General features: G+C 58.9%; 52 protein-coding genes and 1 tRNA gene (2 of these 53 only partly in view). 27 read left to right on the top strand and 26 right to left on the bottom strand.

All coding sequences use genetic code 11. From position 1 onward, the window contains the following. The 6 genes in view from PY308_RS11660 to PY308_RS11685 are tightly spaced (at most 56 nt apart) and all read left to right on the top strand, a layout consistent with a single transcriptional unit that may run on beyond the window. A protein-coding gene (locus tag PY308_RS11660) for a peptidylprolyl isomerase (protein WP_275782563.1) crosses the window boundary here: on the top strand, positions 1-71 show its final stretch. The gene continues 1,828 nt to the left of window position 1, outside the view; only the last 71 of its 1,899 coding nucleotides appear in the window; its start codon lies off the left edge, out of view; it ends in the stop codon at positions 69-71. Between the two features lie 18 nt (positions 72-89). Next, the gene (gene trpD / locus PY308_RS11665) at positions 90-1,103 is read left to right on the top strand and encodes an anthranilate phosphoribosyltransferase (protein WP_275782566.1); all 1,014 of its coding nucleotides are present in this window, start codon (positions 90-92) and stop codon (positions 1,101-1,103) included. An 11-nt stretch (positions 1,104-1,114) separates the two neighbouring features. Next, positions 1,115-1,927: an indole-3-glycerol phosphate synthase TrpC gene (gene trpC / locus PY308_RS11670; RefSeq protein ID WP_275782568.1), complete on the top strand. Its 813-nt coding sequence runs from the start codon at positions 1,115-1,117 to the stop codon at positions 1,925-1,927. Further along, positions 1,927-2,421: a cyclic pyranopterin monophosphate synthase MoaC gene (moaC, locus tag PY308_RS11675; protein ID WP_275791102.1), complete on the top strand. Its 495-nt coding sequence runs from the start codon at positions 1,927-1,929 to the stop codon at positions 2,419-2,421. The genes trpC and moaC overlap by 1 nt, the downstream gene beginning before the upstream one ends. A gap of 1 nt (position 2,422) precedes the next feature. After that, on the top strand, positions 2,423-3,640 hold the full coding sequence (locus PY308_RS11680) for a molybdopterin molybdotransferase MoeA (protein ID WP_275782570.1): 1,218 nt from the start codon (positions 2,423-2,425) through the stop codon (positions 3,638-3,640). Between the two features lie 56 nt (positions 3,641-3,696). Then, entirely contained in the window at positions 3,697-3,843 is a 147-nt protein-coding gene (locus tag PY308_RS11685) for a hypothetical protein (protein WP_275782571.1), read from the top strand. A 152-nt stretch (positions 3,844-3,995) separates the two neighbouring features. Here the strand turns inward: PY308_RS11685 and PY308_RS11690 are convergent, their stop codons facing one another. The 12 genes from PY308_RS11690 to pcsA form a co-directional block, all read right to left on the bottom strand. Further along, positions 3,996-5,270, bottom strand: a complete 1,275-nt coding sequence (locus tag PY308_RS11690) for a hemolysin family protein (RefSeq protein ID WP_275782573.1) — start codon at positions 5,268-5,270, stop codon at positions 3,996-3,998. A gap of 164 nt (positions 5,271-5,434) precedes the next feature. Beyond that, on the bottom strand, positions 5,435-6,196 hold the full coding sequence (locus tag PY308_RS11695) for a FadR/GntR family transcriptional regulator (protein WP_275782575.1): 762 nt from the start codon (positions 6,194-6,196) through the stop codon (positions 5,435-5,437). A gap of 12 nt (positions 6,197-6,208) precedes the next feature. Next, positions 6,209-7,177, bottom strand: coding sequence for a galactofuranose ABC transporter, permease protein YjfF (gene yjfF / locus PY308_RS11700; protein WP_275782577.1), 969 nt, complete (start codon positions 7,175-7,177; stop codon positions 6,209-6,211). Further along, entirely contained in the window at positions 7,174-8,172 is a 999-nt protein-coding gene (locus tag PY308_RS11705; RefSeq protein ID WP_275782580.1) for an ABC transporter permease, read from the bottom strand. The genes yjfF and PY308_RS11705 overlap by 4 nt, the downstream gene beginning before the upstream one ends. Beyond that, positions 8,169-9,692 (bottom strand): galactofuranose ABC transporter, ATP-binding protein YtfR, encoded by a 1,524-nt coding sequence (gene ytfR, locus PY308_RS11710; protein WP_275782583.1) that lies wholly within the window; start codon positions 9,690-9,692, stop codon positions 8,169-8,171. The genes PY308_RS11705 and ytfR overlap by 4 nt, the downstream gene beginning before the upstream one ends. A gap of 159 nt (positions 9,693-9,851) precedes the next feature. Then, on the bottom strand, positions 9,852-10,814 hold the full coding sequence (gene ytfQ / locus PY308_RS11715) for a galactofuranose ABC transporter, galactofuranose-binding protein YtfQ (protein ID WP_275782585.1): 963 nt from the start codon (positions 10,812-10,814) through the stop codon (positions 9,852-9,854). Between the two features lie 161 nt (positions 10,815-10,975). Continuing rightward, positions 10,976-12,046: a BMP family ABC transporter substrate-binding protein gene (locus PY308_RS11720; protein WP_275782588.1), complete on the bottom strand. Its 1,071-nt coding sequence runs from the start codon at positions 12,044-12,046 to the stop codon at positions 10,976-10,978. Between the two features lie 38 nt (positions 12,047-12,084). Beyond that, the gene (locus PY308_RS11725; protein WP_275782592.1) at positions 12,085-13,005 is read right to left on the bottom strand and encodes an ABC transporter permease; all 921 of its coding nucleotides are present in this window, start codon (positions 13,003-13,005) and stop codon (positions 12,085-12,087) included. After that, positions 13,005-14,099, bottom strand: a complete 1,095-nt coding sequence (locus PY308_RS11730; RefSeq protein WP_275782593.1) for an ABC transporter permease — start codon at positions 14,097-14,099, stop codon at positions 13,005-13,007. The genes PY308_RS11725 and PY308_RS11730 overlap by 1 nt, the downstream gene beginning before the upstream one ends. Continuing rightward, positions 14,089-15,663: an ABC transporter ATP-binding protein gene (locus PY308_RS11735; protein WP_275782596.1), complete on the bottom strand. Its 1,575-nt coding sequence runs from the start codon at positions 15,661-15,663 to the stop codon at positions 14,089-14,091. The genes PY308_RS11730 and PY308_RS11735 overlap by 11 nt, the downstream gene beginning before the upstream one ends. 48 nt (positions 15,664-15,711) lie before the next feature. Continuing rightward, the gene (locus PY308_RS11740) at positions 15,712-16,689 is read right to left on the bottom strand and encodes a quinone oxidoreductase family protein (RefSeq protein WP_275782598.1); all 978 of its coding nucleotides are present in this window, start codon (positions 16,687-16,689) and stop codon (positions 15,712-15,714) included. Between the two features lie 9 nt (positions 16,690-16,698). Beyond that, positions 16,699-17,424, bottom strand: a complete 726-nt coding sequence (gene pcsA, locus PY308_RS11745; protein WP_275782600.1) for a phosphatidylcholine synthase — start codon at positions 17,422-17,424, stop codon at positions 16,699-16,701. Positions 17,425-17,722: 298 nt separating this feature from the next. On the opposite strand from pcsA, the gene PY308_RS11750 reads away from it, so the two are divergent. Beyond that, positions 17,723-18,928, top strand: a complete 1,206-nt coding sequence (locus tag PY308_RS11750) for a UbiH/UbiF family hydroxylase (protein WP_275791103.1) — start codon at positions 17,723-17,725, stop codon at positions 18,926-18,928. On the opposite strand, the gene PY308_RS11755 is transcribed toward PY308_RS11750, so the two are convergent. Together PY308_RS11755 and PY308_RS11760 are read right to left on the bottom strand one after the other, a co-directional pair. Next, positions 18,896-19,873, bottom strand: a complete 978-nt coding sequence (locus PY308_RS11755) for an AEC family transporter (RefSeq protein WP_275782601.1) — start codon at positions 19,871-19,873, stop codon at positions 18,896-18,898. The genes PY308_RS11750 and PY308_RS11755 overlap by 33 nt on opposite strands. A gap of 31 nt (positions 19,874-19,904) precedes the next feature. Continuing rightward, positions 19,905-20,651 carry a cytochrome c biogenesis CcdA family protein gene (locus PY308_RS11760; protein WP_275791104.1) on the bottom strand — a complete coding sequence of 249 codons (747 nt, stop codon included), beginning with the start codon at positions 20,649-20,651 and terminating at the stop codon, positions 19,905-19,907. Positions 20,652-20,843: 192 nt separating this feature from the next. Between PY308_RS11760 and PY308_RS11765 the strand changes: the two genes are divergently transcribed. From PY308_RS11765 to PY308_RS11820, 12 genes are all read left to right on the top strand, one after another. Beyond that, positions 20,844-20,919: transfer RNA gene (locus tag PY308_RS11765), tRNA-Lys, on the top strand. 463 nt (positions 20,920-21,382) lie between these two features. Then, positions 21,383-21,589, top strand: coding sequence for a hypothetical protein (locus tag PY308_RS11770; RefSeq protein ID WP_275782604.1), 207 nt, complete (start codon positions 21,383-21,385; stop codon positions 21,587-21,589). Between the two features lie 333 nt (positions 21,590-21,922). Beyond that, on the top strand, positions 21,923-22,420 hold the full coding sequence (gene gpt, locus PY308_RS11775) for a xanthine phosphoribosyltransferase (protein WP_275782605.1): 498 nt from the start codon (positions 21,923-21,925) through the stop codon (positions 22,418-22,420). A 77-nt stretch (positions 22,421-22,497) separates the two neighbouring features. Then, positions 22,498-23,085: a hypothetical protein gene (locus PY308_RS11780; RefSeq protein WP_275782608.1), complete on the top strand. Its 588-nt coding sequence runs from the start codon at positions 22,498-22,500 to the stop codon at positions 23,083-23,085. Between the two features lie 623 nt (positions 23,086-23,708). Further along, a complete protein-coding gene (locus PY308_RS11785) occupies positions 23,709-27,503 on the top strand; it encodes a vitamin B12-dependent ribonucleotide reductase (RefSeq protein ID WP_275782611.1) in 3,795 nt (1,264 codons plus the stop codon). Positions 27,504-27,697: 194 nt separating this feature from the next. After that, the gene (locus tag PY308_RS11790; protein WP_275782614.1) at positions 27,698-29,200 is read left to right on the top strand and encodes an SAVED domain-containing protein; all 1,503 of its coding nucleotides are present in this window, start codon (positions 27,698-27,700) and stop codon (positions 29,198-29,200) included. Position 29,201: 1 nt separating this feature from the next. After that, positions 29,202-30,341: an SMODS domain-containing nucleotidyltransferase gene (locus tag PY308_RS11795; protein WP_275782617.1), complete on the top strand. Its 1,140-nt coding sequence runs from the start codon at positions 29,202-29,204 to the stop codon at positions 30,339-30,341. Further along, positions 30,338-32,128, top strand: coding sequence for a ThiF family adenylyltransferase (locus PY308_RS11800; RefSeq protein ID WP_275782620.1), 1,791 nt, complete (start codon positions 30,338-30,340; stop codon positions 32,126-32,128). The genes PY308_RS11795 and PY308_RS11800 overlap by 4 nt, the downstream gene beginning before the upstream one ends. After that, positions 32,121-32,603 carry a Mov34/MPN/PAD-1 family protein gene (locus PY308_RS11805; protein WP_275782623.1) on the top strand — a complete coding sequence of 161 codons (483 nt, stop codon included), beginning with the start codon at positions 32,121-32,123 and terminating at the stop codon, positions 32,601-32,603. The genes PY308_RS11800 and PY308_RS11805 overlap by 8 nt, the downstream gene beginning before the upstream one ends. A 720-nt stretch (positions 32,604-33,323) precedes the next feature. After that, positions 33,324-33,830 carry a PIN domain-containing protein gene (locus PY308_RS11810; RefSeq protein WP_275782625.1) on the top strand — a complete coding sequence of 169 codons (507 nt, stop codon included), beginning with the start codon at positions 33,324-33,326 and terminating at the stop codon, positions 33,828-33,830. 576 nt (positions 33,831-34,406) lie between these two features. After that, entirely contained in the window at positions 34,407-36,026 is a 1,620-nt protein-coding gene (locus tag PY308_RS11815) for a hypothetical protein (protein ID WP_275782628.1), read from the top strand. 152 nt (positions 36,027-36,178) lie between these two features. Beyond that, positions 36,179-36,328 carry a hypothetical protein gene (locus PY308_RS11820; protein ID WP_275782630.1) on the top strand — a complete coding sequence of 50 codons (150 nt, stop codon included), beginning with the start codon at positions 36,179-36,181 and terminating at the stop codon, positions 36,326-36,328. Positions 36,329-36,392: 64 nt separating this feature from the next. Here PY308_RS11820 and PY308_RS11825 read toward each other — a convergent pair whose 3' ends face one another. The 8 genes from PY308_RS11825 to PY308_RS11860 all read right to left on the bottom strand — a co-directional run bounded on the left by PY308_RS11825 (position 36,393) and on the right by PY308_RS11860 (position 45,542). Next, the gene (locus PY308_RS11825) at positions 36,393-36,725 is read right to left on the bottom strand and encodes a DUF6634 family protein (protein WP_275782633.1); all 333 of its coding nucleotides are present in this window, start codon (positions 36,723-36,725) and stop codon (positions 36,393-36,395) included. Continuing rightward, positions 36,722-38,710 (bottom strand): AAA family ATPase, encoded by a 1,989-nt coding sequence (locus PY308_RS11830; protein ID WP_275782635.1) that lies wholly within the window; start codon positions 38,708-38,710, stop codon positions 36,722-36,724. Before PY308_RS11830 ends, PY308_RS11825 begins: the two co-directional genes overlap by 4 nt. 38 nt (positions 38,711-38,748) lie before the next feature. Continuing rightward, positions 38,749-39,351 carry a hypothetical protein gene (locus tag PY308_RS11835; protein ID WP_275782638.1) on the bottom strand — a complete coding sequence of 201 codons (603 nt, stop codon included), beginning with the start codon at positions 39,349-39,351 and terminating at the stop codon, positions 38,749-38,751. 159 nt (positions 39,352-39,510) lie between these two features. After that, entirely contained in the window at positions 39,511-40,209 is a 699-nt protein-coding gene (locus PY308_RS11840; protein ID WP_275782641.1) for a hypothetical protein, read from the bottom strand. Beyond that, positions 40,199-41,152, bottom strand: coding sequence for a hypothetical protein (locus PY308_RS11845; protein WP_275782643.1), 954 nt, complete (start codon positions 41,150-41,152; stop codon positions 40,199-40,201). The genes PY308_RS11840 and PY308_RS11845 overlap by 11 nt, the downstream gene beginning before the upstream one ends. A 236-nt stretch (positions 41,153-41,388) precedes the next feature. Beyond that, the gene (locus tag PY308_RS11850; protein ID WP_275782645.1) at positions 41,389-43,098 is read right to left on the bottom strand and encodes a restriction endonuclease; all 1,710 of its coding nucleotides are present in this window, start codon (positions 43,096-43,098) and stop codon (positions 41,389-41,391) included. Positions 43,099-43,158: 60 nt separating this feature from the next. After that, the gene (locus tag PY308_RS11855; protein ID WP_275782648.1) at positions 43,159-44,919 is read right to left on the bottom strand and encodes a COG3904 family protein; all 1,761 of its coding nucleotides are present in this window, start codon (positions 44,917-44,919) and stop codon (positions 43,159-43,161) included. A 245-nt stretch (positions 44,920-45,164) separates the two neighbouring features. After that, complete coding sequence (locus tag PY308_RS11860; protein ID WP_275782651.1) at positions 45,165-45,542, bottom strand: hypothetical protein; 378 nt, start codon at positions 45,540-45,542, stop codon at positions 45,165-45,167. Between the two features lie 416 nt (positions 45,543-45,958). On the opposite strand from PY308_RS11860, the gene PY308_RS11865 reads away from it, so the two are divergent. The 4 genes from PY308_RS11865 (at position 45,959) to PY308_RS11880 (ending at position 48,549) form a co-directional block, all read left to right on the top strand. After that, positions 45,959-46,102, top strand: coding sequence for a hypothetical protein (locus tag PY308_RS11865; protein ID WP_275782653.1), 144 nt, complete (start codon positions 45,959-45,961; stop codon positions 46,100-46,102). Next, positions 46,099-47,277, top strand: coding sequence for a PfkB family carbohydrate kinase (locus PY308_RS11870; RefSeq protein ID WP_275782656.1), 1,179 nt, complete (start codon positions 46,099-46,101; stop codon positions 47,275-47,277). Before PY308_RS11865 ends, PY308_RS11870 begins: the two co-directional genes overlap by 4 nt. Then, on the top strand, positions 47,265-47,870 hold the full coding sequence (locus PY308_RS11875) for a 7-cyano-7-deazaguanine synthase (protein ID WP_275782658.1): 606 nt from the start codon (positions 47,265-47,267) through the stop codon (positions 47,868-47,870). The genes PY308_RS11870 and PY308_RS11875 overlap by 13 nt, the downstream gene beginning before the upstream one ends. Positions 47,871-48,021: 151 nt before the next feature. Then, entirely contained in the window at positions 48,022-48,549 is a 528-nt protein-coding gene (locus tag PY308_RS11880) for a nitroreductase family protein (RefSeq protein WP_275782660.1), read from the top strand. On the opposite strand, the gene PY308_RS11885 is transcribed toward PY308_RS11880, so the two are convergent. Then, complete coding sequence (locus tag PY308_RS11885; protein WP_275782663.1) at positions 48,532-49,308, bottom strand: 8-oxoguanine DNA glycosylase; 777 nt, start codon at positions 49,306-49,308, stop codon at positions 48,532-48,534. The two genes, PY308_RS11880 and PY308_RS11885, sit on opposite strands and share 18 nt — an antisense overlap. A gap of 466 nt (positions 49,309-49,774) precedes the next feature. Between PY308_RS11885 and PY308_RS11890 the strand changes: the two genes are divergently transcribed. Beyond that, a protein-coding gene (locus PY308_RS11890; RefSeq protein ID WP_275782665.1) for an IS630 family transposase occupies positions 49,775-50,835 on the top strand; the annotation gives its coding sequence in 2 pieces (ribosomal slippage) (positions 49,775-50,267 and positions 50,267-50,835; 1,062 coding nt in all). On the opposite strand, the gene PY308_RS11895 is transcribed toward PY308_RS11890, so the two are convergent. The 3 genes from PY308_RS11895 to PY308_RS11905 all read right to left on the bottom strand — a co-directional run bounded on the left by PY308_RS11895 (position 50,836) and on the right by PY308_RS11905 (position 54,252). Next, complete coding sequence (locus PY308_RS11895; protein ID WP_275782667.1) at positions 50,836-51,363, bottom strand: ribonuclease H family protein; 528 nt, start codon at positions 51,361-51,363, stop codon at positions 50,836-50,838. It lies immediately after the preceding gene. A 6-nt stretch (positions 51,364-51,369) separates the two neighbouring features. Beyond that, positions 51,370-53,358 (bottom strand): hypothetical protein, encoded by a 1,989-nt coding sequence (locus PY308_RS11900; protein WP_275782669.1) that lies wholly within the window; start codon positions 53,356-53,358, stop codon positions 51,370-51,372. Positions 53,359-53,568: 210 nt separating this feature from the next. Then, positions 53,569-54,252, bottom strand: coding sequence for a hypothetical protein (locus tag PY308_RS11905; RefSeq protein WP_275782672.1), 684 nt, complete (start codon positions 54,250-54,252; stop codon positions 53,569-53,571). Between the two features lie 480 nt (positions 54,253-54,732). Here PY308_RS11905 and PY308_RS11910 point away from each other — a divergent pair, with 480 nt between their 5' ends. The 3 genes in view from PY308_RS11910 to PY308_RS11920 are tightly spaced (at most 20 nt apart) and all read left to right on the top strand, a layout consistent with a single transcriptional unit that may run on beyond the window. Next, a complete protein-coding gene (locus PY308_RS11910; protein ID WP_275782674.1) occupies positions 54,733-54,903 on the top strand; it encodes a hypothetical protein in 171 nt (56 codons plus the stop codon). Between the two features lie 20 nt (positions 54,904-54,923). Continuing rightward, the gene (locus tag PY308_RS11915; RefSeq protein ID WP_275782675.1) at positions 54,924-55,580 is read left to right on the top strand and encodes a hypothetical protein; all 657 of its coding nucleotides are present in this window, start codon (positions 54,924-54,926) and stop codon (positions 55,578-55,580) included. A 14-nt stretch (positions 55,581-55,594) separates the two neighbouring features. Then, positions 55,595-57,671: the 5' portion of a TnsB C-terminal domain-containing protein gene (locus PY308_RS11920; RefSeq protein ID WP_275782677.1), read on the top strand. 176 nt of this gene lie beyond the right edge of the window; the window shows 2,077 of its 2,253 coding nt (coding positions 1-2,077); the start codon lies at positions 55,595-55,597; its stop codon lies off the right edge, out of view.

The following is a 57,671-nucleotide window of genomic DNA, read 5'->3' on the forward strand; positions in this document are numbered from 1 at the left end:
TTCAGAAGAGCTACGGCGTGACGATCAATCAGCAGCTTGCCGAGCTCGCCTTGTCGCAACAACAGCAATAATTCGGGAGACGGGTTGGCATGCCGGATTTGAAGCCTTTCGTTGCCAAGGCGGCAGCGGGCGAAGCCCTCAACCGGGAGGACGCACGCGCCGCTTTCGAAATCATCATGTGCGGTGAAGCAACGCCCTCGCAGATCGGCGGTTTTCTCATGGCACTGCGTGTGCGGGGAGAAACAGTGGACGAGATCGTCGGCGCCGTCGAGGCGATGCGGGCTCGTATGCTGACCGTTGAGGCACCGGAAGAATCCATCGATATCGTCGGTACCGGCGGAGATGGCGCCGGTACCTATAATATATCGACGCTGGCGGCGCTCATTGTCGCTGGTGCAGGTGTGCCCGTCGCCAAGCATGGCAACCGCGCCTTGAGTTCCAAGTCGGGCACGGCAGACGCCCTCTCCTGCCTCGGCGTGAAGCTCGATATCGGCCCGGACGTCATTTCCCGCTGCATCACCGAGGCCGGCGTCGGCTTCATGTTTGCCCAGCAGCATCATTCGGCCATGCGTCATGTCGGCCCGACCCGGGTGGAGCTTGGCACGCGGACGATTTTCAACCTGCTCGGCCCCCTGTCCAATCCGGCCGGCGTCACCCGGCAGCTGGTCGGGGTTTTCGCACCGCAATGGGTCGTGCCCGTCGCAGAAGTGCTGCGCGATCTCGGCTCGAAAAGTGTCTGGGTCGTGCATGGCGAAGGCCTGGACGAAATCACCACGACCGGGACGACTCAGGTGGCAGCCCTGGAAAACGGCGCGATCCGCAATTTCGAACTGACGCCGACCGATTTCGGTCTCAAAACCGTTTCGCTGTCTTCTCTCAAAGGTGGTGACGGCGCCCATAATGCCATTGCGCTGAAGGGTGTTCTGGATGGGGACGAGACGCCCTACCGGGACATATCGCTTGCAAATGCTGCGGCCTCGATGGTGATTGCGGGACGTGCCGCAGATGTCGGCGAAGGCATGCTGCTTGCACGGCGGTCGCTGGCGAGCGGCGCGGCGAAGGCCGCGCTCGAACGGCTCGTCAGCGTGTCGAACGCGTCTTGAAGGAGGCTTTGATGGCTGACATCCTGCAGAAAATTGAAGTCTACAAGCGCGAGGAAATCGCTGCCGCGAAAGCACGCATCAGCCTTGCCGACCTGAAATCCATGGCGGCCGGTCAGGATGCACCGCGCGGATTTTTGAAGGCGCTGGAAAACAAGAAGGCCGAGGGGGCTTTTGGTCTTGTTGCCGAAATCAAGAAAGCGAGCCCGTCGAAGGGGCTGATCCGCCCCGATTTCGATCCACCGGCCCTTGCCAGGGCCTATGAAGACGGCGGCGCGGCCTGCCTTTCCGTGCTGACTGACGGCCCCAGTTTCCAGGGCGCGCCGGACTACCTGACGGTGGCGCGCAATGCCTGCACCCTTCCGGCGTTGCGCAAGGACTTCATGTTTGACACCTATCAGGTTCACGAAGCCCGTGCCTGGGGTGCTGACTGCATCCTGCTGATCATGGCGTCGCTCGACACGGACACAGCAAGGAAGCTGGAGGACGAAGCCTTCTCCCTTGGAATGGATGTTCTCATCGAAGTTCATGACGAAGCGGAGCTGGAGCGTGCACTCATGCTTGCCTCGCCGCTTATCGGCATCAACAATCGCAACCTGAAGACCTTCAAGGTCGATATCGCCTTGTCGGAAAAACTGGCGCCCCTTGTCCCGGCCGACCGCCTTCTGGTCGGAGAAAGCGGCATCTTCACCCATGAGGACTGTGCACGTCTCGCCAAAACCGGCATCTCGACGTTTCTCGTCGGTGAAAGCCTGATGCGGAAATCCGATGTTACGGCGGCAACCCGCCTGCTTCTGACGGGAGCGGACGCTCTGGCGGCGGAATGATGGCCAATCTCTCGCTCACCCATATCGGCGCCGGCGGCGAGGCGGACATGGTGGATGTCGGCGGCAAGGCCGAAAGCGAACGTGTCGCCAAGGCCGAAGGCTATGTCCGCATGCTGCCGGAAACACTGGATCTGGTCCTGCAGGGAAATGCGAAGAAGGGCGACGTGATCGCGACGGCGCGCCTTGCGGGGATCATGGCCGCCAAACAGACGGCAAATCTCATCCCGCTTTGCCATCCGCTGATGCTGACGAAGGTTTCGGTGGAGATCACGGCGGACGAAGCCCTGCCCGGGTTGCGCATTCAGGCGATGGCGAAGCTGGCGGGTCGCACCGGCGTCGAGATGGAGGCCCTGACGGCCGTCAGCATCGCCTGCCTGACAATCTACGACATGGCGAAAGCTGCGGACCGCGAGATGGAAATCGGCGGCATCCGGCTGGTGGCAAAATCCGGTGGACGCTCCGGCGACTATGTCCGGATGGAAGGAAGCGGCTGACATGGCGTTGCTTGCCGTTGCCGAAGCGCTTGAGCGGCTGCTGCGAACGGCACCGCGGGTCCGACGCGGGGAAATGGTCGGGCTGCATCAAGCAGATGGGCGCGTGCTGGCGGAGGACCTAGCAGCCCGGCTCACGCACCCGGCCTTCGACAATTCCGCGATGGACGGCTATGCCGGCATCCATGCCGATCTTGCGACGGAAGGTATCGAACTGACCGTCATCGGACAATCTGCTGCCGGCCGCGGCTTTTCCGGCCATGTCGGGCAAGGTCAGGTCGTCCGCATCTTTACCGGCGCTCCGGTTCCTGCAGGCGCCGACACGGTCATCATTCAGGAAGATATCGAAACCATCGGCGACGGCCGCATCCGCACCCATTTCGCACCTGCCAAGGGCCGCCATATCCGACCCAAGGGACAGGATTTTGCGACCGGTGATAGTCTGTTGCGCGCCGGAGATGTTCTGGATGCCGGCCGTTTGACGCTGGCTGCGGCCATGAATCACGGGGAACTCCCCGTTCATGCACGGCCGAGGATCGCGATCCTTGCGACAGGTGACGAATTGCTGGCGCCCGGCGGCCGGCCGGGTCCCGATCAGATCATCTCGTCGAATACATATGGCGTTGCCGCCATCGTCCGCGAGAACGGCGGTGAGGTCATCGATCTCGGCATCGTGCCCGACGATCGGCAGGCCATCGCAGCGGCGGTCGCAAAGGCCCGCTCGGCAGAGTCCGATGTTCTGGTAACGCTCGGCGGCGCATCCGTCGGCGACCACGATCTTGTCCAATCGACGCTCGTCAACAGTGGCATGGTCCTGGATTTCTGGCAGATCGCCATGCGACCCGGAAAACCGCTGATGGTCGGCAAGCTGGACGCGATCACCGTCCTCGGTTTGCCGGGCAATCCGGTCTCCAGCCTCGTCTGCGCCTATCTTTTCCTGGAGCCGCTCGTGCGCCATATCGGCTCCCTGCCCGGCCGCGACCGGCAGTCGCAAGCGAGGATCGCAACCGCGCTTCCCCCCAACGACAAGCGGCAGGACTATGTCCGCGCGAGGCTATCCCGCCCCGCCGATGGCATGTCTGTCGCCACGCCTTTCGCGCGGCAGGATTCGTCCATGGTGAACATTTTTTCGCAATCGGATTGTCTGATCATCCGGCCGCCCTTCGCCCCTGAAGCCGTCGCAGGATCGCTTGCCGATATTCTGGTTCTACGCACCATGTAGCGAAACGTCCGCCTGGCGCATAGTGCCTGTTCTGAACCCGCATGAAAGGAATAAATGTGAATCGCAACCTGCTTTATATGATCATCGGCGGACTGCTCGTCGCCGTCGTCGGCCTTGGCCTTTATGTTTACGATAAGGAATCGAAGCCCGACGGCATCGAACTCAAGATCGGCGAAGGCGGAATTTCGGTTCAGGAAAACTAGAGACGGATCGAAGCGACGACGCGCAGCGGCGTTAACTTTTTATTAACCGAAGCGGTCGAATATCGTCTCAGTTGACCTGACTACGGATGAACTAGCAGGCGATCATCAAACAGCAAAAGGTCGGGTTTTCCCGGCCTTTTTCGTTCGGTACTTTAACGCGCCGCCCGCGACACGAGAATCTTGTCGATCCGCCGCCCGTCCATGTCGATGACCTCGAACCGGTAGCCGAAGGCCTCCGTCACGTCTCCTTCTTCCGGGGTCTTGCGCAACTGCTGCACGAGGAAGCCGGAGATAGTCTCGTAATTGCCGTCCGAATCGATTTCATCGATCCCGATCGTCAGGTGGATTTCGTCGATCGGCGTCCGTCCGTCGACCAGATAGGAGCCGTCGTCGCGCGGCCGGATCAGCGCGTGTTCGATATCGTCATAATTCGACGGCAGGACGCCGACGATGGCTTCGAGAATATCGGCGATGGTGATGATGCCTTCGATACTGCCATACTCATCGACGATCATCGCCATATTGATGCGCGACGACTTGAAGGCTTCCAGCGCCTTCAGGCAGGAGGTGGTTTCCGGAAGCGTGTGGATGTCCTTGATGAACTGATGGATATCGAAGCTGCGCGCCGGCGTGTTCAGCACTTCCTTGACCAGGATTGCGCCGAGAACCTCGCCATTGGCATCCGTCACAGGGTAGCGGGAGTGCGAGGACTGCTGAACCTTGCTACGGATTACCTCAATGGAATCGCCGACGTCGATAAAGCTTACTTCCGTCCGGTGCGTCATGATGGATTTTACATTGCGGTCGCCCAGCCGGATGATCCGCCGAAGCATTTCATGCTCCGATTTTTCGATGGCACCGCTTTCGACGCCTTCGGCCATGATCGCCTGGACCTCCTCCTCCGTCACCTGATCGCTATCGGTGGAAACGCCGAAAAGCCGCATGAACAGCGATGCCGAGGTTTCGAACAGGTAGACGATCGGCGCGGCCAGCCGCGACAGAACCGACATCGGCCCTGCGACGAACATCGCAACACCTTCGGAATTCTTCAGCGCGAGTTGCTTTGGAATGAGTTCTCCGATGACGACGGACAGATAGGTGATCAGAGTGACGACCAGCGCGACGGCGACCGTGCTACCATACGGGTTGATCCAGGCAATGCCGTCCAGCCTCGGCGCAAGCTTGTCGGCGATGGTCGCGCCGCCATAGGCTCCGGCCAGCGTACCGACAAGCGTGATGCCGACCTGAACGGTCGACAGAAACTTTCCCGGATCTTCAGCAAGCTGCAGCGCCAGTTCGGCGCGATTGTTGCCCTGCTTGGCCATTTGACGCAGCAGAGGCCGGCTTGCCGATACGATTGCCATTTCCGAAAGCGCGAAAAACGCGTTGATCAACAAAAGCACGAAAATGACAATCAGTTCGGACATAACCCTCAGACACCGTTGATGGAAGTCGAGGCGCATGATCTGCGCCGGCGACATTGGGTTTATCAAATAGGCGGAAGACGCGGCCGCAGCAAGCCGCTAGCGGCAGAATTGCCATACATGATCGAATGAAGGGCCAAAATGCCAGGACGGCGCGGTTTCGGGCGTCAATGTGTCAGTTGAGGGTCCGCAGCTTCGCCGACAGCAGTGCGCACACGCTCGCGGCCGAGACGGATAACATTTTCCATCGCGGCGCGGGCGCCTGCCACGTCGCGGCGGCTGATCTGCTCGACAATGCGGATGTGATTGCGCGCCACTTCGTCGATCAACTCCCGGCCCGAAGCCGGAGAGCTCAGCTTGAAGATGCCGACAAGGGCGGCTTCGATCAGGCTTCCGACAGCCCGCATGAACGGATTTCCGGACGCCTCCGCAACGGCCAGATGAAATCGGAGGTCGGCCATGGCCAGCGTCTCGGCCGTGTGCTGGGGATCTCCCATCGCAACCGCCAGCCTCATCATGCCACTGATCTCGGCATCCGAGGCATTGATGGCCGCAAGCGCTGCTGCATGGGGCTCGAACGCCAGTCTGATTTCGCTGAGATGAAAAAGAAACTCGTCGCTGACGCCGCAATTGAAATGCCAGGACAGGACGTCCCCGTCGAACAGGTTCCACTGGGTCCGAACAGTGACCCGTGTGCCGATCCGCGCGCGCGGCACGATCATTCCCTTTGCCGCCAGTGTCTTCATTGCTTCGCGCAGAACCGTGCGGGAAACCTTGAAACGCAGCGCAAGCTCCGGATCACCCGGAAGGATCGAGCCGACGGGGAACTCGCCGGATACGATTGCCTTTCCGATCTCGTCCACCACCTGGGCATGGCTGGTGCGTGTCCTGGCGCCGGCAATGACGGTTTCGAGCAAGCCCTTACGCAAACACGTTCCCCCTCAGGAATGGCTCTTTTTCTGACGCGACAAGAACAGAATAGCTTTTTGCATCAGAATGAAAGCAAACAACAAGGCGCCGATCAAGATCTTGGTCCACCAACTCGACAGCGAGCCGTCGAAGGTGATGTAGGTCTGGATCAGGCCCTGGATCAGGACGCCGACGAGCGTTCCGCCGACAAACCCGGCGCCGCCGGTGAGCAAGGTTCCTCCGATGACCACGGCCGCGATCGCGTCAAGCTCCACGCCGACCGTTGCCAGCGAGTAGCCTGCCGAGGTGTAGAGCGAATAGACGATCCCGGAAAGGCCGGCCAGAAAGCCGGACAGCGCGTAGATCAGGATGGTCGTGCGCCCGACGGGAACGCCCATGAGCGCGGATGTCTGCGGACCGCCACCGAGTGCATAGACATTGGTGCCGAAACGCGTGCGCTGCGCGATCACGATGCCGATGAGAAAGACAAGCAGCATCAGACCGCCGATCAGCGAGATTCGGCCGCCGCCCGGAAGCTTGTAGTAGAAGCTTTTCATCGTCGCGTAGAACGGATGCTTGATCGGCACGGAATCGATGGACAGGACGAATGCCATCCCCCGCGCCAGAAACATGCCGGCCAGCGTCACGATGAACGCCGGCATTTCCAGATAGTGAATGATTGCGCCCATGATCGCCCCGAACGCGGTGGTGATCAGAAGCGCCAGCACGAAGGCTGCAAGGGGATGGATGCTTGTCCCTTCCAGCATGACAGCGAGGAAAACACCGGTAAAGGCGATGACCGACCCGATCGACAGATCAATGCCACCCGACAGGATGACAAAGGTCATACCGACGGCCGCGATGCCCAGAAATGCGTTGTCCGTCAGGAGATTGCCGATCACACGGGTGGACAGCATGTTCGGATACTGCGCGGCACAGGCGGCGTAGGACAGGACGAAGATGACGATCGTTGCGATCAGCGGGAGATATTTCTGGTTCATCGGGCGGATTTTCGGCTGAGGAAGGTCACGCCAGCCTGCACGCGCGGCGACTGGATGACGAGGATGATGACGATGATGGCAGCCTTGATGATCAGGTTGAACTCCGGCGGAAAACCGGACAGAAGAATGCCCGTGTTGACGGCCTGAATGATCATGGCGCCCACCAGCGATGCGATGATGCTGAACCGGCCGCCGAGCAGCGATGTGCCGCCCACGACAACGGCGAGGATCGCATCCAGTTCCAGCCACAGCCCGGCATTGTTGGCGTCGGCGCCCCGGATATCGGCTGTGACGATCAGTCCGGCGATCGCAGCGCAAAGCCCCGAAAGCATATAGGCGGCCATCAAAAGCAGCGGTGTCTGAATGCCCGAAAGCGTGCTGGCGCGGCGGTTGATGCCGACTGCCTCGATCAGCATGCCGAGCGCGGTACGCCGGACGAGAAGCGCCACGGCGATGCCGAACAGGAGCCAGATGACCACCGGCATCGGCAACCAGGCAAACGAGCCGCTGCCGATATGGATCAGCCCGGGATCGTTGAACGTGAGGATGGCCCCTTCCGTCACGAGCTGCGCGATGCCGCGGCCCGCGACCATCAGCACCAGTGTCGCGATGATCGGCTGTATATTGAGAACGGACACGAGAAAGCCGTTCCAGAGCCCGCAGATCAGTCCCGTGCCCACAGCCAACACCAGCGTTAGGACAAGCGGATCGCCCCGCACGCTGGAGGCGGCGGCAACCGCGCCGCAAATCGCCATCACCGCGCCTACCGAGAGATCGATGCCTTTGGTGGCAATAACCACGGTCATCCCGACAGCGAGGAGTGCTACCGGGGCACCGCGGTTGAGAACATCGATCAGGCTGCCATAGAGGCGGTCATTCTGGACCTGGATCGAGAAAAACCCCGGAAATACGATCCAGATCAGGAACAGGATGATCGCCAGCGCGATCAGTTGCGGAAGCAGCCGCCATCCGAGACGTCGTGCATTCTCGATCATGCATGTTCTCCCGCGCCGGGTGCGGCAGCGATGGCATTGACGATATGGTCCGTGGTGATTTCGTTGCCGGTCAACTCGGCCACATGGCTGCGGTCGCGCAGAACGATGATCCGCGAACTGTAGACCACCAGTTCTTCCAGTTCGGAGGAAATGACAATCAGCGACATGCCCTGCGAACACAGGTCCTGGATCAGTCTGATGATCTCGGCATGCGCCCCGACATCGATGCCCCGCGTCGGCTCGTCGAGAATGAGAAATTCCGGATTGGTCGCCAGCCATCGCGCCAGAATGGCTTTCTGCTGGTTACCGCCCGACAACAGGCGGATCGGCTTTTCACGATCGCTGGTACGGATGTCGAGAGCCTTGATGTAGCGGTCGGCGAGCGCATTCTGGTCCGCGCTCGACAGCGGGCGGGCCCAGCCGCGCCGCGCCTGCAGCGCAAGAGCAATGTTTTCGCGCACTGAAAGTTCGCCGATAATGCCGTCGGATTTGCGATCTTCCGGGCAGAAGCCGAATCGGGCTGCGATCGCCGCCCGCGGCGAGGAGAGATTGGCCGTCTGTCCGCCGATCTCGGCCGTGCCGCTGTCAGCCTTGTGGACACCGAACAGCAGTTCGGCCGTTTCCGTCCGGCCGGAACCGAGCAGGCCTGCGATGCCGACGACCTCGCCCTTGCGGACGTCCAGATCGAATGGCTTGATCTTGCCAGCCTTGCCATAATTGGAAAAGCGGTAATGTACCGGGCCGGCTTCTGCTTCCGTGGCGGCGACCGCTTTTTCGGCGGCGAGCAGTTCGTGACCCAGCATCATCGTGACGAGTTCCTTGCGCGGCAGGGAGGCGATGTCTCGCGTTCCAACAAGCTTGCCGTTGCGCAGCACTGTAATGCGGTCGGAAAGATCGTACACCTGCTCCAGGAAATGGGTGATGAAGACGATGCCGAGACCACGGGCTTTCAAGCCGCGAATGATCCTGAACAGCATCTCGACTTCCTGCGCGTCCAGGCTCGCCGTGGGTTCATCGAGGATCAGCACTTTTCCGGACAGATCAACGGCACGGGCGATCGCCACCACCTGCTGGATTGCAACGGAATAGCTGTCGAGCGCGGCCGAAACGTTGATATCGACGCCGTATTGGGCAAGTAGCGCCTCGGCACGGGTCTTCATTTCGCCCGTGCGGATCATCCCGAAGCGACGCGGCTGGCGGCCGAGAAAGAGATTCTCCGCGACGCTCAGATTACCGAGAAGATTGACCTCCTGGTAAACGGTGCCAATTCCAAGCTTCTGTGCATCGAGCGTATCGCGCGGGTCGATCTCGACGCCGTCGAGCAGCAGAGCACCTGAATCGCGGCGATAGGCGCCGGTCATGCACTTGATGAGCGTCGATTTTCCCGCGCCGTTCTCCCCGAGAAGTGCGTGGACCTCACCGCGGCGCAGGGAAAAATCGACCTTGTCCAGGGCGATCGCCCCGGGAAAGGTTTTGACGACCCCGGCGGCGATGAGAATGTCATCTGTCTTGTTTTGCATCGCATTGGCTTCTGGTGGGGATGGGAAGGTCGTTCACGGCCGATATCGACGGCAGTGGTGACGCGTCGGACAGTTGCGCTCGCAAAGCTCTGCGCAGCCGCTTTCGGCCATGTCCGGATAAAATTGCCGGCATCCCTTGGGGATGCCGGCAATGGATGATCAATAACCAAGGCCCTTCTTGGCTTCGTAGACCTTCTGCGGATCGTCAGCCTGTGTGTAGAGCTTGGATTCGGTCTGGATCCACTTCGGCGGTGCCTTGCCGTCCTTGAGGAAAGCGTCGAGCGCATCAAGCGCCGGGCCTGCCATATTCGGGGTCAGTTCGACCGTGGCATTGGCTTCGCCGGCAGCCATGGCCTGGAAGATGTCCGGCACGGCGTCGATGGATACGACGAGAATGTCGGTACCGGGCTTCAGGCCGGCTTCCTTGATGGCCTGGATCGCGCCGACCGCCATGTCGTCATTGTGGGCATAGAGCGCGCAGATGTTCTTGCCGCCGTCTTCAGCCTTCAGGAAGCTTTCCATGACTTCCTTGCCCTTGGTGCGGGTAAAGTCGCCGGTCTGGCTGCGGATGATCTTCAGGTTGTCGTGACCCTTAAGAGCTTCCTCGAAACCCTTCTTGCGGTCGATGGCCGGCGACGAGCCGGTCGTGCCCTGGAGCTCGACAACATTGCAGGGCTTTCCCGCCGTGGTATCGACCAGCCACTTGCCGGCCACGTTGCCCTCGTGAACGAGGTCGGACGTGACGGCCGTCAGATACAGATCGTCCTTCGAATCAACGGTGCGGTCGAGCAGGATAACCGGGATTTCGGCATCCTTGGCTTCCGTCAGAACTTCGTCCCAGCCGGTTGCCACGACGGGTGCGACCAGGATGGCGTCAACGCCCTGGGCGATGAAGGAGCGAAGCGCCTTGATCTGGTTTTCCTGCTTCTGCTGGGCGTCGGCAAATTTCAGGTCGATGCCGCGTTTTTCGGCTTCCTGCTTGGTTAGCGTCGTTTCGGCGGCACGCCAGCCGGATTCCGAACCGATCTGCGAAAAGCCGATGGTAAGATCGGCGGCAGAGGCCGAGCCGAACATGCTGGCAGCCAGAATCGTTGCACTCGCGAGTGCGGTCTTGATCTTCATGATTTCCTCCCAAAAAGGCTGCTCCTCAGCAGCAACGGTAAAAAATCATATTATATTATTAATGTAAACAGGCTTTCTGACGGTCGGCGAAATTTTGTCCGAGGTTCGGCTGAACGAACGAAGGCGGCCTCGCGGCCGCCTTCGTGTCAGTTCCGGTTTGTTTATTTCGGCAGTTGGTCGTCGACGCCTTCGACGTAGAAATTCATGCCGAGAAGCGTTTTATCATCCGATGATTCGCCGGCCTTGAGCCACTCCGAACCGTCTTGTTTCTTGATCGGGCCGGTAAACGGCTTGAGTTCGCCGGAGCGGATTTTTGCTTCCGTCGCTTCCGCCAGGGCTTTTACGTCATCCGGCATGTTGGTGTAGGGCGCCATGGTCAGGATGCCGTCTTTCAGGCCGTCCCAGCTGGAGGTCGTCTCCCACTTGCCGTCGAGCAAAGCCTGGGTGCGCTTGATGTAATAGGCGCCCCAGGTGTCGACGATCGCCGTCAGTTGCGTTTCGGGTCCGGCCTTGATCATATCGGAAGCCTGGCCGAAAGCCTTGATGCCGCGCTCGGCCGCAACCTGCATCGGCGCGGTCGTGTCGGTGTGCTGGGTGAGCACGTCAACGCCCTGGTCGATCAGCGCCTTGGCTGCATCGGCTTCCTTGCCCGGGTCGAACCAGGTGTTCGCCCACACGACCTTGATCTTGAAATCGGGGTTGATTGAGCGGGCGCCCGTCACGAAGGAATTGATACCCATGACGACTTCCGGAATCGGGAAGGACGCGATGTAGCCTGCTACGCCTTTCTGGGAAATTTTGGCGGCAATCTGGCCCTGAATGTAGCGGCCCTCGTAGAATCGGCTGTTATAGGTCGCAAGGTTCGGTCCGGCCTTGTAACCGGTCGCATGTTCGAATTTTACATCCGGAAATTTCGCCGCAATCTTGACGGTCGGATCCATGAAACCGAAGGACGTCGTGAAGATCAGTCCGCAGCCCGAGCGGGCCAGACGCTCGATGGCGCGCTCGGCATCCGGACCCTCGGGCACGTTTTCGAGAAACTGGGTCTCGATCTTGTCGCCCAGCGCCTTCTCCAGTTCCTGACGGCCGATGTCGTGTGCCTGCGTCCAGCCACCATCGGTCTTTGAGCCGACATAGACGAAGCAGACCTTGGCTTTTTCCTGGGCGCTTGCAGCAGCGGAAAAGCCGAGGACGGCTGCCGTGGTTGCCAGTGCGAAAAGTAGTTTTTTCATGTTTACCCCTGTTGGTTTTCGAGAGCTTTTCTTGACTTTTATCGGTCCGGCACGAACGGCTTTCCGAGCGATGCCGGCGTATTGATCAGTGTTGCGCGCCGATTATGCGATATCAGAATGAGTACAATGATTGTCGCTACATAGGGAAGCGCAGAAAGAAACTGCGATGGTATTCCGATGCCTGACGCCTGCGCGTAGAGCTGGCTGATGGACACGGCCCCGAAGAGATAGCCGCCGGCGACCAGTCGCCACGGCCGCCAGGATGCGAAAACGACAAGGGCAAGCGCGATCCATCCGCGCCCGGCAGACATATTTTCCACCCATTGGGGCGTATAGACGAGCGATAGCTGTGCCCCGGCAAGCCCGGCGCAGGCGCCACCGAACATGACGGCCAGATATCGCGTGCGGATGACATTGATGCCAAGCGCATGTGCCGACGCATGGCTGTCCCCGACGGACCGCAATTTCAGCCCTGCCCGGCTTCGGAACAGATACCACTGGATGCCGACAATGAGACCAATCGAGAGGTAGAAGATCAGATCCTGCCTGAACAGGACCGGGCCGAGAAAAGGTATGTCGGAGAGGATTGGGAACACGATTTGCGGCAGTTTGATGCCGGATTGTCCGACAAAAGACTCACCGATCATTCCGGACACGCCAAGCCCGAGGATCGTCAGCGCCAGACCCGTCGCAACCTGGTTGGCGACGAGCGTCAAGGTGAGGAAACCGAAAAGCAGCGAAAACAGGCTGCCTGACAGGATGCCGGCGACGATGCCGATATAGGGTGAGCCGGTTGTCTGGGTCGCAATGAAGGCGCAGGCCGCGCCCATGACCATCATGCCCTCGACGCCCAGGTTGAGCACGCCGGAGCGTTCGGTCACCAGTTCGCCGGCCGCAGCCAGGACCAGCGGCGTCGCGGCGGTGATCACCGTCAGGAGGATTGCCTCGAACATGCCCATCAGCGCGCCTCCTCAGCGGTTACGCCGTCAAGATCCGCCCAGACCATCCTCACTCTGTAGTGAATGAGGGTGTCGCAGGCGAGCACGAAAAACAGCAGCAGCCCCTGGAACACCCGGATGGGTTTGTCGGAAATCTGCAGAGAAACCTGCACCGCCTCGCCTCCGAGATAGGTGAGCGCCAGCACGAATCCGGCCACGACAATGCCCAGCGGATTGAGCCTGCCGAGAAAGGCGACGATGATGGCGGTAAAACCGTAGCCGGGTGAAATCACCGGGCGCAGCTGCTGGATGGCGCCGCTCACCTCGGCAATTCCCGCAAGTCCGGCAAGCGCGCCCGAAAGCAGCATCGAAAACCAGATCATGCCGCGCGACGAGAAGCCGGCGAACCGCCCTGCCCGAGCAGATTGCCCGAGAACCGTCACCTGGAAACCCTTCATCGTGTAGCGCATCATGAACCAGACGACGAATGCAGCGATGATCGCAAAGCCGAAGCCCCAGTGCGCGCGCCCCGAAGCGATCATTTCCGGCAGGACCGCAACCGGATCGAAGGTTCGGGTCTCGGGGAAATTCATGCCGCCGGGATTGCGCCAGGCGCCGCGCACCAGCCAGTCCAGAAAGAGCTGGGCGACATAGACCAGCATCAGGCTGGTCAGGATCTCGTTGGTGTTGAGATGCGCCTTGAGAAAGGCGGGGATCCCGGCAAACAGCGCGCCGCCAAGCATGCCCAGCAGAATCATCAGCGGAAGCACGAGCGGCGAATGCCAGTCATGAAACACCACCGGCAGGATCGAACCTGCGATGGCCCCCATGATGAACTGGCCCTCGGCGCCGATATTCCAGTTGTTCGAGCGATAGCAGACCGACAATCCGACCGCTATAAGGATCAAGGGTGCGGCCTTGATGGCCAGCTCATGCAGCGACCAGACTTCTGTCAACGGTTCGATGAAGAAGCTGTAGAGCGCGGTTGCCGGGTTTTTGCCGAGCAGCAGAAACATGATCGCGCCGAAGATGAGCGTCAGTCCCAGCGCGATGACCGGCGACAGAACGGAAAAACTTTTCGAGATGTTCGCGCGTCGTTCCAGTTCAATGCGCATGGGCGGTCTCCGCCGTGTCCGGCCGGCCGGGCATTCCGCCCATCAGCAGCCCGATTTTTTCGCGCGAGAGGTCCCGCGCCGGATAGATGTCGGAAAGCCGTCCCTCGCTGATGACCGCGACCTCGGTTGCCACTTCGAAGATCTCATCGAGATCCTGACTGATGACCAGCACGGCCGATCCCGATCTGGCCAGATCAACGAGCGCCTGACGGATGCGGCTGGCCGCGCCTGCATCGACACCCCAGGTGGGCTGGTTGACAACAAGGACTGCCGGCTGACGGTCGAGTTCGCGGCCGACGATGAATTTCTGGAGATTGCCGCCTGACAAGGAACCGGCTGCCGGGTTTTCTCCGCTCTTGCGCACGTCCATGACCTCGCAAATCCGCTTGGTCGCCTTTTTCACGGCGTCCTGGCGGATCAACCCGAGGAGACCGCCGCCAAGAAAGGCCCGGCGATCGGACTGGCTGCGGGCCAGCACCAGATTGTCGGAAAGCGAAAGCGCCGGAACCGCGGCATGACCATGCCGTTCCTCCGGCACAAATCCGGCGCCCATCAGGCGGCGCGCATTGATCCCCTTCCCGCCCACCGGTTTGTCGGCGATCCGCACGTCGTCGTCGGCCACGGAGGTATATTCTCCCGACAGCATATCGAACAGTTCTCCCTGGCCGTTACCGGCGACCCCGGCTATCGCCAGAATTTCGCCGGCATGCACCTTAAGGCATATATCCTTGAGCGAGACCGCAAAGGGCGTGCGGGCCGGCGCGGACAGCTGGCGCGCTTCCAGCCTGACCTGACCCTTGGCGCCTCCTGCCGCTGCCGTCACATGCGCCACTTCACTGCCGACCATCATTCGCGCGAGCGAAGACGGGGTTTCCTTAGCCGGTTCGCAGGCGCCGGTAACCTTGCCGTGCCGCAGTACCGTTGCCCCGTCGCAGATGCGCTGCACCTCCTCCAGACGGTGGCTGATGTAGAGAACGGATCGCCCCTCCGCCTTCAGCTTGGCGAGCGTCTCGAACAGCCTGTCCGCTTCCTGCGGCGTCAGCACCGACGTCGGCTCGTCCAGAATGATCAACCGCGGATTCTGCAGGAGCGCACGCACGATTTCGATACGCTGGCGCTCGCCCACTGAGAGATCGGCGACATGCGCATGTGGATCCAGCGGCAGTCCGTAACTGCGGGAGAGAGCGGCAGCCTCGTCGGCGATCTGCCCGAGGGAAATTCCGGGCGCCATAGACAGGGCTATGTTCTCTGCGACAGTCAATGCTTCGAACAGGGAGAAATGCTGGAATACCATGCCGATGCCGAGGCCGCGTGCGGCACTCGGGCTGGCGATCCGGACCGGCTTGCCCTGCCACAGGATTGCGCCGCTCGTCGGCGACAGAACGCCGAACAGCATCTTCACCAGGGTCGATTTTCCGGCCCCGTTTTCACCCAGCAGCGCATGGATTTCCCCATGCCGTATCTTGAGATCAATGCCGTTGCAGGCGGCAAATGTGCCGAACAGTTTCGTCAGTTTCTCGACGGCCAGCAATGAACCGTCGGCGGGTTGTCCCTCAGCCGACACGCGCCCCTCATTTTATCGTCTGCTGCCTTCTCGGCCTTTCCGGCCTTATCAAGGAATCAGCAAGGTTGTTCCGCTCGTTTTTCTGCCTTCCAGATCCCGGTGCGCCTGACTTGCGTCGGCAAGCGCATAGGTCTGATTGATATTGATACGGACTTTGTTGCTTTGCACAACAGCAAACAGCGAGTTTGCACATGCCTCGAGCGCCGTCCGCGTCGAGACGTAGCTGAACAGTGTCGGCCGCGTAGCAAAGAGCGAGCCCTTTTGCGCGAGAATGCCGATATTGACACCCTCGACCGGCCCGGAGGAATTGCCGAAGCTGACCCAGAGTCCGCGCGGCTTGATGCAGTCGAGCGAGGCCGGGAACGTATCCTTGCCGACCGAATCGTACACCACGTCGACGCCCTTGCCATGGGTGATCTCCTTCACCCGGGTGACGAAATTCTCGGTGCTGTAATTGATGACGTGATCATAGCCATGCGCAAGCGCAAGATCGATCTTCTCCTGCGATCCGGCCGTGCCGATCACGGTCGCGCCCAGCGCCTTTGCCCACTGCCCCGCAATCAGTCCGACGCCGCCGGCCGCCGCATGGAACAAGAGCGTCGTCTCCGGCCCCACCTTGAAGGTCTGGTTGAGAAGATATTGGGCTGTCATCCCCTTCAGCATCATGGCCGCAGCGGTTTCGAGCGTGATATCGTCCGGCACCTTCACGAGCTGCGATACCTCGATATTGCGTTCGCTGCTGTAGGCTCCATCGGACGAAGCGTAGGCCACCCGGTCTCCGACCGCGAAACTGCTGACTCCGTCGCCGACCGCGGTCACCACGCCTGCCCCCTCTTTTCCCGGAATGAAGGGAAGTCCGTTGGCGGATTTATAAAGCCCAGTGCGGAAATAGACGTCGATGAAATTGACCCCGACCGCGACCTGGCGGATTTGCACTTCGCCCGGGCCCGGCGGTGTCAGGGTGATACCCTCGATCTTCAGAACGTCCGGCCCACCGAGGGCGCGCACCATGATGGCCTGTGCCATGAAATCTCCTCAACCCCGACCGATACGGGGAAATATCTGCAGAACGAAACCAATGACGTAGAGATAAAGTCCGGTGCCGACGACCCCTGCCACCACCCAGCCCGGCGTGTCGAAATGCAGGAGCAGCGCATAGCCGCTCAGCACGGACCAGATGACAAAGACGGTCAGGTTCAAAGGCCTCAGGCGCCGGACGCGGACCGGATGCAGGAAGTTGATCGGCATGAAGGTCAGAACGACCGAGACGAAAACCACGATGGACGCTGCGATCTCGCTGGCATCGATCACGAACAGGGTGAAGACCACCATGTTCCAGACGACGGGAAAGCCTGAAAAGAAGTACTCGTCCGTCTTCATCCCCATATCGGCGTAATAGATGGCGCTCGACATGACGATGGCGCCGGCCGCAAAGAACGACCACGGCTCGCCGATCATGCCGCTCTGGTAAAGCGCAAAGGCCGGAAGAAGAACATAGGTGACATAGTCGATTACATTGTCCAGCGTATCGCCCGACCAGTTCGGCAGAACTTCTTTCACCCGCACCTTACGTGCGATCGGGCCGTCTATGCCATCCACGGCAAGAGCGAGACCCAACCACCAGAACATGTCGACGAACCGGTGCTCGGCTGCGGCAACCACGCCTAGAAAGGCGAGAAAAGAGCCTGATGCAGTCAGGATATGGACAGAAAATGCACGGATTTCGGCATAGGGAACGCGCTTGTAGTTAAAGAATTTCATCGGCAGACGCACCCTGTCCCTAATTTGCGCTTCCTCCGAAGCCTGTCGAAGCGGCCTGTTTGCGGCTATTGCTCCTGCGTCCGTCCTGCCGGACGGTCTTGGTCGATACTATGCACCGTTTCGGTTTGCCTGCCAGCAAAAATCACAAGTCCTTCGAAATGCGGATAAATCAGCTGTGGACCCATCTTGCGGCCTGCGCCAATTCACCCCATTTCCCAAGTCTACGCCGAACGATACGATCGCCAACGCCATTCTTGCCTGAAGACAGAAAGCCGGTGTCATGGACGAAGTTGAAGTCGTGAGTAAAGTTGAAGTCGCGGTCGTCGGAGCGGGGCTGGCCGGTTCGCTTGCCGCCCTGGCCTTTGCCCATGCGGGACGCAGCGTTGCGCTGGTCGCCCCTGAAGCGGGCGGCGGCGACGGGCGCACGACAGCGCTGATGGACACGTCGCTCCGTCTCCTGCAGCAGCTTGGCCTTTGGCAGCATTTGCAGCCGCTCGCCGCGCCCCTGCAGAGCATGCGCATCATCGATGGGACGGACCGCCTGTTGCGCACGCCGCCAGTCACCTTCCACGCTTCGGAAGTCGGACTTCATGCCTTCGGCTACAACATTCCGAATGCGCCGTTTCTTTCCCTGCTGGAAGAGGAGGCGCGCAAGCGGCCATCACTCTTCAGACTGACCGCAAGCCTTGCCTCGATCACTGCGGGTACCGACGGCAGCGTGCTTCATCTCGATAACGGCCAGGCGGTCGCCGCGGAACTCGTGGTTGGCGCGGACGGCCGGCAATCGCGGGTGCGTGAGGCGGCCGGTATCGATGTGCGGCGGTGGTCCTATCCGCAAAGCGCCGTCGTTCTCAGTTTTTCCCACCAGATCCCGCACCAGAACATATCGACCGAGTTTCACACGCCGCATGGCCCCTTCACGCAAGTGCCCCTGCCCGGTCTTCGCTCGAGCCTCGTCTGGGTTCAGACGCCTGAAAACGCCACAAAGATGCTGTCACTTTCTCCGGGCGACTTGGCGCTTGCCATCGAAAGCCGCATGCAATCCATGCTCGGAAAAGTCGTGGTGGAGACAAAGCCGCAGGCCTTTCCTCTTTCCGGCATGGCTGCCCGTTCCTTCGGTCGCGGCAGATGCATTCTGATCGGCGAAGCGGCGCACGCCTTTCCACCGATTGGCGCGCAGGGTCTTAATCTGAGCTTGCGCGATGTTACGGCGGCTCTGTCGCTGCTCTCCGGCCTTGCGGAAATACCGGCCGATTTTGGGGAACGGTACCACCGCAGACGCCAGGTCGATATCCTGACACGGACCGTCAGCGTCGATCTTTTGAACCGGTCGCTGCTTTCAGATTTCCTCCCGGTCCAGATGCTCCGCGCAGCCGGTCTGCAGGCGATGGCCAGCGTCCCGCCGCTGCGCAATTTCATGATGCAGGAAGGCATCAATCCGGGCGGCGCCTTCGCGCAGATCGGGAGCCGTCTAAGGGAAAAGGTCGGCTGGCAGAAAACCTGAACTGAGGAGGTAAAGCAGGAAGGTTACGGTTGCGACGGATAAGGTCGTGGTGACCAGGATCGTCGCCGACGCCCGCTCCTGCCAGACCCCATATTGCTGGCCGATAACGAAGACATTCGTTGCCGTCGGCAGCGATGCAAGCAAAACCGCCGTCTTTACCCAGACCGGATCGAAATTTCCGGTGGCGCTCAACACGAGATACATCAGCGCGGGGTGAAGCACGAGCTTTGCCGGAACGATATAACCGATCTCGCGCGGAATTCGCTTCAGCGGCCGTAAAGCCAGTGTCACGCCCATGGCAAACAGCGCGCAGGGGGCGGCCGCCTGCGCCAGATAATCGATCAGCCGCTGGATGGCGACGGGCGGCTGGAAAGAGAGCGAGGCAGCGAGCACGCCGGCCAGCGTCGAGAGAATGAAGGGGTGAAAGAGGATTTTTCTGCCGATCTGCAGAACGATCCGGGCCGGTGCCTGCGTCTCGCCGCCGTTTCGCGACATCATGGCCGGAGCAACGATGAAGTGAAGCACATTCTCGAAGCAGAAGATCAGCGCCACCGGCACCGCAGCCGGCTCTCCGAGCGCGAGAAGCGCCAGTCCCGGCCCCATATAGCCGATATTGCCATAGGCTCCGGCAAGCCCCTGGATTGTGCATTCCGCGAGCGAATTTCGGCGAATGACATAGCCGACGGCGAAAACCAGCAGGAAAACCGTATAGGTGGCGGCAATCGAGGCCAGCACAAAATCGAAACGGGTCAGCTGTTCGATCGGCGTGCGCGACACCAGCTTGAAGAACAGAGCCGGCAGCGCAAGATAGATGATGAAGATATTGAGCCAGCCCATCGCGTCGCCAGCGCCATCGCCGGAGGGTTTCTTGCCGAATCTGGCCGTGAGATACCCGACGAGAATCAGGCCGAAGAACGGCAGCACCAGCCCCACTATATCCGTCATGCGTCACGCGACCCCTGTTTGGAAGTCGTCCTTAGCCGATTTGCATGAGAACGGGAAAGGTCTCCTGAAACCAGATGGCCATGGTGCTGATGAAGCCGAAGACGAAGGCGAGGCCGGCAAGCACCAGAAGCACGCCCATCAGCTTTTCGACCAGGCCAAGATGATGGCGGAACCGCGACAGGAACCGCATAAAGGCCCCGGAGAACCCGGCCGCAATCCAGAAAGGAACCGCGAGGCCGAGTGAATAAACGGCCAGAAGCAGCGCGCCGTCGCCGACGGTATCGCGGGCCGCGGCAACACCGAGGATCGTGCCGAGCACCGGGCCGATGCAGGGCGTCCAGCCGAAGGCGAAAGCGAGGCCCATGATATAAGCGCCCGACAGCGTTGCCGGTTTACCGCCGCCCTGAAACCGCGCCTCGCGGGCCAGCAAGCCGATTTTGAAGACACCAAGGAAATGAAGCCCCATGACGATGATGACGATGCCGCCGATGCGCGAGAGGATGTCGATATGCTGGCGCAGCATCAGCCCGATGCTCGACGCGCCCGCGCCGAGCGCCACGAAAACGGTTGCAAAGCCGAGCGTGAAGAAGAAGGCGGCGGCAAATACCGCCCGCCGCGTTCCGCTCGAGACCCGACTGTCGCCGTTTCGAAACTGATCGACGGAAATGCCGGCCATGTAGCAGAGATAGGGCGGCACCAGCGGCAGAACGCAAGGCGACAGAAAAGACAAGGCTCCAGCCAGAATGGCGGTCCAGATGGAAATATCGGCGATGGACACCAGCTTCGAAACCCCGGCCTGCGACGTACACTTCGCCCTCATATCCCGCAAGCGTCTGCCAGACCAATCACCTTTTGGCGATTCCCCGGCAAAATTCCGAAATTGCCATCACAGCCGTTTTTTGGGTTGACCAAAACAAGCCCGCTGTGCATATGTCCGCCCACTTCCGCCGGGCACCCCGCCCGTCCTCGGGAGAGCGTAGCTCAGCCGGTAGAGCAACTGACTTTTAATCAGTAGGTCCAGGGTTCGAATCCCTGCGCTCTCACCAAAAAATCAATAAAATCAAATCAATATGCCTGCCGACTAATTCCGCACTTCCCCGACATCTGTCCGGGAAGCACGGGGAAGCAAGGTCACCACGACCATTGCCTATGATTCATTCGGTCCCATTGATGTCACCGCTCAAGCGCCGTCTGTCCTGTTGAGTTCCGCAAGGTCAGCGCTCGTGCTAAAAAAAGCCGCCGAGGTCAGTCGGCGGCTTTGCTACGTTCTGAAAGTGGTCTGCAGAAAATTGTCCAATACACCTCCCAATATGAGGTCGTATTACAACAAAAAGATGAACTTCTGAAGAAGGATTCTTAAAGGCTTCGGTGGAGGTCGCCTCAAGCGCACCCTCGCCAACCGGTGCACTTCACATCATGTGCTTCATGGGCATCTTGCCTTTGGAACGGGCCTGAGCGAACGTCTAGTGCCGGATGTTTTCGGGACCGGCGGCTCACCTTGGGGGAAAGATGACAGGGCAGTTGGTGGAGTTGACACAGGTCGAAACATCCGTTGAGGCCGAGGTGATCATTTCGATGCTAAGTGCTTATGCGATCTACGCCTATACACCCGGAATGAAGGGCCGAAACGAACCATTTTTCATTCTCGTTGTCGATGCCGATCTAGAAGACGCTAAGGCTCTGCTCAACGCTGCAAACGAAGATGCAGGTGATTGAGCGAACCGGACCCTTTAGCCCGCCTCTCCTTTTCAGGATTGCGGGAGCTCTATCGCCTTCGGACGGGATCGAGGCTCAGGCCGTGTGTAGGGGCTCATCACGATCAACGATCGCGCCGCCCAGGCCAGGCCGGCGCAAAGCCGGACGCGACACGATCCTGCATGTGATCGTGTCGTGGAAAGCGCTGGAACTACGCCACTAAACCGGCTAGGCATGCCTCCACACGGCGCGGAGGGTGAGACTTAAAATCCCTTGGAGCAATCCGCACGGGTTCGACCCCGTCGTCCGCGCCAGATCGAATCCGAGATGCAGCCATGAACCGGAGCTTCGCGCATGTCCCTTCCCGATAAAGCCTTCCCCGTATCCTGGGATCAGTTTCACCGTGATGCCCGGGCGCTGGCGTGGCGCCTTGCCGACAATGGTGGCGAGTGGAAGGCCATCGTCTGTATTACCCGCGGCGGTCTGGTGCCGGCGGCGATCGTCTGCCGCGAACTGAATATCCGGCTGATCGAGACGGTTTGTGTCGCATCCTACCACGACTACGACTCGCAAGGCGAAATGTATGTGCTGAAAGGCATTTCCGAAGAGCTGAAGCTGGACGGCGGCCAGGGCGTGCTGATCATCGACGATCTCACCGACACCGGCAAAACGGCGGCCGTCGTGCGCGCCATGCTGCCAAAAGCGCATTTTGCCGCCGTCTATGCCAAACCAAAGGGTCGGCCGCAGGTCGATACATTCGTGACCGAAGTCAGCCAGGACACCTGGATTTATTTCCCCTGGGACATGGGCCTGACCTATCAGGAGCCGATCGCAAAAGGCTCTCGCGGCTAAATAGAAAATCGTTCAGCTGCTTATAGAAAAAAGATCAAGCACTTTGTGAGTGCAGTCGTGATGGTGCAAGACTGAAAATGATAGGTCGATTCATCGCCTTCCCCTGTCTTGGCGGAGCCGTTCTCCTTGCTTCGGGGTTCTCCACCCGTGCTAACGACGTGCACATCGGCCCGGTTTCCGCCTATGTCGAGATCAATGTCAAACCTTGGGTCGACAGCCCGCTGATCGTCCAATCGCTGCGCGACAGCAACAGGCGGCACGCGGGCCTCGGACCCCCGGATATCGAAAAACTGGAAGCCCAGTGGAACCTCGAGCTTTCCAGTTCGGTTCAGCCGCTGATCCACTCCATCGTCGACACGGCTCTGTCGGCATTTCTCAGAAAGAAACAGGTTGCTGCCGAGGGTGCCATCACCGAAATACTGGTGATTGACGCGAAGGGGCTCGCAATTGGTGAAAGCGATATCGCGACCGACCTTTTTCAGGGCGACGAGCTGAAATGGCAGAAGACATACCTTGCCGGCCCGGGCGCGGTCTTCATCGACAAGGCGCAGAAGGACCAATCGACGCAGACGCTGCAATCGCAGGCGAGCATCACCATATCCGATCCGCAGACCGGCAAGGCGATCGGCGCTATCACCGTCGGCATCAACCTTGACGCCCTTTGAAGCCGGCATCACGGGCAACGAATCGGTTTTCTTCGGGGTGCACAGTTTGGCTTTTCCGGCTATGGCGAATGTCGAGGAAAGTGAACGCCTCCCTGATTTTTACCTCTGAATTTTAACATTATCCCGCGATCTGCAAATCACCGTGGCAAGGCGTTCTGACAAGCGTCTGATTTTGCAGGACTTGAACACTGTCCCCGTTTTCCACAGCCTTCACACACAACATCTGGTGTTCACAAATTCGGCACAAACCAGCCCTTGACGGAATCGGGTGGGATGCCGTTAATGAGGATGCGTTGCAACGATGGCAAAACCGGAATGTTGCGACGCCGGTGCAAAACACTCCAGAATTTGCGTTTCACGGCGCTTGGGCGGATGATCCGCCATGCCTGCAGCAGGAAATTTTGCGTGAAATAAAAACGTCACGAAGGACGGAACCAGTAGCGCGATTAAACTGTTGATACTATATGTAGTGGGCTAGAAGCCAAACTCAACACAACATACAGAATGCCCTTCGAGTTCTAGGGCTCCGAGACATTGAGACCGGCAGCGCTCAGCCCGCAGCCGACACGGCATAATTTCGTCCAGCCTCAAGGGGCGGGCAAGCGATACACAAGGATAGGGACATGCAGATCGAGCGTCGTTTTACCAAGGCTGGCCAGTCGGCCTATGCCGAAATCGAGTTCCGCAAGGCCATCAGCGAGATCAAGAATCCCGATGGCTCGATTGTGTTCCGGCTCGCGGATATCGATGTGCCCGCGCAGTTTTCGCAGGTCGCCGCCGATATTCTGGCGCAGAAATATTTCCGAAAGGCAGGCGTTCCGGCGCGCCTGAAAAAGGTCGAGGAAAACTCCGTTCCGTCCTGGCTGTGGCGCTCGGAACCCGACCTTGCCGCCATGAAGGATCTGCCGAAGGAAGAGCACTACGGCTCGGAAACGGATGCCCGCCAGGTTTTCGATCGCCTGGCCGGCACCTGGACCTATTGGGGCTGGAAGGGCAACTACTTCGCCTCCGAGGAAGCGGCCCTCGCCTTCCGCGACGAGCTTGCCTACATGCTCGCCACCCAGCGCGTCGCGCCGAACTCGCCGCAATGGTTCAACACCGGCCTGCACTGGGCCTATGGCATCGACGGTCCTGGCCAAGGCCATTTCTATGTCGACCCTTTCACCGGCAAGCTGGTGAAGTCGAAGTCGTCCTATGAGCATCCGCAGCCGCATGCCTGCTTCATCCAGTCCGTCGGCGACGATCTCGTCAACGAAGGCGGCATCATGGATCTCTGGGTTCGCGAAGCGCGCCTGTTCAAGTATGGCTCCGGCACCGGCTCCAACTTCTCCTATCTGCGTGGCGAAGGTGAAAAGCTGTCCGGCGGCGGCAAATCGTCGGGTCTCATGTCGTTCCTGAAGATCGGCGACCGGGCTGCCGGCGCCATCAAGTCGGGCGGCACGACCCGCCGGGCTGCCAAGATGGTCGTCGTCGATATCGATCACCCGGATATCGAGGACTACATCAACTGGAAGGTCAAGGAAGAGCAGAAGGTGGCAGCCCTCGTCACCGGCTCGAAGATCGTCGCCAAGCATTTGAAGGCGATCATGAAGGCCTGCGTTAACGGCAATACCGAAAACGACGCCTGCTACGACCCGAAGGAAAACCCGGCGCTCAAGCGCGAGATCAAAGCTGCCAAGAAGGACCAGGTTCCGGAAAACTACGTCAAGCGCGTTATCCAGTTCGCCCGCCAGGGCTATAAGGACATTGAGTTCAAGACCTATGACACCGACTGGGATTCGGAAGCCTATCTCACCGTGTCGGGCCAGAACTCCAACAACTCGGTCTCGCTCAAGGACGATTTTCTGCGCGCCGTGGAAGCGGACGGTACCTGGAATCTCACCGCCCGCAAGGATGGAAAGGTGATGAAGACGCTGAAGGCCCGCGACCTCTGGGAACAGATTTCCCATGCCGCCTGGGCATCGGCCGATCCGGGTCTGCACTTCAACACCACAATGAACGACTGGCACACCTCGCCGGCCGCAGGCTCCATCCGTGCGTCGAACCCCTGCTCGGAATATATGTTCCTCGACGATACCGCCTGCAACCTTGCCTCTCTGAACCTGCTTCAGTTCAAGGATGCAACGACCAAGAACATCGACATTGCCGATTACGAGCACGCCGTGCGCCTGTGGACGCTGGTTCTCGAAATTTCTGTGATGATGGCGCAATTCCCGTCGAAGGAAATTGCCGAGCGGTCCTATGAATACCGCACGCTGGGCCTTGGCTACGCCAATATCGGCGGCTTCCTGATGTCGTCGGGCATCCCCTACGATTCGACCGAAGGCCGGGCAATTGCCGGCGCGCTGACCGCCATCATGACCGGCGTTTCCTATGCAACCTCGGCCGAAATCGCTGCCAAGCTCGGCCCCTTCCCGGGCTTCAAGCCGAACCGCGAGTCGATGCTGCGTGTCATCCGCAACCACCGCCGCGCCGCTCATGGCGAGACACAGGGCTATGAGGGCCTGTCGGTCGATCCCGTCGCGCTGATCCACACTGAATGCCCGGATCAGGACCTCGTCACCCATGCCACGGCCGCCTGGGACAAGGCCTTAGCGCTTGGCGAAAAGCACGGCTACCGCAACGCCCAGGTTTCCGTCATCGCCCCGACAGGTACGATCGGTCTCGTCATGGACTGCGATACCACCGGCATCGAGCCCGATTTCGCGCTGGTGAAATTCAAGAAGCTCGCCGGCGGCGGATATTTCAAGATCATCAACCGCGCCGTTCCGGAAGCCCTGCGCACGCTCGGCTATTCGGAAAGCCAGATCGCCGAGATCGAGGCTTACGCGGTCGGCCACGGCAATATCAACCAGGCGCCGGCGATCAATACCGGCTCGCTGCGGGCCAAGGGCTTCACCGACGACAAGATCGCGGCGATCAACGGCGCCACGAAGGCCGCCTTCGACATTAAGTTCGTTTTCAACCAGTGGACGCTCGGTGTTGATTTCCTCAAGAACACACTGAAAGTTTCCGACGAACAGCTGGCGGATATCGGCTTCAACCTGCTGGAACATATCGGCTTTTCCCGCAAGGACATCGAAGCCGCCAATATTCATGTCTGCGGTGCGATGACGCTGGAAGGCGCGCCCTTCCTGAAAACCGAGCACCTGCCCGTGTTTGATTGCGCCAATCCCTGCGGCAAGATCGGCAAGCGCTATCTCTCCGTCGAAAGCCATATCCGCATGATGGCGGCCGCCCAGCCGTTCATTTCAGGCGCGATCTCGAAAACCATCAACATGCCGAACGACGCCACCGTCGAAGATTGCGGCGCGGCCTATATGCTCTCCTGGAAACTGGCCTTGAAGGCCAATGCGCTCTACCGCGATGGCTCTAAACTGTCCCAGCCGCTCAATTCCTCGCTGATCGAGGATGACGAGGACGAGGATGCCGTCGAGGAATTTATGGCGGCACCCGCCGCGGCCCAGGCTGTCACCGTCACGGAAAAGATCGTCGAGCGTGTGATCGAACGGATCACCCGCGAGCGGGAAAAGCTGCCGAACCGCCGCCAGGGCTATACCCAGAAGGCCATCGTCGGCGGCCACAAGGTCTATCTGCGCACCGGCGAATTCGGCGATGGCCGCATTGGCGAGATCTTCATCGACATGCACAAGGAAGGTGCGGCCTTCCGGGCAATGATGAACAATTTCGCCATCGCGATTTCGCTGGGTCTTCAGTACGGCGTGCCGCTGGAAGAATATGTGGAGGCCTTCACCTTCACCAAGTTCGAGCCGGCCGGCATGGTGCAGGGCAATGACGCGATCAAGAACGCCACCTCGATCCTCGACTACGTGTTCCGCGAACTCGCCGTCTCCTACCTGAACCGCCACGACCTTGCCCATGTCGATACGTCCGACTTCTCCAACACGGCGCTCGGCAAGGGCATTTCGGAAGGCAAGACCAACCTGCTCTCGACCGGCTGGACCCGCGGCCACAAGCCGACCCTGGTGTCAGGCGGCTCGATGGCGGGCGCGGAGCCCAAGGGCGCGGCCACAGCCGCCCCCGCCAAGGCCTCCGGCGGCACGAATGTCACCGCCTTCTCCGGCAGCGCCGCCCGCAAGCTTGAGCCAGCCGTCTCGATCTCGACTTCCGAAATCGTCGCCTTCAAGCGCGACTACGAGGAACGCGCTGCCGAGCTGGTCGAGGAGGTGACTGTGGAAGTCGAACAGGAGACCACCGCCCTCTTCTCCGACAAGGCCGCCGCCGAAGCCGCAGCCGCCAAGGCGGACGCCAAGAAGCTGGAAACCGAACGCCGCATGCGCTCGATTGCCCAGGGGTACACGGGCAACATGTGCGGCGAGTGCCAGAATTTTACGATGGTGCGGAACGGCACGTGCGAGAAATGCGACACGTGCGGTGCGACGAGCGGGTGCAGTTGAGAGACAGCACCTAAGAGGGTGTGGCGTGACAAGGAGTCTGACACGGCGACAAGTCGGTGACACGAAATAGGTTGCTCGGGAAGTTTTTCCGGACAACCATTTGAAGAGAAATCCACTCCGTCGGCCCTCTAGGTCGACGGAGAATGGTCCAAGGAACAAAACAGGAATCAAACAGAAGGTGTGAAGAGGTCGAAATGGCAGACGCAGTGATTGCAAATTGGGACGGCCATGATTACCAAGCCCGCTTCTTTTGGGTGCATGCTTCAGGCCTTCGGAACCGCGATACAGGATACGTCGTAGAAGTGTCCTATGAGGCCGACGGTCCCAAAGGCTTCGACGATGTCGTGGTTCGCTACAGCCCTGGCAAAGCAAGCCGCCGACCATTCCGTACAGAGACAGCTCACCACCAAGTTAAGTTCCACGTCAATCAGTCTGGCCGCTTCGGTTTTAGAGATTTGATCGAGCCGGAGTTTATAGGCGCAACACGTTTCTCTATTTTGCAGCGGCTAAAAGATGCTGTCGCTCAGGCTCCACCGAACTCCACATTCACGCTTGTGACGACCGACCGCGTTCGAGACGACGATCCGCTTAGGAAGCTATTGAGCAGCCGCGACAAGTCGATCGACGTCGGCGCACTGTCGGTAGGCAAGACAGATGGCAGCGAGATGGGCGCTGTCCGAAAGCTCTGGCGTGAACATCTTGATTTGGAAACCGACGCGGAGCTTATAGCGCTAGTAGACACGTTCCATATCATGGATGGCTACTACACGCTCGAAGACCTTCGGGGCCAGGTCGACGTCCATTTCCAGATGGTGGGCCTGGCGTCCGGCGGGAACAACCTTGAATTCAAATTCGATGGTGCTGCGCGAGCGCTCAAGGCTACCAGTAGGAATGTCTTGACCCGTGAGGCATTCGAGGAGCTCTGCCGTGAGCAAGGCTGGGTCAAACCTGATCAACCGGAAGACCGAAAGAACATCTCTATTCGCTCTTTCAGTGACGGCCCTACCGATCACCTCGACGCTTCCCCCGAAAACACGCTCTCTCTTCTACAGCACTTTGACGTCCGCCATCTCCAGCCCGGCGAAGACTGGAGCACGGATATCCGCCCCGCGATCGAGGCCTTCCTTGACCGCGTACGGGTGACCGAGAAGAACATCCGACTGTTCCTCGATACGCACTCGTCGGTGGCGTTTCTCGCTGGCGCATTGCTGGGCTTCAAGACGGACACCCACGTAGAGATCAACCAGAAAGGACGGGGGCCGACAACCATCTGGCGTTCGGAAGACGGGAAGAAAGGCCCGCGAGCCAACACGGAGGTTATCCAGATCGGCGCGGGCGACGATGTCGCGGTGGTCATCGGGCTATCGCGAAACGCCCTCGCGGACGTTCAGGACTACGTCAGCAGAAGTGTGGCCACCGTCGGCCGGATTCTAAACGTCGTCCCGGAAAACGGCCCCGGCCTCAAATCGCTCGCTGGTGGTGAGCACGCGGCAGACCTGGCCGATCAGGTCGCCGATGCCGTGAAAGCTATGCGGCCTGCGTTCGGCGCGACACTTCATTTCTTCATCGCAGGGCCGAACGCCTTCTCGTTTTTCATGGGCCAACACCGCGATTCAATGGGTCCGGTCACGCTCTACGAATTCGACTTCAAGAAGGCTGTCGACGGCAGCTATCACCCTTCGTTCAGGATTGCGTAACATGGAACTGAAGTCTCAGTTTGCGGACTTTCTCCGCGAAATTCGCCCAACGGATCGACAGAAGGAAGACTGGAAGACCGGCTCCAAGACGCTTCGTACCCGGCTGGAAAACGATGATGTCCTCAGCGGGACAGTCGTCGCAACTTTCCTTCAAGGCAGTGTTCGTCGTTCCACGGCGATTCGGCCAACCGGGGACAAACGCCCTGACGTGGACATCGTCGTCGTGACGGACATCGACTATCATCGGACGACACCCAAGGACGCGATGGACAAGTTTGTCCCCTTCCTCGAACGGCATTATCCTGGCAAGTGGAGGCCCCAAGGTCGTTCCTTTGGTATCGAGTTGTCCTATGTCGATCTCGACCTCGTAATCACGGCGTTGCCAAGTGATCCACTGTCCCGCCTTGTGATGAAGCAGTTGTACCAGTCCCGATCGGTCCAGACGACTGATTCGCTCGAAGATGACTTGTCATGGCGGCTGAACCAGCAATGGCAGCCGACGCCTTTCGGTATGCAGACGCGCGCACTCGATGATGCCCCTGCGGACAACTGGCGGCCTAACCCGCTATACCTGCCAGATCGTGATCTCGGTGTGTGGGGTCGCACGCATCCCCTGGCACAAATCCAGTGGACGGCGGCAAAGAACCGAGCTTGCAACGGTCACTACGTCAATCTGGTGCGAGCCACCAAATGGTGGCGACAGCAAAACAGCGACACGCTGCCTAAGTATCCGAAAGGGTATCCGCTCGAACACATGATTGGCCACGCGCTTCAAGATGGCACGTCCTCGATAGCCACGGGTTTCGTACAGGTGCTTGAGACGATGAGGGACATCTGGCGTGGGTCAGCACTTTACGGCGAAGTCCCCTATCTCCCCGATCACGGCGTACCCGAACATAACGTCCTGAAACGGCTTTCAGCTAAAGATTTTCGCGCGTTCCACACCGCCATCACCACTGCGGCCGATCGGGCTCGAGAAGCTCTCGACTCTGACGACGTACAGAAGAGCGCAGAACTCTGGCAAAAGCTGTTCGGGACCAAGTTCCCTTCACCCAGCCCAAGTGGCGGTGACCGGAAACCCGGATTTTTCGTCGCTCCCACAAAGCCGGCGGAACCGAGGAGAACCGAAAGGTTCGCATGAGGTCAGCGTATTTGTTCGTACCAGATGTCCTCGAACAGGTCGCGGAAAGTATCGGGCGACTTCCACGCATTGAACTGACCGAGCCATGGGCCATGCAGAAACATGGTCTGTGGTCACTCGGTCTTGGCGCAAGCCTGTCAGTGCCAGCGAGCGAAACGATCGGAACCGAAACCCGCTGGTATGTGGTCTTCGATCCGTCGGACACGTCGGTCACGATCTTCCCTGCCAACGTTGGTGGGATAGCCACAACCTTTCAGCATCAGAGTTTTAACGCGGCCGCCTTCGGTGATTTGCCATGGAGACAGGGCAATCCCTGCCTCCAACGCCAGGCATTCGTGTTCGGTAGGACGCGATGGGTCGACCAGTCGAACGACATCAAGGAGAAAATCCTGTGGTTCGTCGAGCGGCTTTTGGTTTGGATCGACGCGGCCGCGACGGATACGCTCGTGGTGGCCGGAGAACCCTTCGAGCTTCCTGCAGGCCCCGGACAAGCCTCCTTCCCACTGATCGGCTTCACGGGTTCTCAGGGAGACCTCGCGTTCTGGGCTACCCAGACGACCAGTTGGGGATGGGCCGACCTCGTCAAGGTTCCGAGGGCTGCATCTACCTATGCGGTCACCACCTTCCGCAGTATCGACAGGAAGCCGATCTTTGAGGCAAAGTGGGGCGCGTTGATCGCATCGACCTCGCCATCGCGCCAAGCTATATGGATCGCCCTTGATCGCCTGCCCGTCACGTCCCCTTGGGAGTTGCCCCGCACATGGTCGTCCTTGCGAGCCCAGCTTGCTTCCATGGGGGTCGATCTACAGGATATCCTAATCCAGGCGGGTGCAGAGCGACGTCGTACTTCGAGGTATGCTGATGGCCTGACCTTGTTGATCGGATTTCCAATCGCCTCCCTAATCGGAGAGCCGCCGTCCAGGTTTCATTGGCTTGCGCTCGACAACGTTCCGCTGGCGAGCGCAGGTAGTAAGAGGAATGGCTTCCGGCCTGTGGAGAAAAGTCGGCGTTTGCTCGACGGCGTCCAGGCGATGTCGAATGCACCGCTGAATTGGCTCAAGTCCTCAAGCTGGGATTCCGTTGAACTGAGGACTAGGGCGGGCAAGGACAACGACGTTCCCGCCAAGAAAGTCCTCGTTATCGGAGCGGGCTCACTCGGGAGCGCGGTTTCCGAAAACCTCGTCAGGATGGGCGTCACGAACGTCGGCATCATGGATGCCGACAGAATTGATGTCGGAAACCTCACCCGTCACGCTCTTGGTATGGATGCGGTCGGCCACAACAAAGCCCTAGCTCTGGCGAGCGCGCTAAACCTTACAATGGCTGACGCCGATGCCGTAGGATTCGCGACCAGCTTTCCGCCGTCCGATCAAGAGACCTTGGACCGTATCCGCCTGTTCGACGTCATCGTGGACTGCAGCGGCTCGGATGTCGTCCTGGAAGCGTTGTCGGCTTTCGAATGGGGAAGCGAGAAGCTCTTCGTCAGCCTTGGCGTAACGTGGAAGGCGGAAGGTCTCCTCGTCTATACCGCGTCTGAGGTTTCATTCCCTGTGATCGATGCAAAGGAGCGTTTCAACGATTTCGACACACCCCCCATCGATTTCGACGAGGCTCACGTCGAGGGTGTCGGGTGCTGGCATCCGGTCTTCCCTGCAGACGCGGCAGACATGCGCCTATGGGCGGCTGTCGGGACTAAAGCCATCGTGCGGGCCATTCGTTCGCCGGAACGCCGTTGCGAATACTTTACGCAGAACCCGGACGGGACCGTGGAGCGCCAGGATGTCTGAGGTCGAGGTAAATTTCAGAAGCTCGCTTCACGAGATAACCGTGCGTCTGACGGGAACCGCGCTGCGAACCATCGAAAAGAATTCCCTTGCGGCCGGGAGCCATGAAACGGGCGGCATCCTGATCGGCAGCTACGACCTGGAAGGCCGGACGGCGACGGTCAGCGAGGCGACGACCAAATCCATTGATTCCCGTGCAGGACGCACGTGGTTTCAGCGCGGGGTACGGGGTTTGAGTGATATCCTCAGGCTCCGTTGGAGTATCGGACAGTATTACGTCGGCGAGTGGCACTCTCACCCCGGCGGCGCTCCGGAGCCGAGCATGAACGATATTCGGGAGATGCAGGCAGTCTCGAAGGAGTTCAGCTATCAGTGTCCGAGACCCATCATGATTATCGCGGGCACGGAAAAGACCGGGATCGTCAAGTTGTCGGCCAGCGTGATGAAAGATGGCGTCCTTATCAGGCTTGTCGGTTGAAACGTGATCAGCACCGGGTTGCGTCCACACGCCGACCATTTTCTCAGTCGCCTGGAATATTTGCACATTAGGCATAGAATTCGAACAAAACACGAACACGCTATTTACACGGCCTTAACCCTGAGTATCCTATAAGTAGATTCGCGAACAGAAACCCAGTTGTGCCGTCAGCCGCCCGGAAATTGCTGGTATTGTCACACTGCCGTTTCTGCGGACGGGAATGACAGCCACCGGAATTTGGCTCGGCCGCTTCATCGTTCTGTGAGGAATGCAGAGAAGAGCGCCTGACCATTTCGCGTCAGCGAGTGCGTAGTGTTCGGATCATCGATGGCCGAAACGGCGAGCGCGTGCTGGTCCCGGTCAAACCATAGCCTTGCTGTTCAATTCTTCACTGTCCTTGTACCTGTCGTGAAAATACGGCTTCGATCGGTATTGAGACTGGGGTCCAGCAAGAGGTGTGATGCCAAGTTCGTCGCAGTTTTCAGTGCTCGCTGTCGGACAGCGAAGTCCAGCCCGGTATTCGCCATTCCTGCGGTCTGGGTTCCCGGTTGTTAAGTTTGCGATCTCATAAAATTATGGCTCGATATTCCACGCATGTGCCGGAGCGGGTCATCGTTTACCGAGGGCTTCCCTTTTTTTTCGTGACGTTAATCACAAATTAAATTCGGCCGGCAACCATCGATCGTCAACGAATGAGATTTACTCTCTTGGGGTTCGCTGATGTTTTTGCTGGATACGAATATTCTTGGGCTCGCGAGGCGATCCAAGCCTCATCATCGCCTTTCTGCCTGGCTGGACGAACAGGAATGCGTCGCTATCCCCTTCCCGGCCATCCTCGAAATCCAACGCGGGATAGCCTCGCTGCGAGAAAGAGACCCCAGCAAAGCGCTTGAGCTAACGCACTGGCTGGACAACATCCTCGAATCCGAGTTCGAATACCCGGAGATCACCGTGGCGGTTGCAAGACTACACGGCGAGATGCATTGCTGCAGACCACTCAAGCAACTATGGCACGTGAGTCAAGGTCGTGATACAAAGCCAGGGCAAGACTTATTCATCGCTGCAATCGCGATAGTTCACAACCTACCGATTGCAACGCTCGACGCGGGCGACTTTCAGAGGATCGATAGTTACTTTCCGTTACCGGGCGTCTATCACCCGGTCTTCAGGCATTGGATCGTAGAACCGGGAACGCAGGAAGCATCGGCTGCTTGCGTCGCTCGCTAGTCGCCCTGATCAAGAGGGCCGCCCTTGGCAAGAAGCGCGCCTGCGCGTTCCCGTTTACGACTTGCGACAAACTTTACTTCAAACAAGCCGTCGTCTGCGGCGATCCTCTGAATCCTGCCGGAACGCGCGTCATCAAGCAGCTCGTCGAGCTTGTCTTTTGCTTCCGCAACGTTCCAAGTTCGTAGCTGACTTCGCAATCCGCACCTCTTAGTCACTGAATAGTCTATAGCACCTGAATCGGTACTCGCAAACTACGAACGTCCGGAGACATGTGAGGTCTTTCAAAATACCCAAATGTATTCAACGGAACCATGGTTTGCAGGCGTTTCAAGCAAAAACAGCTGCCCGCGCGAGTTCTTCAAAATTATGACTGAAGCTCACATTTCTGCGTCAATTTGGGGTGCCGACGATTTGTATACAACGACTCCACTAAGGAGGTTAAGGCTCATGTTTTCGCCCCCTTCGGCTCTCTAGCCGCGTAAAGGCCTCGTTTGTCCCGTTGATTCAGATGTCCTTTTCACCCATCTATGGCCAACAAACACTTCGACAAGATTGCCATGGAAAGGGCCGTTAAGCATGGGCGAAAGTGCGGTGGCGGACGAGATAGGAAGGATCGGAGAAAGCTACTTCGACTACCAGATGTCCCAGACAGACCTCCTGGTGGGCAAGATAGACCCAGACCGGATGGGTAAGGATCGGGTGATCGAGGCCAAGCTCGCCCCCCGGAACAACATGCTGTCTTTCGACAAGCGCCCCGCTCCGATGGCGTGTTCCATCCAGATCAAGACGATCCTTTCATCGACGAAGGTCGTGAATGTCAGCTTGTCCGTCGCTGAAAGACTGGCTCAGGGGCTGTCGCCAGCATTCGTCTACATCGTCCGCCTAGATGACGACCGCAAGCCTACGGAGGTCAGGATTATCCACATTCTTGGCAAGGCCCTCGGCAAGGTCCTGAAACGCCTGAGGAAAGAGTTTTCCAAAGGCACTACGGAGTACAAGGACAAATCCATTACGTTCCCGATCAAGGAGGCCAAGACGATCGGTCTGCTCGGACACGACCTTTCCAGATATCTGAACTTGGAGATCGGTCCTGACATGGACGAGTACATCGAGAAGAAGCGCATGCAGAAGCGCGATCTCGGATACGAAAACGGCAAGCGCACGACGGTGACAGGTTCGTTCGGGGCAGCCGCTATTAACGATTTCATTGACGGAATGCTCGGACTGAAACCGCTCACCATTACCGCGTTGAAGGCAGAGGACGAACGTTTTGGCATTTACCTGCCAGTTCCGTCGTTCCCTAAGTTCCAACCTGGATTGACTGCACAGTTGATACCCAAACCGAGCGCGCGGTGTACCTTGGTACTCGGCCCGACACATGACGCTGCCGAGATCGTTTGCGATGTCACGTTCCCGCCGATGGGCACCATCCCGCTGGAATTTTTCAAAGCCCGCCTCAAGTCGCCGATCCTCGAGGCCACTTTCTCCCGCGACGAATTCCAGGTCTCGACCAAGCCCTTTGCAACTAGCGACAGACGTACGATCGCCGAGTGGATTGCCTGTTACACCATTATCGTCGGCGTATCTTCTGTCGACGGCCTGCCGATCGGCTTGAGAACACCGATCGGCGTCGAGCACCTTGGTATCGCCAAGGGCGGTAGCCCGGCAGATGACATGGAAGCCGAATACACACTCAGACTTTTAAAAGCCATGCGTTCGCTCCGGGCAGAAGCCGACGTGGAAGACCGTCCGGTGATGCTCGATGACGTCTACCTGATGGCGTCCTACATATTGAGGGCGCAGAAGTGCATCGCCGAGAACTTCCGCGATGATGTCACGTTCAGTTTGGCTTCTCCGACCGACGAGAAGGTTCCTCGTGACGTCGAGGTCGTGATCATCTCGGGCTTCACCCTTGGTGACGAGTATTACGTTCATTGCTCCAATTGCGCGATGCAGTCTTCCGTGGTGAACGGACTTCTGGCCTTTTCCCAGAGCGGCCCTCTGACATTCCTGGAGGCAAGCACCCTTGACGATTTCGACGGCGACTTGAAACGATACCAGCGCAAAGCGATGCGGATGAGCCGCTCGAACCTTTGCGTCACCTTCCTTACGGAGGGTACCCACGACGGCGAGTTGACGGAAATCGGAGACCCGTCCGACCATTCCGCGACGTCGCCACAGTTACCAGCAGCGTAAGTCACACGTCGGTTTCGCACTTATGGAATGCGATGAATCGGGCGATGGAATTGCGATGGAAGCTTCGCAGGACGTTCACCGTGCATTTGTTCGAGGTTCCGGCACTCCGCATCAGTTCGATGTGCTGCCGTAACCCTAAGGAAGAGTGGTTCATGCCGTTCAAAGGCCTGGACACCTATTCGAGCGGTGTGAGTTACGATGTATACGTCGAGGACGTCGTGGCGAGGGCCAAGGCTAGGCTCTTCGAGATCGAGGACTCCGCGAGCTGGGAACTTGATGTCTCCGGGCTCGAGACAGCATGAACCCGGAATTGCCGGGCATGCTCTACTCGCGTCGCCACATCCCACACCCAGGTCGTTAGGGCCGTCATTTAATAAGCGGCTCCTCGAGGCGATAGATGCGGCTCCTGCATCTGGCCCATCTCAGCTCTCGGTCAAGCTGAAGTAACGGAGAGGTTCGTCCGTACGTGCCTTCCTTGATAAAAGGGTGACCCTTGAAGTGACCGAAGATATGCCGATGGCGCTCGCCTGAAACATATACGACCTCATCTACCTTCCATTTCGAGATCAAGGGAGCGTCATCGAGTGCCTGCTCGGTCGGCGGGGTTCCGGAGGCGATCCGCTCAAGCATCTGACGGTAATCCCGGATGTATTCCTCAACGGTCCGGCCGTCGGGCATGATGATTTCCCGATCGTTCATGGCCGTAGCCCCCGCTTGCGCTTTTCAGGTCTGGTTCCGGTCGTGGTGTCGTTGAGAGATGCAGTGGGCTCTGCCCGACCACGACGTAGCGCCGCGATCAGCTCTCGCACCTCCGCTCCGCTGACCCGGCCCCGTTCCACGAGGCAATCGGCCAGCTGTTCCAGCTCGACCCTGTATTCCCGCAGCAATGTCTCCGTCTGCTCGAGCGACTCCTTGAGCCGAAGATCGACGGCGTGCCAGAGGTTGGCGTCACGGGCGCGCAGGGCTTCCAGTCCACCCACACCGCCAGCCAGGTCGAGCACCAGATTGTCGCCGAACCCGAAGTAGCGCTCGATCCCGGTCGCAAGGTCGGTCGCGATACGCAGGTCGGAGCCCTGCGCGCCGCCTCCGCTCGTTGAATGATGCCCGTAGACGACACGCTCAGCAGCGATCCCCGCCAAGTGGATACCGATGCGGGACATGAGGCTGTCTTTCGTTTCGAAAACGCTTTGATTTCTCCTGTATTCCATGTGCCCAAGGGAACTGCCTGAATCATCAAGCGCGACCTGGCGATTGATGACGACCCAGAGCAAGCTGTCCTGGCTCGTGGCCAACGTCGCAATGGCGTGGCCAGCCTCATGGACGGCGACCCGCCGAAGTTCCACGTCAGACAACGATCTCGTCGGCGGTAGCGCTTCAAGCAGGTCTTTTTCCTCAAGCGCGCGCCCTTCCCTTCTGACACGGCGACGAACTTCGCGGGCAACCATTTCGATATTCGCTCCGGCATATCCGGCGCTCATCTCCTCGAACTTCCGGAGATCGCCGGGTGCAGCCAGCCCACGCAGATGTTGCCGCAGGATCGCAACGCGCGCGGGGCCGTCAGGCAACGGAATTCCGATGAGTCGCTCCAATCGGCCCGGCCTGAGCAAGGCGGGATCGATAACCTCGGGGAGATTCGTGGCCGCCACGACGACCACGCCAGGCCGCCCTCCCGCCGGATCAAGGCATTCCAGCAAGGCGTTGATGACCTGACGCTTGTAGTCGAGGTTGTCGCCTGCCGTGTCGCTGCTGCGGTCACCAAAGGCATCGATCTCGTCCAGAAAAAGGATACAAGGCGCAGACTTCGTTGCCAGCTCGAACGCTTTGCGCATGGCTTTGAGCATATCGCCCAGATGACCCATGGCCTGCCAGCGGGCCGACGACGCCTCGATGATGGGGATGCCGCAGGTGGCCGCCAGCGCGCGCCCGTAGGTCGTCTTCCCGGTGCCGGGTTTCCCGCAGAGGACAGCACCGCGGTCCACGTCTTCCCATTCGATCAAGCCCGCCTTCCACGATGCGATGTCCCCAGCGAGCTGGATGCCCCAGGTGGCCGCCTCGCCGTATCCCGCCATGTCGTGCAGCGTCTTGGCCTTGGTCTCCGGTTTCGCCTGCTCTGGAATTTTGAAGTCGTCAGCTGCGGCGGCTCTTCTCAGACGACCGATGGCGGACCGCAAGGTCCGGTGAGCGTTGACCGCCATCTTCACCCTGCCGAAGTCCAGGCTGGCCAAGTACTCGGCATCGTCCGGCGTCATGCCTTCGAGACCGACCATCCTCGCTGCCGCCAGGAAATGGCCGGGTGTCGGCCGAACCAGAACGCATTCGAAATCGGCGATAAGTTTGACGTCGGGGTCGAGTTCTTCGAGCGAGTTGCAGAGGAGAATGGTACGCTTCGCCTCGAAAATGTTCCGCAGTTTGTTCACGATCGTGACTTCGTCGAGGCGCGCGATGAAGAGACGGTCGTGGCCGAACTCGTCGTACTGGGCCTCCGATCCCAGTAGTTCGGAGATCGCGGCGTGATAGAAATAGGTGTCCACGTTGACGCCGTCCGGCATCTGCAGGAGGGCCTTGAACCTCGTGTCGTGACGGTCGAGGAATGGTCGGAGGGCTTTTCTGACGGCGCACATGGCCACGGCGGTCGGAAACGTCAGCGTCGCTTTAAGACGCAGGGAAGTCTGGAAGCTTTTCATCGTTGTCTCTCTGAAATCTGGCTGGGAGGTGTGGGATTTCAGGGACGTATTCGGCGCACCATCGTCTCGGGTCCGAGCAGGGCATCGTCGAGATCGACTTCAAGGAAGCCAGAGAGGATGAGCGAGGCGATTGCGGCGACGGGTCTGCTCTCTTGGATCGCTCCAAGGCATTCCGCCAGTGTCAGGATTCCGTGCTCGTCGAGGGCGGCGAGGATGCGGACGCGATCGCCGAGGCTCGTGCGCCATGCTCCATACCTCAGGAGGTCACGGGCATTCTGCAGGCGGAAGCCGTTGTAGATTTCGTCGTGGGAGATTTGGAGATAGTCGTTATCGAGGCGGTCAACGGAAATGGCTTTGGAAGCCTTCCTGTCCGGCGCATCCAGATAGCGACGGGTGCCGTCGACGTGGTTCACCAAGAAGTCGGGACCTCGCTGCTCTGTCCGCCCGTCCTGTCCCAGCGGCTGGCATCGCCATGACAACACGGCTTTGTCTATATCCAGGAGGCAGGCCAGATCGCGGGCGGTCTGGGATCGGAAGACGGCGGGGCCGTCGCATTTCAACGTGGTCAGGGGATGGAAAGTTGATTTGTTGGCGGACGACGTCCCCGCCGGGATCGCACCCGACTGATCGAAAGATCGCATGACTTCCTCGATATAATAGCTAATGACGACGGGACCGCTCGGCGGCCAGCGGGGTCAACGTATTCGTATCGAGTGGGTCAGCGCTTTAAACATGGAAGAACATTTAGAGAACACGCCTCGAGATGTCAATCGCCAAAAGTATCCAAGGCAAATTCCCTTCTAAATTCGCGGTCCCCTTGACCCATAATCGCTTTTATATATCGGATCGGGTCCCCCTAAAGCTTTTGGAATATAGGCGATGCTCCTCTTTCCATAAGCCTGTTTCAGATGTGACCTAAGAGCATTCCTTACGGATTTTCCTCTGGCTTCATCCGGAGAGATTGCTCCATCGAGCGGCAAAATCCGCGGGATCGCCAGATTTCGCGCTTCGAACTGGTCTCGGAGAGACGTCACCTCAGCCTCAGCTGCCGTAAAGGTGTGAATAACGGTTTCGTCTGCGGCGATTTTGGACAGGATACGACTCAGGCCATCAGCGATGGTTGCGTCTTCAGCAAGCGATGACGTGAAGTAGATTACGAGGTCTGCCTTGGGAGGATGAGGCTCGTGATGCTGAGCCATCAGGATAGATGATGCAACGGCGAAACCCGTCTGAGGACGATATTTATGCCAAAGGGTGGAGACGCTCGGCTTCGCTTTCCGATCGAGGAGCACCTTGATGAAGCCGCGGAGGAACTCACGGTCCTGAGCGGATGCGACGATCACGACGGTCAATCCGCTGCATTCTTTCTCTTCGACGAACCTGGTCGCCAATTCGGTCGCGGCTTCAGACATCGCAGATGCGAAGGCTTCCGTGCCCTGCGTCTCATCATCCAGGATCGTAGCAAGGGTCTCGGAAATATCGAAAGCTTCAGTCGTCATCGGTTCCCTCCAATAGCTCTTCCATATAATCGGACAGCATCTCCGCGCTCGTGAAATACCCATCCAGCACGTATCGCTCGAAAACCATCCCGGATGGACTGCCGAGTTCGATGGGGGCCAGACCAAACACCCCCTCCTCACGTCTATAGAAAACCAACCCGTCGCAAACATCGAACTGAATTTCGGGAATTAGTTTGAGTAATTCCGCGACCCGCGGCTGAAAACCCTGCCTGTTATGCGGGATCATTCCTGGGATAGATCGGGATACGTAGAAAAGTATGACATCGAGACTTTGAGGAACATCAGCACAATTTAACTGAAATGCATTCTGAAACTGCTGGTACACAAGATTGACGTCATTGAAATCGAATTCGAGAAATACCCGGCCTAAACCCGCGTAGGTCGCGAACAACGCTTTCTGTTTGCTGATCGGAAACAGCGATATGATCGAGCTTATGAAGTTTTCCACACGGTCATTGATAACCGTTGGCTTCCCGCTGTTAGGGTAGTAGCGGACATTGACTGAAGTAGGACCTGTGGAAGACAGCGTCTCAAAGCTGTTATCGTGCGAAAGCACCAGGTTATAGAATGCCTTCCGGTTGGATCGCTGATCGAAAAGCTCCTGCTTGCAGAAGCACCACCTAATACTCCCTTCCTTCTTACCCCATATCTCCTTACCGCCCGTTTTCATTTCGTAGTGATGATGTTCATTGAGAATTGTGATGAGGGCGTCGTCGATGTACCAACCGCTCGCCTGCCAGGTAGCGAAAACATCTTGAGCGGCCAATTTCTTAGCTAGGACTCGCTGAAACAATTTTATCAGCTCGAACGCGATGACACGGACTTCGTAAACCGTACCATTCCTGCCGCGTATACCACCATCGGCTTTGCTCTGGAGGTAGTCCCTAGTGCCCTCGATAGGGTCGTCCAGTGGTGTTGTCATAAATTTACTCGGATTTTGCTCATTGAGACGACACGGGGCCGCCGTCCTATCCTGATGATAAGGTTAAGCATTGTTAAGCAGCTGAGGATTGCTAAAGTCCTACTCCGCAACCTTGACTGCAGCTTTCGTCAACGGTTGACGTCAGAGCAGGCGTCGATCATTTGGTATTCGTTGGACTGCGTACGACAACGACGTTGGATTTCAGCTCAGCAAAGACATCAACGATCATTTCAGGTTCAAATCCTTTCGAGCCTGAGCAAGATCAATTTTGGCGTTGTAGCCGTGTTTCTGCAACAGATGAAGCAGATGGAGCCAGAGAACAGGCTGAGTGGCTTTCCGCTCGCAAACTGGTGTGCGTCGGGGCCATAATCTGCTGTAGAAATCAGAATACCCCGAGACGCGCCTTCGTGCTGGACCGTCCCGTAGAGATCGCGGACAGCTGATACGCCGACGGTGCGCGTGTATCGCTTCGCCTGGATCACGATCTTCCCGCCTGTGATCGGATCAGGATCGAAGGCGACCGCATCTACACCGCCGTCACTGCTCGCCTGCGTGATCTTGACGTCGCCACCGCGCGAGGCGAATTCCTTCTCGAAGAGCTCACGAATCAGATGTTCGAAATCTCCCCAGTCCATGGCCGCGAGGTTCGTCGCCGCGTCGAGCGAGGCCACGACCTCCCTGGCGTCGATGAACCTCTTGTCCTCCTTGTTCATCTCCATGAGAGGTGCGATCGGAGCGAGCGCGGCCAGCGAGGAGGCGGAAACGCCTTTGAGGCTTTTGAAACAGGCTTTAGGATCGACGCGGCCCAGATCGATCGCTTCGAAATCGGCCTTTGTGACAATCGCGGACATGATGCAACTGCGCACGTCTCGGCCAGTCGATTTATTCACTGCCGTCGAGAAACCGTTGAAGAGTATGGCATCGTAGTTCCCGCACTCGTCAGCTTCGAACAATTCATGGAACGTCCGCAAACAAACCTGATAGCAGGCGCTGTCATAGTTCGCCTTTTGCTCTTTATCGCTGATGTGCGTTTCCTTGACTTCGCCAGTCGATGGCATGAACCGCAAGGCCTTGAGTGTCGGCATGATTTCCGGCGATGGGAGATCGTACTCAATCAGTAGAACCTTGGCGGGCGCTGGCTGATAATCCAGTTCGTACGACTTCTCGAACAATCCGTCATAATCCGACGCGTCGAGAACCAGACTAGCATGTTCGATGACCGATTTAGGGTCCCCGGCACGGACGCCGTCCGAGAGTTCGTCGACCTTTGCGTTCTCAGTTGCCTGGCGATGGAGATAGGTCGCCTTCTCATCATGATATGCTTTTTCGAACTCGAGCTTACGCGCCTCCCACAGCCCGACGGCCGTTACAAAGGCTGCCGCGTTACGCGCGTCTTCCTCGTCCCATCGCTTGACGTCGGCCTGGAATAGCTCTTCCGCCTTCGCGCGTTTTACCTTTGCTTTTCTAAATACCTTGTCGAGTAAGCCGATCGGAGGGTCAAACTTGATCGGTTTCGCTTCGGTCGCCCTTTTAGGACTCTTCTCCGGGAACGGAGATGGCTTCCTGAAAGGCGTTCTGTTCTTGAGCTTTTCCCAATCCACACGGTCGTCATGCCGGAGGGTTTTCGACAGAATGGACCTTATACCGTCCAGCTTACCCGATGCCTCGATCGTCAGGGCGTCGCACGCCTCCTTGCTGGCGGCAAGCTTCGACTTCCTGATGTGGTCATCGGCCATGCGGTCCCAACGCGCGACGAGTTCGCCAACTTTGATCTCGAGCAGGTAAAGCTCCGGCGCACTGACCTGCTTGTGAAGCTCCAGGTCCTTTTGCCACATGTCGATAGAGTACCGTAGGATACGGCTGTAATTCGCGCTCCACTTAGCCTCGATCTCTCCGGCTTTGATCGCGCTCAGGTGCCGTGAGCTATACTTAATCTTAGTCGTCATTACCGTCCCTGCCCAATGCAACAGGCGGCTCGTGCCACAGCACAGAGCGCCCCGCAGTCCCTATTGAAGATTTTCACCGATCGACCGATAGCATGCGTCCGTTGACCCGACGGATATCTTGCTGACGACGTTCCATGCACCGCGATCAAAATCGAAGAACTCGATGAAACAGCGGCTCGCATCGTAATCAAGCCATTGAGCGGCCATAAGCCGACTGTCCAGACGGAACTCAAGGGCAAGGTACATATTGTCTTCGCCTCCCCGTGGAAAACGTATGGGCCTTCCGGTCCTGTTGTCACCCACCACGACGCCAGAGCAACCCGTCCCGCAGCCGAACTGAATTACCGTGAAATACCCCGCGAAATTGGGGCCTTTCTGCATGCCGTCACGAATACGGGTTCTGAAGGAGTTGAAATCACGGTCTCTGGCCTTGAAATTGGGCAAGACCGTTTTTCCCGACATCCTGGCGCGGCTCGGATATTCCGTTGGCCGTGGTCTCTTCGAGCCAGCCGCGACCGCTGCGGCGACGGTAGCGGATCGAGATTGAGCCTCATCGCACACGTGCCAGTCCATCTGATAGCCGTATTCGCCCTCCCGTCCGTAGCACCATCCCACGGACTTGAGTTTACCGTAGATCGACTCGCGCCGATCACAGGCAGCCATCGTCTCCGGAGAGTTGCCGCTACTACCGCGACAGGTCGTGTTTTCCCGATGCCATTGGGAGAGAAGGCGCAGGGGACGGGTAGCACCCTGATCCGTTTCCAGGACTTTCCCTGTCTCGGAGGTGATTGTCGCCGTCGTCGGGTCCCAGGTCATCGTGAATTGGGCGGCCCCCGACGATGTTCGATCCTCGAAGTCACGTTTGGCATACCACTCGACAACACCAGTGATCTGACAGGTCGTTGCGCATGAGGCCCGTTCCGAGCCATGCTTTAAACTGTAAGCGCGGGTCGGCCATCTCCGGGCGAACTTCCGCTTGTCCTCGACAACGTCAGCCTTGGGAATTGGTTTTCCGTAAAACTCGACCACGCTACCGTAAGCCCTTTCCATGAACTGGAGCGCGGTAGCATTTCCGCTCGACCAGGCGTCATGATAGGCGACGGCGAACGCGAGCGCCTTCTGTTCGGTCGTCATCGGTGCCGTGTCTGGCACTACGGTCTTTTTCTCCGGCGGGCTATACGCCTCTGGTAGTTTAGAGGGCGAAGGCATTGCTGTCGCCAATCGACCCGATAGGTCTTCAGTACTGCCCGAAGTCACCCGAAAACCCCGCATCTCGCTTGCTGTCAGATACCGCATGTCGTCGCTGGGCACCGACAGGCTCAATTGCAGAAGTTTCGGGTCTACCCCCATCTCGATGAGGTACGTCATGATATCGGCGGTCATGGATTGGACCGCGGTGACGGCGTCGTGGCTGTTGAGATTGGCATCCGATGAGAACGAAGACTGGTGGACGCCGATTGCACCTGGTTCCGCTTGTCGCGTGGTCCCGCCGACGAACGTAAGGGTGCAAGCGGAAGCACATTCCGCGGCCCGGAGCTGAAACGTCGAAAGACCGAGCGACCTTATCAATCGGCCGAAAGCCATGGCCGAAACGATGTTTCCACCGGGGCTGTCGAAGGTTACGACCTTTGCGCCGCTTGCCGCGACTTCCCGTGCGAGGACCTGAGGGTCATCGGACGAAGTAAACCTGCCCTTGAGCAACAGAATCGGCGGACCGCTGTCCAACGGAATACGTTGGACGACCACTTCGGCGATTGCCGAGCCTCCTAATGGAATGGAAAGAAACGCTCCAAACGCGAGCGTACGTATACTTGAATTCATGGCCCGACTACCCCTGCAGGCGCATGCTACCTATTTGAGTACAGAGCGCAATACTCCGCCGCTCATTGCTGGAACGGACATTATTGCGGCACCTTTGGCCGCCCCAACGGTACGGGACTTCATGTTTGTAAGCGGATGCTCTATTCGTCCCGATAAAGAGCCGCAGCTTCCCGGAAGCTGGCCAGGATCGCCCATTTGACCTTGTCCATGTGTTTCTTGATCTCCGGAATGTATGTTTCTGACTCCTAGCCGCCCTCGGCCACCCGCTTGCGTTCGAAACGAAGAGGGGGCTTGAGCTCTTCCGTAATACGGCGGCGATATCGGCCGCGGAACAGAAGCCCCTGCACCCCTTTCGGTGTCAGAGCATTAAAGCGCATCTTGCCCAGTTCCTCGAAGTTCAGCGAGATAACAACCGGGGGCGCGATTTCCATGTGCGAGAAATCATGATCGTTCCACTCGATACGATCGACACCACAGCCGAAGTTAAATTCGACAATTGGGTCGCCGTCGTCTCCAAGCAGCTCTTGCGAGAACTTGATCACGATGTTGTCGATCGCTTCGATCTCGCGAAAATAAGCAGCTGAGAGGAAGTCGACGTCATCTTGGAGAAGTGCACTTTGCATGGAATACCCGCCGTATAGGCTTATAGTATTCGTGCAGGTCTGTTCGAGAGAAGCTAACCGGATGTTATCGCTTGCAGTTTCCGCGAGCCATGATTGATTGGGTAAACGGAACAATATAGCCAATGACGATTGACTGGGACAACGGCCGCAATATTGTGGCTTGCACGCGTAACGGGAGCGATCAGATGTCTGGCCCAGGCGGACCCAGTAACACCGAGAACGACAAAAACGAATGGCGGCCTGCCTCATCAGTCAGCAAGACGGGAGGCTCGGGACAAGGCGACGGCGGTGGAGCCTCGAACCCATGCATGTTCACGGAGGTCACAATCCTCGCGTCGCCAAACAGCGCGGTCACGAGTTCGCTAGTGGAAGGCAGCACCTTGGCGATATCGATATCAGGACCTCGCGTGGTCGCTATGAACGGCACAGACATCGCAGGTTCCATTACTTCCGCCCGCCTTGCAGACATCATCGAATGCATCAATCGCGGGCAGCAGTATATGGCCCGGGTAATCCAGATGAACGGCGGCGCGATAACGGTCGAAGTCTATCCGATATGACCGATATCGATGTTGTAGGTGGCATCTATCGGGAGCGGTGCGCGTTTCCGTATTGGGACCAGCTTTACGGGTCGGCGGGGAGAGCTGCCGTCGCCTTGTCGGGACATGTAGACGTCATTCGCTTGCACGGCGCTCTGTCGGAAAGCGAGGTCCGAACAGCTCAGGCAGTGTTCGCCGATATCGACCTCACGCTCTCCGCTCGGGAAAGGCCCATAGCCTTCGAATACCTGCACAGCCTTTCAGTACCGAAAATCTCTCCAGAGCCCATCCCGAGAGTGTCGATGCCTGCGGTTTCCGGAGATGTCATCGTGAAATTCGGAATGCTGGAAGCCGACCCCAGGGTCTCGGGGGTTCACGTGGTCTACGATCCGCAGTCCGCGTTCGATCCGATAGCCTTCTCGAGTTCGGGGTCGACAGCAACCCATTTGGCCATCATCGCAAACCGCAGCGAAATTCTCAGCCTTGCACGCGCGCAGTCCGTCGACGAGGCGGTCAGGACGATGTTCTCCTCCGAGAAGGCCGAAGTGGTCGTAGTAAAGGACGGCATCAACGGCGCGACTGTCTACGAAAGGGAACGGTCTTCCCATGTCCCGGCCTACTTGACACAGAACGTGTTCAGTATCGGCTCGGGCGACGTTTTCGTCGCCGCATTCGCACTTTCCTGGGCGATCCACGGCATGACTCCTGCCAGTTCGGCGGAGTTCGCCAGTCGATCGACGGCTGATTACGTGGAGAGCCGCCTGCCCGCTTTCAAATCGATGGCGTCTGAACCGACGCCGCGGTCGCCCGTGGCGAAATCGGGCGGGAACATCTACCTCGCAGGACCTTTTCGGGAGCTGGGGCAGCGTATGATGATCGACGACGCGCGCGAGCAGTTAAAAGGATTGGGGATGAGCGTGTTCAGCCCAATCCACGACATCGGCCCCGGCACTGCGGACGTCGTGGTAAAACAAGACCTCGCCGCCATCCAGCAATGTGATGCGGTCTTCGCTATCCTCAACGGCAGCAGCCCGGGAACCGTGTTCGAAGTCGGTTATGCCCGGGCTCTTGGGAAACCCGTTTTCTGCGTCGCGCAGAACATGCGGGATGTCGACCTCAAGTTACCCCGCGGGTCGGACGCGTACCTGCACGAAGACTACGTCAGCGCCCTTTTTCAGATTGCATGGCGAACATGAAGCGCGCGCTTTTGCTGTCCGGAGGCATGGACTCGACGTCGATCGCATATTGGCGCAAGCCAGACCTCGCCATTACAATTGACTACGGTCACAAGGCGGGTGAAGGCGAGATAAGGGCGGCGACTGCCATAAGCAAGACGCTCGACATCGAACATCGGATCATTCGATGCGACCTTTCGGCGCTCGGCAGCGGCGATCTCGCGGGTAAAGACGCCGATCCCCACGCACCCGCGAGCGAGTGGTGGCCCTATCGGAACCAGATGCTGGTCACGATCGCCGCGATGGAATGCATCAAGCACGGGATCGGCGTACTCGAGATCGGCGCGCTCCGAACGGACGGCTTCCATGCCGACGGCCGACAGGAGTTCGTGGACGCCCTAAGCGCGCTGCTTGCGATGCAGGAAGGCGGCCTCGAGCTTGAAGCCCCGGCGGCGGCCTACTCGGCAGAGGAACTCGTGAGGGTCTCGGGCATCCCGATGGACATCCTGGCCTGGGCGCACTCCTGCCACAAAAGCGACTACGCGTGCGGGCACTGCAGAGGATGCCAGAAACACTACCTCACCATGAAGGCGATCGGGATTGAGCCATACTGATCCGTATCCCACCGGGTCCGCGCCGCCGTTGTCCGGAATGCCATGGCTCGCGCCGACGCGGATCGACATCCCATACCTCGGGCTTCCAGACCGTGATTTCATACAACTCCTTGGATCGAGGCGCTCCTCGCGTCACCTGACCATGGCTCCGATGACCGAGGTAGCTTCCGTTGTCCGCGAGGCGCTCAAAGCGGATTTCATCGGGGCCGGACAGCGCGCCGGACGGAAGAAGAAGCGGGTCGTCTCGGCAGGCGCGCTACACCCGATCAAATGCGTCATCGTTGGAAAGGACAACCGCGCATTCGTCTACGATGACGAGACGGATGCCGTCTTCGGTGTCGAAGCCCGTGATCCATCGGCGATCGAAGCCCTCTCGCGGAAGAGCGCTTCCGTTTTACCGTCAGCAGCCACACACTTTCTGGCGCTGTTGGCGGACACCGAATCCGTGTCGACGGTCTATTCGAACCACGAATCCCTGTTGTGGCGCGATGCGGGAGCCGTCCTCCAGACGCTGGCACTTGTCAGCGAGGCATTCGGTCTTGGTTTCTGTCCTCTAGGCATCCTCGGCCAGGAAGCGGCCGACGGGCTGCTACCGAGCGGCCATCGATTTCTGGGTGTCGGTGTGGCCGCGATAGGGCGGCGAGTGCGTGGGGTGGCGTCTTCAGAGGGCCAGCCGTAGCTGATCGGCCCGGGGCACGATCCTCGTCGACCTTGCAGTCGGTCCTATGCGTCTCATGAAATCCCAGATGACGGCGTCAAGGACGCTGGCACGAACCTGGATCGCCCGCGCGAATTTGAGGAAGAGGTCCTCAAGACCGAAATAGTCCTTGGCAGGGTCGGAGTCCGCTTCGAACACCTTCATCATGACGCACGCGCGATGAAGATGGACGTCGATGATCGCGACGTCGTCGGAATCCAGATGATTGCGAACCACCCACGAGGCCGTCTTGGGACCGATCCCGGGGAGGCCAAGGAGTTGCCCCCTGAGGTGTCGTTCCGAAACATCGACCGAGAAATCCCGCGCCATCGAAAGCGAACGGGACAGGTATGAAGCTTTCTGGCTGGCGAAGCGGTAGCGTCGTTGCCGCCCGTCGATGTCGAACGGGTCGATCAGGCGTTCGAGTATGTCCTGCTCGCTGGCATCACCGTTCAGCAGCCCGTCCGCGCGCAGGCGGCGAAAGGCGACCATGCCCATCTCGGCCGGAATCCCGTAGCCGCCAAGCAGGCAGACGGCGATCTCCTCCAGCAGGCTTTCCCCCAGGCGGTGATCGCGATACCGATTTCGTCTGGCCTGGGCTTCGGACTGGTATTTCCAGAAAGCGGGGGTGAAGAGTTCGTCCGGGCCTCCCCAGAATACTCCCGGCACGACCTCAGAGCCGCCCTCCGGGAGGCTGTGCTCCTCGATCAATCCGTCGATGTTAACCCAAAACCGCTGCATGTTGCCCTCTTGCGGCCGCCCCTAGAGCACCGACCAGCTTTTCCGTCCACGAAAAACGAAGGTGCGTGCCCTGTTATCCAAGATAACCACAGGAGGCTTGCGCGTGCGGTTCGACCGAAATTAATGATCGCTCGAACAATGGGAGGGACAATAGCCGGCGGAGCATCACCATGCCGATGGCCAAAGTATGAGTTACCATTTCGAGCGCCTCGACCTGGCGTCGTCCTCGGCGGCGCAGCGTCTATCTGACGCTACCTTCACAACGAACTCTTAGGTCAGCGCGAGTCGATCATCTGGGCGAAATTCAAGCAATTCGCCGTATTGCTGAAAGCATGGCCCTCAGGGTATCCTTCGAAGTTTCGCGTGGGCCTGTTTAGACTAATACCAACCGTCAGTGAGCATGACTCTGAAGGGGATTCCCAGCAGCCAACGAATCTGAATCTGTGATGCAAACTGGAGGTTTGTGATGGGTTCAGCGATTTCTTTGCGATCGGACTTCGACGGAGCCAGGTTGCGGCTTCTGGCTCGGCAGACACGCGATGCCGATCAGGCACGGCGGCTTCTGGCACTTGCATCGATCTATGATGGCGGCTCACGCGCCGATGCCGCCCGGCTTGGCAGTGTGACGGTTCAGATCGTGCGCGACTGGGTGGTGCGCTTCAATGAACGCGGTCCCGCCGGCCTTATCAACGGCAAGGCCCCGGGCAAACCTTCTCTCCTGAACGATGAACAGCGAACGGCTTTGGCGCAAGCCATAGAGCGCGGACCGACCCCGTATCTGGATGGAGTCGTTCGCTGGCGTCTGTGTGATCTGGCGCAATGGATTTGGGAAGAGTTCCGCATCTCGGTGAGCGAGGAGACCCTGGGCCGCGAAGTGCGTGCCATGGGCTATCGCAAGCTCTCGGCTCGCCCAAGACATCATGCGCAGGATGCCGAGGCGGCCGAGGCATTTAAAAAAACTTCCCCGCCGCTGTGGCAGAAATCGCCGCAGGTCCCGCCAAGGGCAAAGTAATCGAAATCTGGTTCCAGGACGAAGCCCGGATAGGCCAGAAGAACAAGATCACGCGTCGTTGGGCCAAGCGGGGCTCAAGGCCGTCCGCGCCGCACGACCAGCGAACCCGATCGGCCTATATCTTCGGTGCCATCTGTCCCAAGCACGGCAAGGCCGCCGCTCTCGTCATGCCGTGGTGCGACACCCATGCCATGAACCAGCACCTGATCGAGATATCCCGCAACGTCGCCGTTCATGCACACGCCGTCCTCATCATGGATCAGGCCGGATGGCACATGTCCAACAATCTCGTCGTTCCAGAAAACATCACCATCCTGCCACTGCCGCCCAAATCGCCCGAGTTGAACCCGGTCGAAAACATCTGGCAGTTCATGAGGGACAACTGGCTCTCAAACCGAGTCTTCAAATCCTACGAGGATATCGTCGACCACTGCTGCTACGCTTGGAGAACCCTCCAGCAACGACCATGGAAGATCATGTCAATCGGCCGACGCAAATGGGCGCAAGGGTTCTAATCAGTGACGGTTGGTATAAGGCTGGCGAGCCATTTGCCATTGCGACATGCGGCTCGCATTTGCAAGAATATCCACCTGCTCGTTCGCAACGTCACCCGAGTGGGCCTTGCACCATTCGATCCTGATACCACACCCGCGCGCGATCAGTCCGTCCAGCCTCTGCCAGACGTCTGCGTCGGGGGACGGTCTCCGTCTGTGGCTGTTGTTGGGATCGATCTTCCTCCAACCATTATTGCGCCAGATCGGGAGCCATCGATGGAAGCCCTGCATCACATACAGAGAGTCCGTCCATATGAGCAGCGGGGCATGCGGAAAATTCGAAGTCGCCCAGACCGACGCGTGCATGACGGCAAGGATTTCGAACCTGTTGTTCGTTTTCCCGGGGTGCCCACCGCTATCGCTGTGGACTTCGCGTCCTCCCTCATAGGAGACGAAGCCCCATCCGCCGAAACGCGCCTTGGCGTCGAACGATCCATCGGTGTAAATCTCGATCAATCTGGAACCACGCGAAATCGTTTCAGCACTCACGAAATGTCATCCCGCATCTTCGGCATCGAGCTCGACAGACCGAGGGACACCGATTTCGGCTATTGCCCTCAGTAACCGAACGCGAGCGAGGCCCCGCATTCCGGTCGCCTCGACAGCTAGCAGATCGATCACCCTGATCAGCCAATCACCTTCGGCATGCAGAGAAGGATAGTGTGCGATTGCCCTGTTCCTCTCTTTGAGGGCCGAACATATCCAATGCCAGCCTGCCTTAGGAGATGCCACGAATGCAGTGACGAATTCCTCGGGCGGTATTGCCGCAAGGACCGGAATGTCGTCGAACTCCAGCTGAGCATGATTCGTATGACAAACCCGCTCGAAGAAGGTGAGTCCGTTGGTTCTAACCGTTTCAAGCAGGTCCGGAACGATATCGGGGAATGAAATCTCGGAGGCCCTGACCCGGGATTGGAGAAGGTGATTGAATATCTCCGAGAAGTCCGCCCGCCTCTCGTTCGTCACCCAGTATCCTATTCCACGGTACGCGCTTCTGAAGTCATCGAACCATCGCGGACCTCGCGTGCGCGGCGGCAACCGACCTGCGGCCAGAAGATCGTCGATGTAAGCCTTGCACTCGGACACCGTGTCTTCAATGCTGATTCCTACTACCCCGTTCTCCGCCATCATGAGCCTGAGCGCGAAAATGTGGAGCATGTCGCCCGAGTCGATGACCTGCCGCCTGTCGAATTGTTCGTTCATCTGATGAAGCGCCTCGTCGACGACGTCGTCTTCGGCAAACCCGAAGTTGATCACCCGCTGCCAGGGCTCAGAAGTTCCAGTGAAAAAATAGCGGCTCCGATCGACCGAGGCACGAATGTCGGCCTGATCGTAGCGTCCCGCGAACAACATGTCTTGAAGCACGCTATCCTCAAGGACCGTACTCGTAAGCTTAACCAGCGAGTACCGATCGTTCGATAGCACGATCGGCGGCGTGACTCGGGTTGCCGGGTCTTGTCCGGGCAACACATATCCATGCGAATAGATCGCCAGTTCGCGATTTACGAGGTCTTCCTTTTGGAGCCTGTTCATGCGGACTTCGAGCGCAAGCGCCGCGAACAGTCTGACAATCTCAGTCGTCGCGGCGATATGCTCGCGGTGACGGTCTTCGAGAGAGAAAATCAGCCGCCCGGTATCTTCCACCAGATGTCTCAGCAGACGAAGTGACTTCGCGCCGGACTGCTCGAAGACGGCAAAGATGTCTCCGTTCAGATCGTCGATGAACTTCGTCCCGCGCGCCGCCGAAAACTCCGCCAGAAACCGGGAGAAGGCCGCAGCGACGTCCGGCTTGACGCGCAGGGTCTGCCCGAAAACCTTTTCCTTCGCGTCGTTGAATTCACCGACTAGCTTATCGTCATGCGCGATTACAATCACCCGACATCCGTGGTGTTCGACGTAGCGGTTAATAACCCCTAGCAATCTTGCCTTGTCGACAGGAGACCGCTCAAGATCATCGAACACGATGGGTTTCGAGGTATCGACCTCCTCCTTGATGAAGCTATTCGTGATGAGGGTTGCCAACCCTGCGATACCAAGGGTTCCCACATTCGGCGCAGCCACGTTCAACGTCCCCACCTTGTCGGCGATCTTTTTCACCGCGGACGCCTTGGGAAACATCTTCGAGAAGACAAGGGTCTCGACCTCTTCGGCAGAGTTCAGGCCGAAGAGGCTCACATAGTAGGCGTGGGTATCCGGCAGCACACGGCGAACCTGGAAAGTCTTTCCGCTGCCCCAATCTCCCGTCACTAAGACAGCGTAGCCGGGAGCATCGAGACCTATGTAATAACTCAGATAGTCCTCGATCGACGTCGTCGGCGGGTGTGCCAGTTCACGCACCATACCGCCCTGCTCGGGTTCGGAATTGCCTGCCTTCTCGCTTGTCTTCCGACTCCACATCATCTTCATCTCCGCGATCCAATTCACCGCGCAATCCGCGGGAATCGCCGTACGACCATCATCGCCGAAGGCGAGATTTTTGGCCATGTCCCGCGACGGCATGAGCCGTTATCAAGTGAGGGGTCATCCACACGAACAAGTCTCCAACGGCCAAAATAACCGTCCCGTTCGGTCTACGGGGTCCCCTACGTCGCGGTTAAAACGCAGTTCGTGCTGCGCTCATGTCCGGTGCTTAGCACTTTGAATTGTGGTCGGCCGATACGACGGACGCCTGCGGTCTTCGTCCGTGCAAGATGGCTACAGGTGCCGCTGTGAACGTCCATATGCAACGTGGCCGCCGGAGAACCCTGGCACGGCACCGTCAAGCAGCTGCCGGAAATTAGCCCAGACGTCATCCAGTGCAGCGACCGCCATGCTATCGTCGAATCCGGCTCCGCTGCCGACGAACGTGACCTCCGGGAAATCCCCGTCGGAATTCCAGGTCGTGACGACCATCCCGGCCTGATGGCGATAGAGGTCCGCCAGCGTCATGACGCCGAGGTCCCTTTCGAGTTCATGTGCGAGGAGAAGGATCAACGTCCACTGGCGTTCGCCATCACGCGGCGCGCTCGTGATGAATGCCCCTTCGAGCACCCCCATGTCGGCGCGGACATATGGACCCGCCTTCTGGTCCAACGGCATGAAATGCGGTCCGGAGCCGATGTCAGCGATGTCGCGCTCGCCTGGCCCGAGAACCCTGCGCCCTCGCCGCCACCATTCCTCGAACGTGGTGACCGCGATCTCGTGCGCCAGTCCAAGCCTCACCCTCGCCTCTTCCGAGGGAAAGCCCATGTCCTCCCGGATCAGCGAATTGCGCAAGATCGACGCGTGACCAGAGGTTCTGCAGCTTGCCGAGTCTGCGCGCGCCGACAGCAACTCGTGCCTCTGCCGGATCGCGTCCGAAAGCGCGCCGATGAGATATGGCTTCAATCTGAATGACATGACGCGTTTTCCCAGGTTGGGGAAATCGGAACACGCGGCGGCGCAACCAACCAGCCAGCGGCACTGTGCCAGGATGGGAATGTCCGGCCGACCGTTAACCATCTTACTGGAATGTCCCGTTTCCGTGCACATGGCGCATGTCGCGGTACTGGCCAAATGCCTTGGAATATGGGCATAACTCCGCCTCTGAACGACGGAGCCCGGCATGCGCACGATAGGCATACAGACAAGGTAACGAACGCGGCGGACATCGGTCCGGCAGCGTCTACTGTCTATATGTCGCAGGTGTGTCACAGGCCGCAGAGGGCTCCATGTATCGTTTCTTTCAAGGCAATGAAAAACATGAAGGCGCGCGATCGACCTGTCCGGTCGGGCGCATGTCTCCCCTAGTCTCCGCGTTCCCCCATTACCACACGATACTCACGGCATAGGCCATGGGCGTCGGCTTTTGCCGACCGTTTCTTTCGTGTGGAGATGAATATGAGAAACGCCGCGATTGCCATCGACTATCTTCATAGCCTTCGTCATGGCTGGGACCCGCTCGCGATCGAGTTTCACCATGAGACACTGTTCGGCGAGCCCGACACCAGCGAGATCGAGGGCGATACCACCGAAAGGAGCTCGGCGATAACACGGCCGGGCGCTCTGTAGAGGAGCAGGCCGGATTCGTAGTGCATGCCTTGCCGTCATGGCGCTCCGTCGATCGCGATGTCGCGCTCAAGTCGAGCACGAATTGCCGTGTCTCCATCCACGATAAGCAGCGTAACCAATTCCTGCGGTGCGAAAGTCTGCTGGAGGCCAATCTTGTCTTGTCCCTGATGGCGAACAGGAATGTCGTCGACATCGAAACCCAGGTAATGATGGAGTTCGAGAGGGAAACCGGCCCGACCGTCCAATACGTGGATACCCGCGCGACGTATGTCAACGGGCTCGTCATGCTCTATCCCGTCCGCCCGTCGGAACTAGACAAGGCCGGACGCCTCAAGATGGACGTCGAGCTCATGCGCGACCAGATTATCGGCGTTCATGCGCATGGCATCGAAATCATTGACGAAACGGTCGTGACGGAAGGTCTTGTTTACCGGGCGTGTGCCATCTTGCGTGCGCGCGACCTCAGGAACAACCGTGACGTTTCACGGATGACCGAGCTGGTCGTGAACGGGCCATCGGTAGTGCAGGTTTTCCGGCTCCTCCAGGAGTTCGGCGACCTCGGCCTCGGATGGAGTGCCTTGTGGAACCTCATCGACGACGGCGTGCTCGTTCATGACTGTCCCGATCCGGAGAACACGCGGCTGAACCATATCTCGTGGGTGCGGGTCAAAAAGTAGTGCATGGGGGTCATGTGAGCGGAACTGATAGAAGACCGGAAACGACCTTCTCAATCGAGCCGGACGACCGGGTCACTTTCGTCGGCAGGTTTTTCAGAGCGGAGCCATATGAGTGGGGCTACGTTCTCTCCGAGGTAAACGGCAGCGGTCGCTATGAGTTCGAGCATTGGCAGACCAGCGAACACATCCTTAGGGGCGTGATCGAAGTCGACAAAGGCTACTTTGGCACCGACGCGATGAATTCGCGAGCCCTCAAGTATGCCTTGGATACCCCGGACTTATCTCCCGATGTGGTCTACCGAATGCGGATGATCCACATGTTCCTGGATGGCATCAGGAACGGCCGCTGGAAGCGGTCAGAGGATTGCGTCAACGAGTTCTTCGCCGAGTTCGACGCGATCGAGGAAGGAGTCAGAAAGGGACGCGGCGGCACGGCCCGTAACAGCGCGACGGACAAGAACCGTGTCGCCTGGCGACAGTTCCTGCGGATCGTCAGCCTGTTCGAAAGACGAGGACACAGCCCGAACGCCCTGGTGAAAAACTACACCGGAGCCAATCTGCACACGACGAACGTCAACTACGAACTCGAAGCGTTTTTGCGCGACTGGGCGCAGAAGAAAGCTACAAGGCACAAAACCTCCGCGGAGACGCTTTACGAGGAAATGGTCCATGCCAACAAGGCAAACGTCCCCCCGTACCGACTTCCGACACTCCGGACCTTTCAGCGCCGGATTAAAAAGCTGGAGCGCTTGAGGATTGAAGCTGGCGTGAACGGCGTGGAGGTAGCACGGGCGCGGCTGGCGATTTCGCAAGGCGGCATCGAGGCGACCCGCCCGCTGGAACGCGTGGAGATGGACGAGAAGGTGTTCGACCTCATCGTGTTCCTCAGGGATACGGGAATCTGGGAGGCGTTGGACGACGACGTAAAGAAAATCCTGAGAAGCGTGAAGCGTCCCTTCATCTCCGTCGCGATCGATTACGCCACCCGTTCGGTCCTCGCGATGCGCCTTCTCAAGGACGCTCCTAAAGCAGGCAACTCGATCGATACTCTCCGGATGGCCCTCCTTCCGAAAGACCACTATGCGAGGAAGGCGGGCGCGCTCAGCGAATGGCCGATGTGCGGGACCATGGAACTGGTCGCCACGGACGCTGGCGCGGCGTACGCGAACGACGACTTTCTCGCCTGCGTGCTGATGGCCACCGGGCGACACCTTTTCCCGCCGTCGAAAACCCCCGTCCTCCGAGGCACCATCGAACGCTTCTTCAAGACCGTGGACGACCGCTATATGCACCTGTTCTCCGGGCGGACCTTTGGCAACGTCCTTGCCCGCGGCAACTACAATTCGGTCGCCAACGCCTCGATGACATTCGATCAGCTGGCAGAAGCCCTGGTTCGGCTTATCGTCGACTGCTATCACCATACGCCGCACGCCAGCCTGAACAACGAGATGCCGATCGAAGCTTGGTCGCGTCTGAACGCGCTGTACAGGGTTAAACCGCCACCGACGCGGAACGACTTAGCCAAAATTTTCTCGCTTACGGTCTCCCGCAAGATCGGCGACAATGGTCTTGTCTTTATCGGCATTCCCTACGGCAGTGAAGCCCTCCAGAAACTCCGCAACCTCCTTGGCGGGGCGACGGTACAGATGCGCGTCGATCCCTACGATCTCAAATCGGTGAGAATGCTGACCCAGGACGGACGGGGCTATGTCGAAGTGCCGTGTATGAGAGACGGCTTCGACGGCGTGACCGCGACGGAATGGATCACAGTACTCAGAACGATGGACAAGCGGTTTGCCGACCGTGCGAAGATTTTCGAGGAAACGGTCAGGCGGACGATGGCGGAAGTAAAGGCCGTTTCTACGAAGGCCATGGCCGATGCCGGAATCGGTGATCCTACGCTGACGAGGGAGGTCTTCGAGCGGATTGACCGACAGCTCGTCCGCGGATGGGTCGCCCCCAAGCGGTCCAAGGCAGACCATCCGAAACCCGGTGAGCCTCCTACCCAAGCGGCGGAAGACGACGTGGCCTCACCTTCCGCGAGCGAGGATAAGCGTAAACGGCTGGTCCATGGTATGGGAGACGGACCTG

It is taken from the genome of Pararhizobium gei (genome assembly GCF_029223885.1).
Lineage (GTDB): Bacteria > Pseudomonadota > Alphaproteobacteria > Rhizobiales > Rhizobiaceae > Pararhizobium > Pararhizobium gei.

What these genes read in the sequence shown, in the direction of transcription:
- PY308_RS11825 (WP_275782633.1), bottom strand. Translation starts at nt 36,725, where the DNA reads ATGAACGATCGGGAAATCATCATGCCCGACGGCCGGACCGTTGAGGAA.
- PY308_RS11860 (WP_275782651.1), bottom strand. Translation starts at nt 45,542, where the DNA reads ATGCAAAGTGCACTTCTCCAAGATGACGTCGACTTCCTCTCAGCTGCT.
- PY308_RS11855 (WP_275782648.1), bottom strand. Translation starts at nt 44,919, where the DNA reads ATGAATTCAAGTATACGTACGCTCGCGTTTGGAGCGTTTCTTTCCATT.
- PY308_RS11870 (WP_275782656.1), top strand. Translation starts at nt 46,099, where the DNA reads ATGACCGATATCGATGTTGTAGGTGGCATCTATCGGGAGCGGTGCGCG.
- PY308_RS11880 (WP_275782660.1), top strand. Translation starts at nt 48,022, where the DNA reads ATGACCGAGGTAGCTTCCGTTGTCCGCGAGGCGCTCAAAGCGGATTTC.
- gpt (WP_275782605.1), top strand. Translation starts at nt 21,923, where the DNA reads ATGTCCCTTCCCGATAAAGCCTTCCCCGTATCCTGGGATCAGTTTCAC.
- yjfF (WP_275782577.1), bottom strand. Translation starts at nt 7,177, where the DNA reads ATGAACCAGAAATATCTCCCGCTGATCGCAACGATCGTCATCTTCGTC.
- PY308_RS11680 (WP_275782570.1), top strand. Translation starts at nt 2,423, where the DNA reads ATGGCGTTGCTTGCCGTTGCCGAAGCGCTTGAGCGGCTGCTGCGAACG.
- PY308_RS11730 (WP_275782593.1), bottom strand. Translation starts at nt 14,099, where the DNA reads ATGCGCATTGAACTGGAACGACGCGCGAACATCTCGAAAAGTTTTTCC.
- PY308_RS11830 (WP_275782635.1), bottom strand. Translation starts at nt 38,710, where the DNA reads ATGAAAAGCTTCCAGACTTCCCTGCGTCTTAAAGCGACGCTGACGTTT.
- PY308_RS11790 (WP_275782614.1), top strand. Translation starts at nt 27,698, where the DNA reads ATGGCAGACGCAGTGATTGCAAATTGGGACGGCCATGATTACCAAGCC.
- PY308_RS11725 (WP_275782592.1), bottom strand. Translation starts at nt 13,005, where the DNA reads ATGGGCATGTTCGAGGCAATCCTCCTGACGGTGATCACCGCCGCGACG.
- PY308_RS11910 (WP_275782674.1), top strand. Translation starts at nt 54,733, where the DNA reads ATGAGAAACGCCGCGATTGCCATCGACTATCTTCATAGCCTTCGTCAT.
- PY308_RS11875 (WP_275782658.1), top strand. Translation starts at nt 47,265, where the DNA reads ATGGCGAACATGAAGCGCGCGCTTTTGCTGTCCGGAGGCATGGACTCG.
- PY308_RS11770 (WP_275782604.1), top strand. Translation starts at nt 21,383, where the DNA reads ATGACAGGGCAGTTGGTGGAGTTGACACAGGTCGAAACATCCGTTGAG.
- PY308_RS11810 (WP_275782625.1), top strand. Translation starts at nt 33,324, where the DNA reads ATGTTTTTGCTGGATACGAATATTCTTGGGCTCGCGAGGCGATCCAAG.
- ytfQ (WP_275782585.1), bottom strand. Translation starts at nt 10,814, where the DNA reads ATGAAGATCAAGACCGCACTCGCGAGTGCAACGATTCTGGCTGCCAGC.
- pcsA (WP_275782600.1), bottom strand. Translation starts at nt 17,424, where the DNA reads ATGAAATTCTTTAACTACAAGCGCGTTCCCTATGCCGAAATCCGTGCA.
- moaC (WP_275791102.1), top strand. Translation starts at nt 1,927, where the DNA reads ATGGCCAATCTCTCGCTCACCCATATCGGCGCCGGCGGCGAGGCGGAC.
- PY308_RS11885 (WP_275782663.1), bottom strand. Translation starts at nt 49,308, where the DNA reads ATGCAGCGGTTTTGGGTTAACATCGACGGATTGATCGAGGAGCACAGC.
- PY308_RS11740 (WP_275782598.1), bottom strand. Translation starts at nt 16,689, where the DNA reads ATGGCACAGGCCATCATGGTGCGCGCCCTCGGTGGGCCGGACGTTCTG.
- PY308_RS11785 (WP_275782611.1), top strand. Translation starts at nt 23,709, where the DNA reads ATGCAGATCGAGCGTCGTTTTACCAAGGCTGGCCAGTCGGCCTATGCC.
- PY308_RS11845 (WP_275782643.1), bottom strand. Translation starts at nt 41,152, where the DNA reads ATGACAACACCACTGGACGACCCTATCGAGGGCACTAGGGACTACCTC.
- PY308_RS11905 (WP_275782672.1), bottom strand. Translation starts at nt 54,252, where the DNA reads ATGTCATTCAGATTGAAGCCATATCTCATCGGCGCGCTTTCGGACGCG.
- ytfR (WP_275782583.1), bottom strand. Translation starts at nt 9,692, where the DNA reads ATGCAAAACAAGACAGATGACATTCTCATCGCCGCCGGGGTCGTCAAA.
- PY308_RS11850 (WP_275782645.1), bottom strand. Translation starts at nt 43,098, where the DNA reads ATGACGACTAAGATTAAGTATAGCTCACGGCACCTGAGCGCGATCAAA.
- PY308_RS11840 (WP_275782641.1), bottom strand. Translation starts at nt 40,209, where the DNA reads ATGACGACTGAAGCTTTCGATATTTCCGAGACCCTTGCTACGATCCTG.
- PY308_RS11820 (WP_275782630.1), top strand. Translation starts at nt 36,179, where the DNA reads ATGCCGTTCAAAGGCCTGGACACCTATTCGAGCGGTGTGAGTTACGAT.
- PY308_RS11690 (WP_275782573.1), bottom strand. Translation starts at nt 5,270, where the DNA reads ATGTCCGAACTGATTGTCATTTTCGTGCTTTTGTTGATCAACGCGTTT.
- PY308_RS11795 (WP_275782617.1), top strand. Translation starts at nt 29,202, where the DNA reads ATGGAACTGAAGTCTCAGTTTGCGGACTTTCTCCGCGAAATTCGCCCA.
- PY308_RS11900 (WP_275782669.1), bottom strand. Translation starts at nt 53,358, where the DNA reads ATGGCCAAAAATCTCGCCTTCGGCGATGATGGTCGTACGGCGATTCCC.
- PY308_RS11755 (WP_275782601.1), bottom strand. Translation starts at nt 19,873, where the DNA reads ATGACGGATATAGTGGGGCTGGTGCTGCCGTTCTTCGGCCTGATTCTC.
- trpD (WP_275782566.1), top strand. Translation starts at nt 90, where the DNA reads ATGCCGGATTTGAAGCCTTTCGTTGCCAAGGCGGCAGCGGGCGAAGCC.
- PY308_RS11800 (WP_275782620.1), top strand. Translation starts at nt 30,338, where the DNA reads ATGAGGTCAGCGTATTTGTTCGTACCAGATGTCCTCGAACAGGTCGCG.
- PY308_RS11720 (WP_275782588.1), bottom strand. Translation starts at nt 12,046, where the DNA reads ATGAAAAAACTACTTTTCGCACTGGCAACCACGGCAGCCGTCCTCGGC.
- PY308_RS11805 (WP_275782623.1), top strand. Translation starts at nt 32,121, where the DNA reads ATGTCTGAGGTCGAGGTAAATTTCAGAAGCTCGCTTCACGAGATAACC.
- trpC (WP_275782568.1), top strand. Translation starts at nt 1,115, where the DNA reads ATGGCTGACATCCTGCAGAAAATTGAAGTCTACAAGCGCGAGGAAATC.
- PY308_RS11815 (WP_275782628.1), top strand. Translation starts at nt 34,407, where the DNA reads ATGGGCGAAAGTGCGGTGGCGGACGAGATAGGAAGGATCGGAGAAAGC.
- PY308_RS11705 (WP_275782580.1), bottom strand. Translation starts at nt 8,172, where the DNA reads ATGATCGAGAATGCACGACGTCTCGGATGGCGGCTGCTTCCGCAACTG.
- PY308_RS11780 (WP_275782608.1), top strand. Translation starts at nt 22,498, where the DNA reads ATGATAGGTCGATTCATCGCCTTCCCCTGTCTTGGCGGAGCCGTTCTC.
- PY308_RS11835 (WP_275782638.1), bottom strand. Translation starts at nt 39,351, where the DNA reads ATGCGATCTTTCGATCAGTCGGGTGCGATCCCGGCGGGGACGTCGTCC.
- PY308_RS11865 (WP_275782653.1), top strand. Translation starts at nt 45,959, where the DNA reads ATGAACGGCACAGACATCGCAGGTTCCATTACTTCCGCCCGCCTTGCA.